53 protein-coding genes (2 of these 53 cut by a window edge) are annotated in these 56385 nt (G+C 62.8%); 20 read left to right on the plus strand and 33 right to left on the minus strand.

Translation table 11 applies throughout. The annotated features are described in order from the left end of the window. On the minus strand, positions 1-810 hold the 5' portion of the coding sequence (locus tag QOS90_RS20540; protein ID WP_027594181.1) for a glutamate/aspartate ABC transporter substrate-binding protein. 108 nt of this gene lie to the left of the window's left edge; only the first 810 of its 918 coding nucleotides appear in the window; it begins with the start codon at positions 808-810; its stop codon lies off the left edge, out of view. Positions 811-1129: 319 nt separating this feature from the next. Here QOS90_RS20540 and QOS90_RS20545 point away from each other — a divergent pair, with 319 nt between their 5' ends. Next, the gene (locus tag QOS90_RS20545; protein ID WP_085273561.1) at positions 1130-5494 is read left to right on the plus strand and encodes an NEL-type E3 ubiquitin ligase domain-containing protein; all 4365 of its coding nucleotides are present in this window, start codon (positions 1130-1132) and stop codon (positions 5492-5494) included. 39 nt (positions 5495-5533) lie between these two features. Here the strand turns inward: QOS90_RS20545 and glpD are convergent, their stop codons facing one another. The 4 genes from glpD to QOS90_RS20565 form a co-directional block, all read right to left on the minus strand. Then, positions 5534-7072, minus strand: a complete 1539-nt coding sequence (glpD, locus tag QOS90_RS20550; protein ID WP_085273560.1) for a glycerol-3-phosphate dehydrogenase — start codon at positions 7070-7072, stop codon at positions 5534-5536. Positions 7073-7245: 173 nt separating this feature from the next. Continuing rightward, the gene (glpR, locus tag QOS90_RS20555) at positions 7246-8001 is read right to left on the minus strand and encodes a DNA-binding transcriptional repressor GlpR (RefSeq protein ID WP_027594184.1); all 756 of its coding nucleotides are present in this window, start codon (positions 7999-8001) and stop codon (positions 7246-7248) included. 190 nt (positions 8002-8191) lie between these two features. Continuing rightward, positions 8192-9691, minus strand: coding sequence for a glycerol kinase GlpK (gene glpK / locus QOS90_RS20560; protein ID WP_027594185.1), 1500 nt, complete (start codon positions 9689-9691; stop codon positions 8192-8194). 51 nt (positions 9692-9742) lie between these two features. Further along, positions 9743-10594 (minus strand): MIP/aquaporin family protein, encoded by an 852-nt coding sequence (locus tag QOS90_RS20565; protein ID WP_027594186.1) that lies wholly within the window; start codon positions 10592-10594, stop codon positions 9743-9745. 303 nt (positions 10595-10897) lie between these two features. Between QOS90_RS20565 and ybaK the strand changes: the two genes are divergently transcribed. Beyond that, positions 10898-11368 (plus strand): Cys-tRNA(Pro) deacylase, encoded by a 471-nt coding sequence (gene ybaK / locus QOS90_RS20570; RefSeq protein ID WP_085273559.1) that lies wholly within the window; start codon positions 10898-10900, stop codon positions 11366-11368. A gap of 224 nt (positions 11369-11592) precedes the next feature. Here ybaK and QOS90_RS20575 read toward each other — a convergent pair whose 3' ends face one another. Both QOS90_RS20575 and argF read right to left on the minus strand, forming a co-directional pair. Further along, positions 11593-12702 (minus strand): ABC transporter ATP-binding protein, encoded by a 1110-nt coding sequence (locus QOS90_RS20575; protein ID WP_085273558.1) that lies wholly within the window; start codon positions 12700-12702, stop codon positions 11593-11595. Further along, entirely contained in the window at positions 12699-13619 is a 921-nt protein-coding gene (gene argF, locus QOS90_RS20580) for an ornithine carbamoyltransferase (protein WP_085273557.1), read from the minus strand. Before argF ends, QOS90_RS20575 begins: the two co-directional genes overlap by 4 nt. Before the next feature lie 364 nt (positions 13620-13983). On the opposite strand from argF, the gene QOS90_RS20585 reads away from it, so the two are divergent. Together QOS90_RS20585 and grxD are read left to right on the plus strand one after the other, a co-directional pair. After that, positions 13984-16092 (plus strand): molybdopterin-dependent oxidoreductase, encoded by a 2109-nt coding sequence (locus QOS90_RS20585; protein ID WP_085273556.1) that lies wholly within the window; start codon positions 13984-13986, stop codon positions 16090-16092. Positions 16093-16183: 91 nt separating this feature from the next. Further along, positions 16184-16519, plus strand: a complete 336-nt coding sequence (gene grxD, locus QOS90_RS20590; protein WP_012313029.1) for a Grx4 family monothiol glutaredoxin — start codon at positions 16184-16186, stop codon at positions 16517-16519. A gap of 56 nt (positions 16520-16575) precedes the next feature. On the opposite strand, the gene bfr is transcribed toward grxD, so the two are convergent. Together bfr and QOS90_RS20600 are read right to left on the minus strand one after the other, a co-directional pair. Further along, on the minus strand, positions 16576-17049 hold the full coding sequence (gene bfr, locus QOS90_RS20595; protein ID WP_027594191.1) for a bacterioferritin: 474 nt from the start codon (positions 17047-17049) through the stop codon (positions 16576-16578). 201 nt (positions 17050-17250) lie between these two features. Beyond that, positions 17251-17469 (minus strand): bacterioferritin-associated ferredoxin, encoded by a 219-nt coding sequence (locus QOS90_RS20600; protein ID WP_081717488.1) that lies wholly within the window; start codon positions 17467-17469, stop codon positions 17251-17253. Between the two features lie 210 nt (positions 17470-17679). Here QOS90_RS20600 and QOS90_RS20605 point away from each other — a divergent pair, with 210 nt between their 5' ends. Beyond that, complete coding sequence (locus QOS90_RS20605) at positions 17680-18282, plus strand: peroxiredoxin (RefSeq protein WP_027594192.1); 603 nt, start codon at positions 17680-17682, stop codon at positions 18280-18282. Positions 18283-18459: 177 nt separating this feature from the next. On the opposite strand, the gene rnt is transcribed toward QOS90_RS20605, so the two are convergent. Together rnt and pyrC are read right to left on the minus strand one after the other, a co-directional pair. Then, complete coding sequence (gene rnt / locus QOS90_RS20610) at positions 18460-19071, minus strand: ribonuclease T (protein ID WP_371097688.1); 612 nt, start codon at positions 19069-19071, stop codon at positions 18460-18462. A gap of 59 nt (positions 19072-19130) precedes the next feature. Next, on the minus strand, positions 19131-20177 hold the full coding sequence (gene pyrC, locus QOS90_RS20615; RefSeq protein WP_027594194.1) for a dihydroorotase: 1047 nt from the start codon (positions 20175-20177) through the stop codon (positions 19131-19133). A gap of 130 nt (positions 20178-20307) precedes the next feature. Between pyrC and QOS90_RS20620 the strand changes: the two genes are divergently transcribed. Together QOS90_RS20620 and QOS90_RS20625 are read left to right on the plus strand one after the other, a co-directional pair. Next, positions 20308-21264 (plus strand): flagellar protein MotY, encoded by a 957-nt coding sequence (locus QOS90_RS20620; RefSeq protein WP_085273555.1) that lies wholly within the window; start codon positions 20308-20310, stop codon positions 21262-21264. A 294-nt stretch (positions 21265-21558) separates the two neighbouring features. Continuing rightward, entirely contained in the window at positions 21559-22776 is a 1218-nt protein-coding gene (locus QOS90_RS20625; protein ID WP_027594196.1) for an argininosuccinate synthase, read from the plus strand. A gap of 70 nt (positions 22777-22846) precedes the next feature. Here the strand turns inward: QOS90_RS20625 and QOS90_RS20630 are convergent, their stop codons facing one another. Then, entirely contained in the window at positions 22847-23281 is a 435-nt protein-coding gene (locus tag QOS90_RS20630) for a hypothetical protein (protein ID WP_085273554.1), read from the minus strand. 368 nt (positions 23282-23649) lie between these two features. Between QOS90_RS20630 and QOS90_RS20635 the strand changes: the two genes are divergently transcribed. Then, complete coding sequence (locus QOS90_RS20635; protein WP_027594198.1) at positions 23650-24276, plus strand: response regulator transcription factor; 627 nt, start codon at positions 23650-23652, stop codon at positions 24274-24276. A 43-nt stretch (positions 24277-24319) separates the two neighbouring features. Here the strand turns inward: QOS90_RS20635 and QOS90_RS20640 are convergent, their stop codons facing one another. The 7 genes from QOS90_RS20640 to metG form a co-directional block, all read right to left on the minus strand. Beyond that, entirely contained in the window at positions 24320-24496 is a 177-nt protein-coding gene (locus QOS90_RS20640) for a PA3496 family putative envelope integrity protein (protein WP_027594199.1), read from the minus strand. 104 nt (positions 24497-24600) lie between these two features. Then, positions 24601-25239 (minus strand): endonuclease III, encoded by a 639-nt coding sequence (gene nth, locus QOS90_RS20645; RefSeq protein ID WP_027594200.1) that lies wholly within the window; start codon positions 25237-25239, stop codon positions 24601-24603. Positions 25240-25243: 4 nt separating this feature from the next. Further along, a complete protein-coding gene (locus tag QOS90_RS20650) occupies positions 25244-25768 on the minus strand; it encodes an Rnf-Nqr domain containing protein (protein ID WP_085273553.1) in 525 nt (174 codons plus the stop codon). Continuing rightward, a complete protein-coding gene (locus QOS90_RS20655; protein WP_085273552.1) occupies positions 25761-26360 on the minus strand; it encodes an RnfABCDGE type electron transport complex subunit G in 600 nt (199 codons plus the stop codon). The genes QOS90_RS20650 and QOS90_RS20655 overlap by 8 nt, the downstream gene beginning before the upstream one ends. Continuing rightward, positions 26357-27340 (minus strand): RnfABCDGE type electron transport complex subunit D, encoded by a 984-nt coding sequence (locus QOS90_RS20660; protein WP_256577444.1) that lies wholly within the window; start codon positions 27338-27340, stop codon positions 26357-26359. Before QOS90_RS20660 ends, QOS90_RS20655 begins: the two co-directional genes overlap by 4 nt. Continuing rightward, positions 27337-27885: an Rnf-Nqr domain containing protein gene (locus tag QOS90_RS20665; RefSeq protein ID WP_085273551.1), complete on the minus strand. Its 549-nt coding sequence runs from the start codon at positions 27883-27885 to the stop codon at positions 27337-27339. Before QOS90_RS20665 ends, QOS90_RS20660 begins: the two co-directional genes overlap by 4 nt. A gap of 87 nt (positions 27886-27972) precedes the next feature. Beyond that, complete coding sequence (metG, locus tag QOS90_RS20670) at positions 27973-30012, minus strand: methionine--tRNA ligase (protein WP_027594205.1); 2040 nt, start codon at positions 30010-30012, stop codon at positions 27973-27975. Positions 30013-30170: 158 nt separating this feature from the next. Between metG and apbC the strand changes: the two genes are divergently transcribed. Further along, a complete protein-coding gene (gene apbC / locus QOS90_RS20675) occupies positions 30171-31265 on the plus strand; it encodes an iron-sulfur cluster carrier protein ApbC (RefSeq protein ID WP_027594206.1) in 1095 nt (364 codons plus the stop codon). Positions 31266-31407: 142 nt separating this feature from the next. Here the strand turns inward: apbC and QOS90_RS20680 are convergent, their stop codons facing one another. Continuing rightward, entirely contained in the window at positions 31408-31617 is a 210-nt protein-coding gene (locus tag QOS90_RS20680) for a cold-shock protein (RefSeq protein ID WP_027594207.1), read from the minus strand. A 340-nt stretch (positions 31618-31957) separates the two neighbouring features. On the opposite strand from QOS90_RS20680, the gene dcd reads away from it, so the two are divergent. Both dcd and QOS90_RS20690 read left to right on the plus strand, forming a co-directional pair. Continuing rightward, complete coding sequence (gene dcd, locus QOS90_RS20685) at positions 31958-32524, plus strand: dCTP deaminase (protein ID WP_012313046.1); 567 nt, start codon at positions 31958-31960, stop codon at positions 32522-32524. Positions 32525-32619: 95 nt separating this feature from the next. Next, positions 32620-32847 (plus strand): hypothetical protein, encoded by a 228-nt coding sequence (locus tag QOS90_RS20690; RefSeq protein ID WP_027594208.1) that lies wholly within the window; start codon positions 32620-32622, stop codon positions 32845-32847. A 12-nt stretch (positions 32848-32859) separates the two neighbouring features. On the opposite strand, the gene pdeM is transcribed toward QOS90_RS20690, so the two are convergent. The 10 genes from pdeM to QOS90_RS20740 form a co-directional block, all read right to left on the minus strand. Further along, positions 32860-33513, minus strand: coding sequence for a ligase-associated DNA damage response endonuclease PdeM (gene pdeM / locus QOS90_RS20695; protein WP_085273550.1), 654 nt, complete (start codon positions 33511-33513; stop codon positions 32860-32862). Beyond that, positions 33510-35963 carry a ligase-associated DNA damage response DEXH box helicase gene (locus tag QOS90_RS20700; RefSeq protein ID WP_085273549.1) on the minus strand — a complete coding sequence of 818 codons (2454 nt, stop codon included), beginning with the start codon at positions 35961-35963 and terminating at the stop codon, positions 33510-33512. Before QOS90_RS20700 ends, pdeM begins: the two co-directional genes overlap by 4 nt. A 67-nt stretch (positions 35964-36030) precedes the next feature. Then, positions 36031-37146, minus strand: coding sequence for a succinylglutamate desuccinylase/aspartoacylase family protein (locus QOS90_RS20705; RefSeq protein WP_085273548.1), 1116 nt, complete (start codon positions 37144-37146; stop codon positions 36031-36033). 98 nt (positions 37147-37244) lie between these two features. After that, positions 37245-38903: an ATP-dependent DNA ligase gene (locus QOS90_RS20710; protein WP_027594212.1), complete on the minus strand. Its 1659-nt coding sequence runs from the start codon at positions 38901-38903 to the stop codon at positions 37245-37247. Beyond that, positions 38900-39916, minus strand: coding sequence for a ligase-associated DNA damage response exonuclease (locus QOS90_RS20715; protein ID WP_085273547.1), 1017 nt, complete (start codon positions 39914-39916; stop codon positions 38900-38902). The genes QOS90_RS20710 and QOS90_RS20715 overlap by 4 nt, the downstream gene beginning before the upstream one ends. A gap of 306 nt (positions 39917-40222) precedes the next feature. Continuing rightward, positions 40223-42664, minus strand: a complete 2442-nt coding sequence (locus QOS90_RS20720) for a penicillin acylase family protein (protein ID WP_085273546.1) — start codon at positions 42662-42664, stop codon at positions 40223-40225. 428 nt (positions 42665-43092) lie between these two features. After that, positions 43093-43296 carry an SEC-C metal-binding domain-containing protein gene (locus QOS90_RS20725; protein WP_033694179.1) on the minus strand — a complete coding sequence of 68 codons (204 nt, stop codon included), beginning with the start codon at positions 43294-43296 and terminating at the stop codon, positions 43093-43095. Positions 43297-43303: 7 nt separating this feature from the next. Further along, positions 43304-43780 (minus strand): LEA/WHy family protein, encoded by a 477-nt coding sequence (locus QOS90_RS20730; protein WP_085273650.1) that lies wholly within the window; start codon positions 43778-43780, stop codon positions 43304-43306. A 2-nt stretch (positions 43781-43782) separates the two neighbouring features. Then, complete coding sequence (locus QOS90_RS20735) at positions 43783-44259, minus strand: YchJ family protein (protein WP_085273545.1); 477 nt, start codon at positions 44257-44259, stop codon at positions 43783-43785. 2 nt (positions 44260-44261) lie between these two features. Then, positions 44262-44756 (minus strand): DUF6231 family protein, encoded by a 495-nt coding sequence (locus QOS90_RS20740; protein ID WP_027594221.1) that lies wholly within the window; start codon positions 44754-44756, stop codon positions 44262-44264. Between the two features lie 159 nt (positions 44757-44915). On the opposite strand from QOS90_RS20740, the gene QOS90_RS20745 reads away from it, so the two are divergent. The 3 genes from QOS90_RS20745 (at position 44916) to QOS90_RS20755 (ending at position 46816) form a co-directional block, all read left to right on the plus strand. Then, positions 44916-45608: a PA1041 family peptidoglycan-binding anchor lipoprotein gene (locus QOS90_RS20745; protein WP_027594222.1), complete on the plus strand. Its 693-nt coding sequence runs from the start codon at positions 44916-44918 to the stop codon at positions 45606-45608. Between the two features lie 181 nt (positions 45609-45789). Then, entirely contained in the window at positions 45790-46065 is a 276-nt protein-coding gene (locus tag QOS90_RS20750) for a DUF1145 domain-containing protein (RefSeq protein WP_027594223.1), read from the plus strand. Further along, positions 46058-46816, plus strand: coding sequence for a collagen pro alpha-chain precursor (locus tag QOS90_RS20755; protein WP_085273544.1), 759 nt, complete (start codon positions 46058-46060; stop codon positions 46814-46816). The genes QOS90_RS20750 and QOS90_RS20755 overlap by 8 nt, the downstream gene beginning before the upstream one ends. Positions 46817-46850: 34 nt before the next feature. On the opposite strand, the gene QOS90_RS20760 is transcribed toward QOS90_RS20755, so the two are convergent. Next, entirely contained in the window at positions 46851-47315 is a 465-nt protein-coding gene (locus QOS90_RS20760) for a CopD family protein (RefSeq protein ID WP_027594225.1), read from the minus strand. Between the two features lie 97 nt (positions 47316-47412). Here QOS90_RS20760 and dinG point away from each other — a divergent pair, with 97 nt between their 5' ends. From dinG to pdxH, 5 genes are all read left to right on the plus strand, one after another. Further along, complete coding sequence (gene dinG / locus QOS90_RS20765; RefSeq protein ID WP_027594226.1) at positions 47413-49557, plus strand: ATP-dependent DNA helicase DinG; 2145 nt, start codon at positions 47413-47415, stop codon at positions 49555-49557. A gap of 81 nt (positions 49558-49638) precedes the next feature. Next, on the plus strand, positions 49639-51876 hold the full coding sequence (locus QOS90_RS20770) for a beta-galactosidase (RefSeq protein ID WP_085273543.1): 2238 nt from the start codon (positions 49639-49641) through the stop codon (positions 51874-51876). A gap of 120 nt (positions 51877-51996) precedes the next feature. Beyond that, positions 51997-53142 carry a serine hydrolase domain-containing protein gene (locus tag QOS90_RS20775; RefSeq protein ID WP_085273542.1) on the plus strand — a complete coding sequence of 382 codons (1146 nt, stop codon included), beginning with the start codon at positions 51997-51999 and terminating at the stop codon, positions 53140-53142. Positions 53143-53241: 99 nt separating this feature from the next. Then, on the plus strand, positions 53242-54228 hold the full coding sequence (locus QOS90_RS20780; RefSeq protein WP_027594229.1) for an OmpA family protein: 987 nt from the start codon (positions 53242-53244) through the stop codon (positions 54226-54228). A gap of 19 nt (positions 54229-54247) precedes the next feature. Continuing rightward, a complete protein-coding gene (gene pdxH, locus QOS90_RS20785) occupies positions 54248-54895 on the plus strand; it encodes a pyridoxamine 5'-phosphate oxidase (protein ID WP_027594230.1) in 648 nt (215 codons plus the stop codon). 31 nt (positions 54896-54926) lie between these two features. Here the strand turns inward: pdxH and QOS90_RS20790 are convergent, their stop codons facing one another. Then, the gene (locus QOS90_RS20790; RefSeq protein ID WP_085273541.1) at positions 54927-55169 is read right to left on the minus strand and encodes a 30S ribosomal protein S3; all 243 of its coding nucleotides are present in this window, start codon (positions 55167-55169) and stop codon (positions 54927-54929) included. Positions 55170-55320: 151 nt separating this feature from the next. On the opposite strand from QOS90_RS20790, the gene QOS90_RS20795 reads away from it, so the two are divergent. Next, positions 55321-55785: an outer membrane lipoprotein gene (locus tag QOS90_RS20795; RefSeq protein ID WP_027594232.1), complete on the plus strand. Its 465-nt coding sequence runs from the start codon at positions 55321-55323 to the stop codon at positions 55783-55785. Between the two features lie 78 nt (positions 55786-55863). On the opposite strand, the gene nhaA is transcribed toward QOS90_RS20795, so the two are convergent. Continuing rightward, on the minus strand, positions 55864-56385 hold the 3' portion of the coding sequence (gene nhaA, locus QOS90_RS20800) for a Na+/H+ antiporter NhaA (protein ID WP_085273540.1). The gene runs 654 nt beyond the window's last position; only the last 522 of its 1176 coding nucleotides appear in the window; its start codon lies beyond the right edge, outside the window — the gene reads right to left on this strand; the stop codon is at positions 55864-55866.

The raw sequence follows: 56385 nt of genomic DNA on the forward strand, positions 1-56385 counted from the left end.
CATGAACCACTTGTCGTAGCTCTTGTTGACTTCGCCCGACTTGAAGTAAGCCACGATGGCCTCGTCGACCGCTTTCTTGAACGCAGCATCTTCCTTGCGCACCATGCAGCCGTAGATTTCGTACGACTGCGGGGTGCCGGTGATAACCCAGTCGGCCGGTTTGCGAGCCTTGGCCATTTCACCGGCCAGCAGGGCGTCGTCCATCATGAAGGCCACGGCGCGGCCGCTTTCGAGCATGTTGAAGGCTTCACCGTGGTCCTTGGCGGAAATCACGTTCATCTTCATTTGCTTGTCGGCGTTCATCGCCTTGAGGATGCGCTCGGAGGTGGTGCCGGCGGTGGTCACCACGTTTTTGCCGGCCAGGTCCGGGAAGTCTTTATAGGAAGGCTGACCGTCCTTGACCTTGGTCAGCAGGCGGGTGCCGACTTCGAAGATGCCGACCGAGAAACCGACTTGCTGCTGGCGCTCGACGTTGTTGGTGGTGGAGCCGCACTCCAGGTCGACGGTGCCGTTTTGCACCAGCGGGATGCGGGTCTGGGAGGTGACGAGGTTGTATTTGACCTTGATGTCGGTGCCCAGTTGTTTTTTCAGGGCCTCGACCACGGCCAGCTGGATGTCGTGGGAGTAGCCCACGGGCTCCGGCTTGCCTGCCAGGTAGGAAAATGGAATGGAGGAGTCGCGGTGGCCCAATGTGATGGTGCCCGAGTCCTTGATCTTCTTCAGGGTGCCGGTCAGCTCCTCGGCCATGGCCGGCGAAGCGATGACTGCAGCCGCGATAGCGGCGCCCAGCAATTGACGAACGATACGCATCAAATTTTCCTCGACATGTTTGTTTTTTTTATGGAGCCGTTGGCGGACTCTTTCGTTCAACGAATACAACATGAAGCGGGTGCATTCGGCTAAAGAGTGTAGAGCATGAGTCGTGCCAAGCTTCCTTCTTGATCATAACGCCCCGAAATTACGGGGTATCGATCTTTTTTGACAGTAAATCGACAGCATGTGTTGTCCGTGATTCCGAATGGGTTGGCTTTTGGTGTTCGGAAACCCGAATGAATGGTGCCTTGATTTAGTTACCGCAGGTGACGGTTTGCAGCGTGGTCTGTTAACGGCTTTTACGGACCGCACTACCATGACCCTTTCTGCCGATGAAGCGCCTGCTTCGATAGATGCCCTGATTTCCCAACGTTTACCGGCCTGGCTTACCTCGGCCACGGTCGACCAGCAGCGTGCGCTTCACCAGGCGCTGCGTCAGCAGCAGGACAGTGCTGAGCGTGTGCGGCAGTTGTTCAGCCACATTCCGGCCTTGGATGACTTTGCCGCCGCACTGCTGGAGGACGCGTTGCGTCGGCGTTTCAAGGTAAGCACTGACGTGCGCAAAGCGACACTGCGCAAGGTGGTTCAAATCATTCTGGCAACGCCCATTCCGCCAACGCCGTCGCCGAACATTGTCCGCATCTCGACTCAGCCTCTGTTGACGACCGCGCTGCACAACTTCACCCAGGCGGAAACCAAGCCAGGGCCTTTCACCCAGGTCGCATTGCAAGATGTGGCCGGTGTCACACTGTCGGTATCGTTCGAGCGCTTCGCCAAGCTGTGCCGCACGCTCGACCTGGGCGGCCGCTATCAGGCCCTGTTGCGCGTGCATCTGCTGCCAGCAGATCGGCCAGGCGACGAACCTGGTCAGGCCCGTCGTGAGGTCGAGGCATTGCTGGAGGAGGCCCTGCGCTCGTCGATGGAAGCGGCTGTACGCCTGGCGGCCCTCAAAGGCCAGATCAGCCACGACAACTACCTGCAGACACTGCCGATCTTTGCAAAACCTGCTGTGGTGCCTGCTTACCCTGTTGTGTTGAGGGCTCGCCAGGTTTACCTGCTGGGCAAGTGCCTGCACGGGGTGGTGGCCATCGAGATTCAAGACCGCGATCAGGCTTATTTGCGCGGGATCCTGCTCTGGATACCGGGTGACCCTCAGCAGCCCGTGCAGGTGTTCGAATCCTGGTGGGCGTTCTACCAGGCCATGGGCCTGCGCCTGCGCGACCCACACTATGCGGCGTTCATGGCGCGGTTCATCGCCGAGCGTGATCGGGTCGCCTTTTTCGGCACCTTGAAGCGTTTGCTGTCGTCGAGCGCTGAGGGGGCGGTGTTGCAGCTGGATGGTCGTGACTTTGCCATCACTCAACCGTTGTTTGCCTTCCTGCGTGCTTCGCGCATCGACAAGATGCTCGATGATGCCCGTGTGCTGGCCGTACCCACTGCCGACGAGGACAGCAAGGCGCGGGATGAGCGGCTTAGGGGGTATCAGCAAGCGGGACTGACCTTGTTGAACCTTGCTGGGCTGTTCGTGCCGGTGGTGGGCGAATTGATGCTCGCGGTCGCTGCCGTGCAGATTGCCGATGAGGTCTACGAGGGTTACCAGGATTGGCAGTTGGGCGATCGCCAAGGGGCGCTGGAGCACGTATTCAGTGTGGCTGAAAGTGTTGCGCTGGGGGCCGCGATAGGCGCTGGCACTGCAGTGGCGGGGCACGTGCTCAAGCGCATCGTGTTCGTCGATGAGCTGTCGCCGATTCGCACCGATGCCGGTCACGTCAAGCTGTGTGCCCATGACCTGTCTGCTTACCGGGTAAAGGAGCAGGGCGTGACGGTTGGCGAACTGATCCCAGAGGATGACCAGTGGCAATTGAAGTTGCACGAAGCCAGTTTTCAGTTGGCGGGCTACAAGGATGGTGAGCACCTGTTCATCCGTCATCCTCAGCGCAGCGAGGCCTTTCAGCCAATGCTCGAGCACAACGGCACTGGGGGCTGGCGGCATGCGCTGGAGCGTGCAGAGGAGTGGGCAGAGCCTGCGCGCTTGATGCGGCGGTTGAGCGCTGAACTGGCCGACGTCAGCGATGAAGACGTACGCAGGGTGCTCGACAGCACGGGCTTCGATGACGCACAGCTAAGGCGACTGCACCTGGAAAACGCGCCGCCTCCCGCACGGTTGCTCGATGCCTTGGAGCGCTACCGCTTGCATGAGCAATTCCCCACCGTACAGGGCGAGGCGTTCGAGTTTCTGGTCAGCACAGCGCAAGGCAATGAAGAGTTGGCCAGCGTCGCGCTGCGCCGGGACTTCCCTGGCCTGTCGCACCGCGGGGCCCATGAAATTATCCAGCAGGTCGACAGCCAGCAGGTCGAGCAGATGCTGGCCAGTGATCGCGTCCCCTTGGCCTTGGCTGAACGCGCGCGCTGGTTTTTGCGCGACAGCCGCCTTGACCGTGCCTGCGCAGGTTTACGTCAGGCTTCGGCAGCCAATGCCGATACCGCGAAGCTGGCCGTTGGCCTTATCGAACACTTGGCGCCGTGGCTTGAACCCTATGCCGTCGAAGTGCGAGCCGAGAGCCGCACAGGGGCGGTATTGGCACATGCCGGCGCGGATGCTGCTGCTCAGCGGTTCAGTATCGTCAAAACGCCGACTGGATATACCGCCTACGCTGCGACGGGTGAGCTGTTGGCAGGCACTGTTCCAACCGACAGCCTGCTGCAGGCACTTTCGTTGACCTTGAGTGACGCGCAAACAGGCGCACTGGGGACCCCCACGCTGGACGCGCCAGCGTTGAGCGACCTGCTGGCCGAGCACGCCCGCACGCATCGTGACCTGGCCGCGCAGTTGATCGGCCAGGCGCCGATAGGCGGTGGCGTGCGGCCGCCCGTGCGGTGGGGAGACGGGCGCCTGGGTTACCCACTCAGTGGTCGCGGCGAAAGCCGTGGGCAGGCCAGCCGGCGAGGGCTGCGGCAGATTTTCCCGACCCTCGGCGACCGCCAGTTGCAAAACTATCTGTTGGACCTGATTGCACGCGGGGTCGACCCATGGCAGCACTACAGCGAGCTTAGCCAGCAACTGGCGAGCCTGCGCCAGGTCTTGCGGCGGTGGCGTATGGAACACGCTGGCGTGCTGGACCTGCTGCGGCGTGGCCGGGTCGCCAATAGCATTCGCCGTTGCTGGCGATGCAAGACAGGCTTGCGCAGCGATGGTACCTACGCGCTGGACATTCGCGGCGAACGTGTCGGCAGCTTGCCCACGCTGGAAGAAGGGGTCAGTTTCCCGCATGTCACGCGGCTGACCCTGCGCGACATGGACTTGTCGGAAATCGATCCTGATTTCCTCGCGCGCTTCCCTAACCTGCGCGAGCTTGACCTGCGTGCGAATCATCTTGCCGTCATCCCGCCAGGTGTAGAGCGGTTGACCGAGCTGCGGGGGCTGCAGTTGGATCACAATCGGATCATCATGGACGTTGCCGGCAACCGCCGGCTCAGTGCCTTGATCCGCTTGCAAACGCTCGAGCTCAATTACAACCCGCTCGGCTTTGCCCCCGATATACGTGGGTTGATCCACCTCAGGCCGGTGGGGCTGCGTTCGACAGGTATCACCTCATTCCCCTCGCGCCTGCAGCAGTTGCCACTGCGCGGCGTCGCCGACCTGCGCAACAACCAGATCCGTCAGGTCAATCAGGACCTCCACGGCCTGCGCCAGCGTCTGCAGCGCATGGCCCTGCACGACAATCCCTTGGATGAAGCGAGCGAGCAGTACCTGAATCAACTGTCGGGCACTTCGTCGTTCCGTCATCAGCTGGTGCAGGTAAACGAGCGCGAGCACTGGTTGCTCGGCTCGACGGGCGCACAACGTAGCGAGCGCGAGATGCAGTGGCGTAACCTGCAGTTGGAAACGACGTCCCGGCCTTTCTTCAACTTCCTCCGCGATTTCGCTCGATCGTCCGACTTCGTGCAGCGACCAAACTACTATCGGGCCAGGGTCTGGAACATCATCGAGGCCTGCGAGCAGAACACTGAACTGCGTGAACAGTTGTTCATCATGTCGGGCGGCAACGCTTCCTGCGAGGACCGCCTGTTGTGGCTGTTCAGCCAGATGGAGGTGAGGGCGTTGATCCACCGGCACACCTCTGGGATGTCCATTGCCCAGAGCGAGGTTGAGCTGATGCGCCTGAGCCGCTCACTGTTTCGCCTGGATGCGCTGGATGAGATCGCGACGCGGCGTATCCAGAGGATTCGCGATGCTGGGCACGATGTGGACGATATCGAAGTCTACCTCACCTACCGTGTTCGCTTGGCGGGCCCGCTGCGCCTGCCTGCCCAACCTGCTGCCCTGCATTTTGAAGCCTATGCCGGGTTGACCCCCGCCGACTTGAACAACGCCAGGGTCGAAGTGTTACGCGCGGAAACCCCAGAGCGTTTGACTCAGGCGCTGGCTGATCAGGCGTTTTGGGAACGTTACGTGCGAGACCGTTACGAGCGCCGCTTCACGGCGTTGGTGGACGCTTTCCGGGCACCTGAAGAGGCCTACCGGGAGCGTGCAGAAGCGGGAGAGGTCAGTGAGGAGCAATACTTGAAGTACTGCGAAGGCATCGTGCAAGCCATTCACGACGGCGAGCGCGACTTGATTGTCACGTTGGCCCGCGAAGCGTTTGACCGTTGGTTCGGGATTGATGGGGTGTTGCCGTGAGCGGGTGCCGCGCAGGCGGCACCGGCTTCAACGTCGCCTTCAGGCAGCCTTGAACGAAGTTTGGCTCAGCGGCGCTGTCACTAGGTAGTCGTGCAGCGCCTGCTGTTCCGCAGGCGATGTGAACAGGCCCAGTTTGGTACGGCGCCACAGAATGTCGGCCGCATCGACAGCCCACTCTTCGCTGCGCAGGTAATCGACTTCGCGGCTGAAGAGGCCGCCGCCAATGGCCTGGCCCAAACCTTCCGGGCCCTGAATACCATCAAGCAGGCGCCATACGCGGCTGCCGTAAGTCACTGCCCAGCGTTTGGCGATGTCCACCGGCAGCCACCCGTACTGCGCCAGAATGGCGTCGGTCAGTGCCTGCGCGGTGGTCATGTCTTCCCCGCCGGGCAGCGGCGCAGTAGCGGTCCAGCTGGCGCGCATCTGGGTGAAGAACGGTTTGAGCTCGGCCATGGCCGATTCGGCCAGCTTGCGGTACGTGGTGAGCTTGCCGCCGAACACCGACAGCAACGGCGCCTGGCCTTCACCTGCCGACAGCGCCAGGGTGTAGTCGCGGGTCACGGCCGACGGGTTGTCCGACTCGTCGTTGCACAGCGGGCGTACGCCGGAGTAGGTGTGCAGGATGTCAGCACGGCTGAGCTGATGGTTGAAGTGCGCGTTGACCACCTTGAGCAGGTAGTCGGTCTCGGCCTCGGTGATTTTCACCTGGGCCGGGTCGCCGCTGTACTCACGGTCGGTGGTGCCGATCAGGGTGAAGCGGTCCAGGTAAGGGATGCAGAACACGATGCGCTGGTCTTCGTTCTGCAGGATGTAAGCGTGTTCGCCTTCGTACAGGCGCGGGACGATCAGGTGGCTGCCCTGAATCAGGCGGATGCCGTAAGGCGCATCCAGCTTGAGGTCATCCTTGATGAAGCTGGCCACCCACGGGCCAGCAGCGTTGACCAGGGCGCGGGCACGAATGCTCTGCAGGCTGCCGTCGGCATGCTGCAGCTCGACCTGCCACACGCCATCGACACGCTCGGCACGCAGGCAGCGGGTGCGGGTGACGATGTGCGCACCTTGTTCGCGGGCTGCCATGGCATTGAGCACGACCAGGCGCGCGTCGTCCACGGCGCAGTCAGCGTATTCGAAACCCCGGGTGATGGCCGGTTTGAGCGGGTAGCCCGGGCCGAAGCGCAGGCTGCGCGAAGCGCCCAGGCGCTTGCGCTTGCCCAAGTGGTCGTAGAGGAACAGGCCGGCACGGATCATCCAGGCCGGGCGCAGGTGCGGGCGATGGGGCAGCACGAAGCGCATCGGCTTGACGATGTGCGGTGCCTTGGCCAGCAGGACTTCGCGCTCGGCCAGGGCTTCGCGCACCAGGCGGAACTCGTAGTGCTCCAGGTAGCGCAGGCCACCATGGATGAGCTTGCTGCTCGCCGACGACGTGTGCTGCGCCAGGTCGTCCTTTTCGCAAAGGAACACCTTCAGGCCGCGCCCGGCGGCGTCGGCAGCAATGCCCACACCATTGATGCCACCGCCGATCACGGCGAGGTCATAGCAGTCGGTGAGGGGGGGCTGGGACGAAACGGGCTGGGACACGGGCAAGGCCTCCTGGGGCTGTTCACATCGAATATGAACATTGATGTTCGTTTCCGAAAATACTAGCGCAACAGAAGGCGGGTATCCAGTCAGTCTTTATAGAAAATACTGATCGGATGACAATAAAGTGAACATTTACGAAAATAGCGGGCCGGTGATGGCCCGCGTGCGGTTCAGACCACGTCGAGGCGAATCTTGTACTGGTTAAGCAAGTGGGCGAGGGCAGGCGTCGGCGTCTGGTCGGTCACCAAACAGTCCACCAGGCTGATCGAGCCCAGGCGGACCATGGCATTGCGCCCGAACTTGCTGGAGTCGGCGGCCAGGATAACCTGGCGTGCATTGGCGATCAGGGCCTGGGAAACCCGTACCTCCTGGTAATCGAAGTCCAGCAGGCTGCCATCTTCGTCGATGCCGCTGATGCCCACCAAGGCGAAATCGACCTTGAACTGGTTGATGAAATCGACGCTGGCCTGGCCTACCACACCGCCATCGCGGCGCACCGTGCCACCTGCCACCAGTACTTCGAAATCGTCCTTGGCCGCCAGGATCGAGGCCACGTGGAGGTTGTTGGTAATCACCTTCAGGTGGTTATGGTTGAGCAGCGCGCGGGCGATCGATTCGGTCGTTGTGCCGATGTTGATGAACAGCGAGGCATGGTCGGGAATCTGCGAGGCCACGGCTTCGGCGATGCGCTGCTTCTCGTCGCGCATCTGGTCGGCGCGCATGGCGTAGGCGGTGTTCTCGATGCTCGAGTCATACGCGGCACCCCCGTGGTAGCGGCGCAGCAGGTTGAGCTCGGCGAGCTGGTTGATGTCGCGGCGGATGGTTTGCGGGGTGACGACGAACAGCTGCGCCATTTCTTCGATGCTGACGTAGCCGCGGTCGCGGACCAGCTCGAGGATTTGTTGTTGGCGGGGGGGCAGATTCATGGGCGGTCCTTATGGGCTGCCGGACAAATTCTGCAATGATGCCGTAGGAAGCGGATGACGGCCAGTAGACGAATGTGCAGGGCGCGTGTAGGAGCAGCCTTGTGCTGCGAAGAGGCCGGTGTTAGCAGCGAATATTCACTGTGTGACCACTGGCCTCTTCGCAGCACAAGGCTGCGCCTACAGGAAGACGTCAGGCTTCGTGATCTTCCCAGTCACGGGTACGGCCGACGGCCTTCAGCCACCCGGCGTAAAGCTTCTCTTTCTGCGTCTCGTCCAATTGCGGGCTGAACTCGCGCTCAATGATCGCCTTGTCGCGCAACTCGTCCAGGCTGCTCCAGAAGCCACAGGCCAGGCCTGCCAGGTAGGCGGCGCCGAGGGCTGTGGTCTCGCGCATTTTCGGGCGCTCTACGCAGGTGCCAAGGATGTCGGCCTGGAACTGCATGAGGAAGTTGTTGGCCACCGCACCGCCATCCACGCGCAATTCGGACAGGCGATAACCGCAATCCTGTTGCATGGCGTCCAGTACGTCACGGGTCTGGTAGGCGATCGATTCCAGCGCTGCACGAATGATGTGGTCGACCTTCACCCCGCGCGTCAGGCCGAACAGGGCGCCACGGGCATAAGGGTCCCAATAGGGGGCGCCCAGGCCTGTGAAGGCGGGCACCAGGTACACGCCGTTGCTGTCTTTGACCTTGCTGGCGAAGTACTCGGTATCGAGTGCGTCGTTGACGATCTTCAGCTCGTCACGCAGCCACTGCACGGTAGAGCCACCATTGAACACGGCGCCCTCCAGTGCATAGGCCACTTCACCCCGCGGGCCGCAGGCGATGGTGGTGAGCAGGCCATGGGACGAGTTGACGGCCTTGTCACCGGTGTTCATCAGCAGGAAGCAGCCGGTGCCGTAGGTGTTCTTGGCCTGGCCGGGCTCGACGCACATCTGGCCGAACAGCGCAGACTGCTGGTCGCCAGCGATACCGGCGATGGCAATGCCGCTCTTGGTGTGGCCGTAGACTTCGGAGGAGGGGCGAACCTCGGGCAGCATCTGGCGTGGGATGCCGAGGATTTTCAGCAGCTTTTCGTCCCATTCCAGTGTGTGAATATTGAACATCAGCGTGCGCGACGCGTTGGTGTAGTCGGTGACGTGCACCTTGCCGCCGGAGAATTTCCAGATCAGCCAAGTGTCGACGGTACCGAACAACAGCTCGCCACGTTCGGCGCGCTCACGGGCGCCTTCGACATTGTCGAGGATCCACTTGAGCTTGGTGCCGGAGAAGTACGGGTCGGTGACCAGGCCGGTGGACTTGCGAATGTAGTCTTCATGGCCGTCACGCTTGAGCTGCGCGCAGATTTCGGTGCTGCGGCGGCACTGCCAGACGATGGCGTTGTACACCGGGCGGCCGGTTTCCTTGTCCCACACCACCGTGGTTTCACGCTGGTTGGTAATGCCCAGCGCGGCGACCTGGGCGTGGCTGATGCCCGCCTGGGCGAGGGCCTCGACCAAAGTGGCGCTCTGGGTGGCGAAAATTTCCATCGGGTCGTGTTCGACCCAACCCGCCTGCGGATAATGCTGGGCGAATTCACGCTGGGAGGTGCCGACCACATTGGCGTCGCGGTCGAAAATGATGGCCCGCGAACTGGTGGTGCCCTGGTCCAGGGCGATGATGTAGTTCTTATCCAGGGTGTCTGTCATGGTCGTAGGCCTTGCAAAAATGGGAAGTCAGGGCTTGGGCGTGAGGCCACATCAGTTGACTTGAGTATCGCCCTGGCGATTGTCGTTTGTCTCAGCGCTTGCGGTTGGCGCGACTGGCAGGTTGCGGGCGATCAGGCCCCGATACGCTGCGGCGCCCAGGCATGCGCCAAGGATCGGTGCGAACACCGGTACCAGGAAATAAGGAATGTCCCGTCCGCCAGTGAAGGCGATTTCGCCCCAACCGGCCAGGAAGGTCATCAATTTTGGCCCGAAATCGCGGGCCGGGTTCATCGCAAAGCCGGTCAGCGGCCCCATGGCGCTGCCGATCACGGCAATCAGCAGGCCGATGAGCAGCGGCGCCACGGCGCCACGGGGCAAGCCATTGTTGTCGTCGGTCAGGGCCATGATCACGGCCATGAGGATGGCGGTGATGACCACTTCCACCAGGAACGCCTGGCCAGTGGACAGCGAGGGGTGCGGATAGGTGGAGAACACCGACGCCAGCTCCAGGCTTTCGCTGCTGCCTCGTAGCATGGCGTGGGCTTGTTCGAAATCGAAGAACAGGTTGCTGTACAAGGTGTAGACCAACGCTGCGCCGCAGAAGGCGCCGCAGACCTGGGCCAGCATGTAGAAAGGCAGTTTGCGCTTGTCGAAGCCGGCGAACAGGGTGAGGGCGATACTCACGGCCGGGTTCAGGTGCGCGCCGGAAACACCCGCGGTGAAGTAGATCGCCATGCTCACGCCGACGCCCCAGATAATGCTGATTTCCCACAGGCCGAAGCTGGCACCCGCGACTTTGAGCGCGGCGACGCAACCGGTGCCGAAAAAGATGAGCAGGGCGGTGCCAAGAAATTCGGCCAGGCATTGGCTGGACAAGGTGGGTTCGCGTAGAGCAGTCGTCATGTATGACCTCGTTTTTTTTGTTGTGAGGCGCGTGGCGCTCGACAGCAAAGCCCGGAGTCGATCCCCATTGACCCCAGGCAGATACAGGAAATGCACCTTAAATGTGCACCATTTCTTCAGAAACGAAAAAATATAGACAAGAAACGCTTATGTCAAAGGTCGAAAGTGAACGGTCAGTCACGTTTTGGACGTAGTGTGGGGTCGCGAAACCGCACGCTAGACAGGTGCGTAGCCTCCGAACTGGCTGGGATGTGGGATATGTCCTAAAGTAGCCGCCGACTTGTCCCAGACCGGAGCCTGCGCATGACCCCCGCCCTAGACCTGTTGAAAAAAGCCCGCGCCGAGCATCGTGTGCACAGTTATGAGCACGATCCTAAATCGGCCTCCTATGGTTTGGAGGCAGCGGAAAAGCTCGGGCTCGATCCGCAGCAAGTGTTCAAGACCTTGCTGGCGAGCAGTGAGAAAGGTGAGTTGCTGGTGGCCGTGGTGCCGGTGGTGGGCACCTTGGACCTCAAGGCACTGGCCCATGCGGCGGGGGTGAAGAAGTGCGAGATGGCCGACCCGGCGGCGGCCCAGCGGGCTACGGGGTATCTGGTCGGTGGCATCAGCCCGTTAGGCCAGAAGAAGCGCTTGCGCACCTTTATTGATGACTCGGCGCAGAACTTTGCAACCCTCCATGTCAGCGCCGGGCGGCGTGGGCTGGAGGTGGAGTTGGCGGCGGCGGTGCTGGCTGAACATACCCAGGGCACGTTTGCCGGTATTGGCAGGGGTTGAAATCGCAGTGGCCGCTGCGCAGCCCATCGCCGGCAAACCAGCTCCCACCCGAACTGTGTAGCCTCCAAGTCTAGCGCCGCACGTGTGGGAGCTGGCTTGCCAGCGATGAGGCCAAACAAGCACCACAAGACAGTTGCTGGAACGGTACCACTTTCAAGGTTAGCACTGTACCTGTGGGAGCCGGCTTGCCGGCGATGGGCCGCCAACGCGGCCCCCGTTTTCGGTCAGGTCGCCGAGCTGTAGCGGCGAACGCCATTTTCATGCCGTGGCAACTGCGCCGCGACACTGCCCGGCACCGGGAACAGCACCAGGTGATCGGCCGCCACGGCAATCCCTACCTCCTCACCGACCTGATGATCGATATGGCTTGGGAAGATCGCCTCCAGCTGGCTGCCGGTAGGCAGTTGCAGGCGATACAGGGTCGATGCCCCCAGGAAGCTCTTGCCCACGATACTGGCCCGCAGCAGGCTGTCTGGCGCATACACGATATCGTCAGGGCGCAGCAGCACATCCACCGAGCTGCATGGCGCCATGATGTAGGCGCGGTTGCCGCGCAGTTCGCCGAGTTCGGTATTGACCGCCTCGTGGCTGCTCATCTGGCCACGGATGAAGTAGCCCTGGCCAATGAAGCTGGCCACGAACGGCGTCTGCGGCTCGTGGTAGAGGTTGTAAGGCGTATCCCACTGCTCCAGGCGACCTTCCTTGAACACACCCACCTGGTCGCTGACGGCAAACGCTTCCTCCTGGTCGTGGGTCACCAGAATGGCGCTGGTACCCCGGCTCTTGAGGATGTCGCGCACCTCATGGCTCAAGCGGCGGCGCAGTTCCACGTCGAGGTTGGAGAACGGCTCGTCGAGCAGCAGTAACTGAGGCTCTGGCGCCAGCGCGCGGGCCAGGGCGACCCGTTGCTGCTGCCCACCGGACAGCTCGTGCGGATAGCGACCGCCCAAGCCGCCCAGCTTGACCAGCTCGAGCATCTCTTCGACCACCTCACCCTGGCGCGGGTGCTTGGCGATGCCGAAGGCGATGTTCTGGGCCACGGTCAGGTGCGGGAACAGGGCGTAGTCCTGAAACACCATGCCGATGCGGCGTTTTTCCGGGGCCAGGGTGAAGCCGGCACGGGAAATGACCTCGCCCGCCAGTTGGATCTCGCCTTCATGGATAGGCTCGAACCCGGCGATGGCGCGCAGGGTGGTGGTCTTGCCACAACCGGATGAACCCAGCAGGCAACCAATGTCGCCTGCGTTCAGGTGCAGGTTGAGGTTCTGGACGATGCGCTGGTCGCCGTAGCCGCAGGCGAGGTTGCGCAGGTTGAGCAGTAGGGGTTGACTCATGCGTGGTGGTAAGCCGGTTCTACAAGGAATTCGAGAAGGGCCTTCTGTGCATGCAGGCGGTTTTCAGCCTGGTCCCAGGCGACCGAACGAGGGTCGTCGAGCAGGTCATGGCTGATTTCCTCACCACGGTGGGCGGGCAGGCAGTGCATGAACAGGGCGTCGGGTGCCGCCAGGTCGAGCAGTTCGCGGGTGACCTGGTAAGGCGCGAAATGCGCCAGGCGGCGTGCAGTTTCCTCCTCCTGGCCCATGGAAGTCCAGACATCGGTGGTCACCAGGTGCGCGCCGCGCACGGCTTCCTTCGGGTCGCGGATGATCTGCACGCGATCACCTCCCAGCGCCATGAAGCGTGGGTCCGGGTCGTAGCCTTCGGGGCAGGCGATGCGCAGCTGGAAATCGAACTGCTGGGCGGCTTCGATATAAGAGTTGCACATGTTGAAGCCATCGCCGATCCACGCCACGGTCTTGCCTTGGATCGAGCCACGGTGTTCGACGAATGTCTGCATGTCGGCCAACAGCTGGCACGGGTGCGACTCATCGGACAGGCCGTTGATCACCGGTACGCGCGAGTTGGCGGCGAACTCGGTGAGGGTGCTGTGGGCGTGGGTGCGGATCATCACCACGTCGACCATGCTCGACAGCACGATGGCGCTGTCGCTGATCGGCTCGCCACGGCCCAGCTGGGTGTCGCGAGGTGACAGGAAGATGGCCTGGCCGCCGAGCTGGATCATGCCGGCCTCGAACGACACGCGGGTCCGGGTCGAGGACTTTTCGAAGATCATGCCCAGCACGCGGTTTTTCAGCGGCTCGAACAGTACGCTTCGCTTGCGCAGGTCCTTCAGCTCGATGCCGCGGCGGATCACCCCGAGCAATTCGTCGGTGGTGAAGTCCAGCAGGGAGAGAAAGTGCCTAGCGCTCATGTTTGACTACCTTATCTGCAACGGTATGCAGGTCGACCGTATGGTTTTTTTTGACAACGGGAGTGACCTGCGGCGTAAGCCGCACGGGGCGGACGAAATAGGGAAAGGCGCAATACTATAATTAAATGTCGCCTGAAACCAAGAGGGGAAACAGCAGCTCTGTTGCAAAGGGTGTCGTTACCCCTTGAGCGTGCGCTGTTTTTTATTTGCTACAGAGGTTGTACACGGCTTGCCCGCAATTTGGCAAATGCGTGTCGCGAATCGTTTGCCTGATGTCGGGGAATTCACAGCGCAAAGCGCGCTGGCGAGGGCCGTGGGCCGGGCGCATAGTCGTGATCAGACCCATGACAACGCAGAGCCGGCCATGACCAAGACCCTGCATTACCGTGCCTGTCACCTGTGCGAAGCCATTTGCGGGCTGAACATCGAAGTCAGCCATGAAGACGATGGCCGGGCGCTGATCAGCTCGATCAAGGGCGACCCCGATGACCCGTTCAGCCGTGGCCATATCTGCCCCAAGGCGGTGGCCTTGCAAGACATCCAGAACGACCCCGACCGCCTCCGTCAGCCGCACCGTCGGGTTGGCGAACGCTGGCAGGCGATCGGCTGGGACGAGGCCTTCGCCCTGGCGGCCGACAAGCTGTGGGCCATCCAGCAGGCGCATGGTCGCAACGCGGTGGCGGTGTATCAAGGCAACCCCAGCGTGCACAACTACGGGCTGATGACCCACAGCAACTATTTCCTCGGCCTGTTGAAGACCCGCAACCGGTTCTCGGCCACCTCGGTGGATCAGTTGCCCCAGCACCTGACCAGCCACCTGATGTACGGCCACGGTCTGCTGTTGCCGATCCCGGACATCGACCACACCGACTTCATGTTGATTCTGGGCGGCAACCCGTTGGCATCCAATGGCAGCATCATGACCGTGCCAGATGTGGAGAAGCGCCTGAAGGCCCTGCGTGCCCGGGGCGGTCAACTGGTGGTGGTGGACCCGCGGCGCAGCGAAACGGCGGCCATGGCTGACCGCCACGTGTTCATCCGCCCCGGCGGCGATGCCGCATTGCTCAGTGGCCTGCTCAATACCCTGTTTGACGAAGGCCTGACCCGTGCGTCGCACGTGCCGGTCAAGGGTGTTGATCAGGTGCGCAACGCAATTGCCCCGCTGACCGCTGAAGCCATGAGCCCGCTGTGCGGCATTGCCGCTACCGATATTCGCCAGCTGGCACGTGATTTTGCGGCTGCCGACAAGGCCGTCTGCTATGGCCGCATGGGCGTATCGACACAGGCCTTCGGCACCGTGTGCCACTGGCTGGTGCAACTGATCAACCTGGTCACCGGCAACCTGGATCGGGTGGGCGGCGCCCTGTGTACCGAGCCTGCAGTCGACGTGGTGGCGAGTACCTCGGGTGGGCATTTCGATGCCTGGCAAAGCCGGGTTTCGGGGCTGCCGGAGTACGCCGGCGAGCTGCCGGTGGCTGCACTCGCCGAAGAAATGCTCACGCCCGGTGACGGCCAGGTGCGGGCGCTGGTGACCGTGGCGGGCAACCCGGTGCTGTCCACGCCCAATGGTCGACAGCTGGACGAGGCGCTGGAGGGGCTCGAGTTCATGCTCAGCATCGACCTTTACATCAACGAGAGCACCCGCCATGCCGATTTGATCCTCCCTTCCACGTCGGCGCTGGAGAACGACCACTACGACAGCACCTTCAACTTGCTGGCGGTACGCAACGTGACGCGCTTCAACCGCGCGATCCTCGCCAAGCCAGAAGGCGCGTTGCACGATTGGGAGATCTTTGTCGGCCTGGCCAAGGCCTTTGCCGAGCGTGCGGCAATGGAGCTCAAGCCGACCCTGCCCCCGGCGCAGATGATCGACTGGGCTTTGCGCAAGGGGCGCTATGGTGATGAATCGGCCTGGAAGCTCTCGATCGAAACACTGGATCGACACCCCCACGGGCTCGACCTGGGGCCGCTAGGCGCCAATCTGCAAGCGCGCCTGCGCACCGCCAGCCAGGCCATCGAGGCGGCCCCTCAGGTGCTGCTCGACGACTTGGCCAGGCTTACCCGGCAAGCACCGTTGGCCGCTGGGGCGCTGTTGTTGATTGGCCGCCGCCATGTGCGCAGCAACAATTCATGGATGCACAACTTCCACCGGCTGGTCAAAGGCAAGCCGCGCCATCAGCTGTTGATGCACCCTGATGACCTGCTGCAACGGCAACTGCAGGATGGTCAGCGTGTGCGCATACGTTCGCGTACCGGCACCCTTGAGGTTGAAGTGCAGGCGTGTACCGACATGATGCCGGGCGTGGTCAGCCTGCCACACGGCTACGGCCATGGTCGCCAGGGCGTGCACCTGCAGGTCGCCCAGGGGCAACCCGGGGTCAGTGCCAATGACCTCACCGATGAGCGCTTGCGCGATCAGGTGTCTGGCAATGCCGCCCTCAATGGCGTGCCTGTGCACGTCGAGGCCGCCTGAGCAACGGCAAGGCCGAGCATACCGCTCGGCTTTCCGATACAATGCGTCACCGTGCCGACCATCGAGTCGGAAAGTTCAGACGAGGTGTTCCATGGATATCATCGAAACGATCAAAGAGCAGATTGCCAACAACACCATTCTGCTTTACATGAAAGGCTCGCCGAATGCCCCGCAGTGCGGGTTCTCGGCCAAGGCATCGCAAGCTGTGATGGGTTGTGGCGAGAAGTTCGCCTACGTCGACATCCTGCAGAACCCGGAAATCCGCGCCAACCTGCCCAAGTACGCCAACTGGCCAACCTTCCCGCAACTGTGGGTAGCAGGCGAGCTGGTCGGCGGTAGCGACATCATGCTGGAAATGTTTGAAAACGGTGAGCTGCAAACCCTGATCAAGGATGCTGCTGCCAAGGCGAAGGCTTCTGAAGCCTGACCCTCAAACACCCATAAAAAAACCCGCTCATGGCGGGTTTTTTTATGGGCGTGATTTTACTCTTCGCCCATCTGCGACTGCAGGTAGTTCTCGATGCTGATCTTGTCGATCAGGCTCAGCTGGGTTTCCAGCCAATCGATGTGCTCTTCCTCGGACTCGAGGATGTCTTCGAGCATTTCACGCGAGCCGAAGTCGCCAACGGTTTCGCAGTGAGCGATGGCGGCTTTAAGGTCGATCAGGCCTTTCTGTTCGATCTTCAGGTCGCACTCGAGCATTTCTTTGGTGTGCTCGCCGATCAGCAGCTTGCCCAGGTCCTGGACGTTCGGGATGCCTTCGAGGAAGAGAATACGCTTGATCAATTTGTCAGCGTGCTTCATCTCGTCGATGGATTCCTTGTACTCGTGCTTGCCGAGTTTGTTCAGGCCCCAATCTTCGTACATGCGTGCGTGCAGGAAGTACTGGTTGATCGCGACCAGCTCGTTTCCGAGGATCTTGTTGAGATGCTGGATGACGCTTACGTCGCCTTTCATGACGGGTTCCTGCCCTGTAGAAGTGTGCCAATACAGAGAAGTTTGAGCCTGATACTTAGGGCTGTCAAACCTAAGTTATTGAATAATAAGTGAAAATGAATAGGAATAAGAATGTTTGTGAAGCGCGTTGGAGTGCTAAGTTATTGAATTGCGGGCATAAAAAAACCGGACGCTAGGTCCGGTTCTTCAAAATAGGGGGGTTCAAGCGGCAGTAAATTCTACCGGATAGGGCAGGGCAGCCTGGCTGACCTGAAGATCGGTCAAGGTGTCGCGGACCACTTGCTTGGCAAGGCAGGCACATTTACCGCATTGGCTGGCGACGTTGGTCGCGGCTCGAACTTCCTTGTAGCTGCAGCATCCGTCATAGATCGCATCGCGGATCTGTCCGTCGGTCACGCCGACACAAAGACACACATACATAAAGTCGGACCATCGCTGGTTGAGATGGTCTGGAGCTTAATGGTAATGAGAATGCTTGTCAAAAGACTTTCTGAGAGGGGCGTGCTTGAGCGACCGGCGGTTGGATTCGGTCTGTCATGAGAAGCCGTGTATGATGGTCGGCCTTTGTTGGATGTCGGGCAAGCCCGTCTGGCCCGGCAAACGGTTTTTCACCCTCATCAGGAGATAACAATGAGCGTACTCGTTGGTAAACAAGCCCCCGACTTCACCGTTCCCGCTGTACTGGGCACTGGCGAAATCGTCGACAGCTTCAACCTGGCCTCGGCCATCAAGGGCAAGTACGGCCTGGTGTTCTTCTACCCGCTGGACTTCACCTTCGTTTGCCCGTCCGAGCTGATCGCCCTGGACAACCGCATCCCAGACTTCCAGGCTCGCAACGTTGAAGTGATCGGCGTTTCGATCGACTCGCACTTCACCCACAACGCCTGGCGTAACACCCCGGTCAACAACGGCGGCATCGGCCAGGTGAAGTACACCCTGGCTGCCGACATGACCCACGAAATCTGCAAAGCCTACGACGTTGAGTCCGAAGGTGGCGTGGCCTTCCGTGGTGCCTTCCTGATCGACACCAACGGTGTTGTCCGTTCGCAGATCATCAACGACCTGCCACTGGGCCGTAACATGGACGAGCTGCTGCGTCTGGTTGACGCCCTGCAATTCCACGAAGAGCACGGCGAAGTCTGCCCTGCCAACTGGAAGAAAGGCGACAAAGGCATGAACGCTTCGCCAGAAGGCGTTGCTGCATACCTGAGCGAGAACGCTGGCAAGCTGTAATTGCCAAGCGCATAAAAAAACCGGCCCTGGTGGCCGGTTTTTTTGTGCCTGGAATTTGAGTCTTCCAGTGTCTGTTCTGCTCTCATCGCTGGCAAGCCAGCTCCCACAGGTACCCCACAATATTCAAGCCTGTGGTAATCCTGTGGGAGCCGGCTTGCCGGCGATGAGGCATTCAACTCAGTCGTTGAAATCGCGCCAGCCGCCCATTTCCTTCCAGCGGTTGACGATGCCGCAGAACAGCTCGGCCGTCTTCTCGGTGTCGTAGCGCGCCGAATGCGCCTCACGCCCGTCAAAGTCGATGTCGGCACTCTGGCAGGCCCGCGCCAGCACGGTCTGGCCATACGCCAGGCCCGCCAGGGTGGCGGTGTCGAAGCTGGAGAACGGGTGGAAGGGGTTGCGCTTGAGGTCGTTGCGGTTGACCGCCGCATTGAGGAAGCCCAGGTCGAAGCTGCTGTTGTGGCCGACCAGGATTGCGCGCTTGCAGCCGTTGGCCTTGAGCGCTTTGCGCACGCCGCGGAAGATATCGGTCAGCGCGCTTTCTTCACTCACTGCCATGCGCAGCGGGTGGTCCAGCTTGATGCCGGTGAACTCCAGTGCGGCAGCCTCGATATTAGCCCCCTCGAACGGCTCTACCCGGTGGAAGTAGGTGTGTTCGGGGAACAGGAAGCCTTTCTCGTCCATGCCGATGGTGACGGCGGCAATTTCCAGCAAGGCATCGGTGGCGCTGTTGAAACCGCCGGTCTCGACATCCACCACCACTGGCAGGTAGCCACGGAAGCGCTCAGCCATCGGGTGGCGCGAGCCGCTGCCGGCCTGGCCGTCCTGATCGTCTTCGTAGAGGTCTTCGCTCACGCGTTTTCCTCCAGCAGGCGCCAGCGCAGCTTCTCGCCGGCACGCAGCGGTACCACGGTCTGCTCGCCAAACGGCAGGCTTTCAGGGGCAGTCCACTCTTCGCGGACCAGGGTGATGGTGTCGGTGTTCGCCGGCAGGCCATAGAAGGCCGGGCCGTGCAAGCTTGCAAAGCCTTCGAGTTTGTCCAGCGCGTTACGCTGCTCGAACGCTTCGGCGTACATCTCGATGGCCGCGTACGCGGTGTAGCAGCCGGCGCAACCGCAGGCCGCTTCCTTGGCGTGACGGGCGTGAGGGGCCGAGTCGGTGCCGAGGAAGAACTTCGGGCTGCCACTGGTGGCAGCATCCAGCAGCGCCACCTGGTGGGTGTTGCGCTTGAGGATCGGCAGGCAATAGAAGTGCGGGCGGATGCCGCCAACCAGCATGTGGTTGCGGTTGTACAGCAGGTGCTGGGCAGTAATGGTGGCACCGACGTTGGCCGAGGCCTCGGTGACGAACTGCGCGGCATCGCTGGTGGTGATGTGTTCGAACACCACTTTGAGCGTTGGGAAGCGTTCGACCACACGGCGCATGTGCTCGTCGATGAAGCGCTTCTCGCGATCGAACACGTCGATCTCGCTGCGGGTCACTTCACCGTGCACCAGCAGCGGCATGCCAACGTCGGCCAGCGCTTCGATAGCGGGGAAGATGTTGTCGATGCTGGTCACGCCTGAATCGGAGTTTGTCGTGGCGCCGGCCGGGTACAGTTTGGCGGCGTACACGATACCGCTGGCCTTGGCCGCGCGGATGTCTTCGGGGCTGGTGCGGTCGGTGAGGTAAAGCACCATCAGCGGTTCGAAGCGGCTGCCGGCCGGGCGCGCGGCAAGGATGCGCTCACGGTAGGCGCCAGCTTCGACGGCATTGCGCACCGGCGGTACGAGGTTGGGCATGATGATGGCACGGGCGAAGGTACGCGCCACATCGCCAACGGTATGGGGCAGGACGGCACCATCGCGCAGATGGATGTGCCAGTCGTCGGGACGCAGGAGGGTCAGGCGATCGGACATTGGGGATTCCAGGCGGGTCGAACTCAAGGCCCAATGCTACCGGAAAACCCTGGGCCGAGCACGGCTATCAAGTTTTTCGGGTGGCGTCCGATACCCTGCAGGTAAGCCGTCAGAATTTGTGGAGCCGCCCGTGCGCCAGCGTTACCTAGCCCTGTTGACCCTGTTCGCCAGCCTGCCGACCGGTGCACTGACTTTCCAGACGCGCATGGAGAACATTGCCTGGCAAGTCGAGGGCGACCAGTTCGAGTGCCGCCTGATCCAGCCGATCGACGGTTTTGGCAGTGGCGAATTCGTGCGCCGGGCCGGTGAGCTGCCGGTGTTCCAGCTGCGTTCGCACAGTAACGCGCTGGGGGCTGGGTCTGCCACGTTGCTGGCCGCAGCGGCGCCTTGGCAGCCGGGGCGTGGTGATATCAACCTGGGTGTGGTGCGGATGGCACGTAGCGGCGTGCTGTTCAGCTCATCCCAAGGGCAGGCCGGCCGACTGATCAATGGTTTGCTCGATGGCCGCAGCACGGTGGTGCGCAACTACACCGGCGAGGCGGGGCGGGCAATGGAGGTGCGGGTACTGCCGGTGAGTTTCGCCAAGGCCTACAGCGACTACCAGGCCTGTGCCAGCAAGTTGCTGCCGATGAATTACGACCAGGTGAGGCAGACGCAGGTGGGCTTCCCGGGGGGCGGCATCGACCTGGACGATTCGGCTCGAACCCGGCTGGACGTTGTGCTGGATTACATGAAGGCCGACCCGACGGTTAACCACATCGAGCTCGACGGGCACTCCGACAACAGCGGAAACCGCCTGACCAACCGTGACCTGTCGCGCCGCAGGGCAGTGGCAGTGGCGGACTACTTCAAGGCCCATGGCGTGCCCGAAGCGCAAATCACCGTGCGCTTCCATGGCGAGCGCTACCCATTGGCGAAGAACAACAATGCCGCTAACCGGGCTCGCAATCGGCGGGTGAGTATAGAGCTGGGCCGGGTTGCGGAGGTTGAGAAACCGGTGGAGAAGCCGGTTGAGCAAACAGTGCCAGCTGCTGCTCCGGCGCCAGCTAGCCCTGCTGCCGTGGCGCCAGGGGCGAAGCTACCCTGAGGTCGTGGGGCATGGTAAGTGATTGCATCAGGGTCATTAGGGGTTCGCCACAACATTTTCAGCGCCTGTGAGATCGAGCGCCGCCCGCGCGGCGCTCGATCTGATAGGCGCTACACCTCTCAATCCATGCCCCCGCATGCCCAGACCGCAATACCTCCCAAGCATCCATTCAGGCAACGTCGCGCCCTCGACAATTACTGTCGCTTTGTCGTCAGAAGCTGTCGCCCCACTGTAAATTTTTCCATAACGCCGTTAGAATCGACCCCTTTCCGTACAACCCCGTGGAGTGATGGCATGGCGGACGTAAATAAGGTCGTACTGGCGTATTCCGGCGGCCTTGATACTTCGGTGATTCTCAAGTGGCTGCAGGATACCTACAACTGCGAAGTGGTGACCTTCACCGCTGACCTGGGTCAGGGCGAGGAGGTCGAGCCGGCCCGTGCCAAGGCACAGGCAATGGGTGTGAAAGAGATCTACATCGACGACCTGCGCGAAGAATTCGTGCGTGACTTCGTGTTCCCGATGTTCCGCGCCAACACCGTCTACGAAGGCGAGTACCTGCTGGGTACCTCCATCGCCCGTCCGCTGATCGCCAAGCGCCTGATCGAAATCGCCAACGAAACCGGCGCCGACGCCATTTCCCACGGCGCGACCGGCAAAGGCAACGACCAGGTACGTTTCGAGCTGGGTGCCTACGCGCTCAAGCCGGGCGTCAAGGTCATCGCCCCATGGCGTGAGTGGGACCTGCTGTCCCGCGAGAAGCTGATGGACTACGCCGAGAAGCACGGCATCCCGATCGAGCGTCATGGCAAGAAGAAATCGCCGTACTCGATGGACGCCAACCTGCTGCACATTTCCTACGAAGGCGGTGTCCTGGAAGATACCTGGACCGAGCACGAGGAAGACATGTGGCGCTGGAGCGTCTCCCCGGAGAACGCTCCGGACCAGGCTACCTACATCGAACTGACCTACCGCAACGGTGACATCGTTGCCATCGATGGTGTCGAGAAGTCTCCGGCTACCGTCCTGGCTGACCTGAACCGCATCGGTGGTGCCAACGGCATCGGCCGTCTGGACATCGTCGAGAACCGTTACGTCGGCATGAAGTCGCGTGGCTGCTACGAGACCCCTGGCGGCACCATCATGCTGCGCGCCCACCGTGCGATCGAGTCGATCACCCTGGACCGCGAAGTCGCTCACCTGAAAGATGAGCTGATGCCGAAGTATGCCAGCCTGATCTACACCGGTTACTGGTGGAGCCCGGAGCGCGTGATGCTGCAGCAGATGATCGACGCTTCGCAGGTCAACGTGAATGGCGTGGTACGCCTGAAGCTGTACAAGGGCAATGTCACCGTTGTCGGCCGCAAGTCGGACGACTCGCTGTTCGATGCCAACATCGCGACCTTCGAAGAAGACGGCGGCGCTTACAACCAGGCCGACGCTGCGGGCTTCATCAAGCTCAATGCACTGCGCATGCGCATTGCCGCCAACAAGGGCCGTTCGCTGCTCTAAGTACTGGCAAGCGTTGCACGAACCCCGGCTCAGGCCGGGGTTTTTTTTTGCGGCGTTATGCCAATGGCTTTTAAGCCTTGTGATTGACGACGTCCTCCTGAAGCGCACTGATAGACAGGCGTGCGCATTGGCGCTTGTCCAGATTAAGGAAGTGCCACGTGCGTGTTGATTCAGGCGCGTGTGCGAGTGCCACGAGGATATGCTGTTCCAGCCTTTGTTGTGCATCGGGGCCAGTAAAGATAACGGTCACAGGTTCAGGCGATTCAGCCTCTGGGTTGTCGGTTGTTACTTTTTTTAGGGCAGGGTTGTAGAACGACTTGTAATTGAAGTTCAACGTTAGAAAGAACAAGGCTGTAAGGAAAAACGGAAAGCAGACCAGAAACCAGGTATAGAGACTTTGGCTGGATTCGCTGAGAAACGGCAGTGTTGCAAGGGCGGATGCTTCGATGATCCCCGCGAAGATAGCAATGATCGTCAGCGGGGCGACAGGTTGTACGTCGGGCATGATGGCTGTCTCCTGCGGTTTTGCTCATCATTACCGTACTGTTATGCTCAACTAAAGGCTGTAGTGTTTCCCGACTGCGCATTGTCGGCACAACGGCGGGTGCCTGATTTTTTTCGCGCATTTAAAGTGGCCTATTCTTCGCGCGGAAGTTTGTTTTCAACTGGTTCATTCGATCGGGTCAGTGCTACGTTTCTTGCGAGACATGAACACTCACGATTAGCGTGCTGCAAGGTTTTGTGTAGGAAATTTCTGTAAGTGTTGTAGGGCTCGTCTATTCATGAGTTTCATTGACAAATCGTCGCGCCATTAAGCGTTCTGTCGGTTATCGTGGCGTGCCACAGCAAAAATAATGAATGAATGGATATCACATGAATAAAGTCCTTATCGTGGATGACCATCCGGTCATACGCCTGGCCGTGCGCATGCTGATGGAGCGGCATGGGTATGACGTCGTTGCGGAAACCGATAACGGCGTGGCTGCCTTGCAACTGACGCGTGAGCACCTGCCGGATATCGTGGTGCTGGATATCGGGATTCCCAAGCTCGATGGCCTTGAGGTCATCGCCCGCATGGCGGCATTCAGCCCCAGCAGCAAGGTGCTGGTGCTGACCTCCCAGGTACCTGGGAACTTCTCGATGCGTTGCATGCAGGCGGGTGCGGCGGGTTATGTGTGCAAGCAGCAGGAGCTGACCGAGCTGCTAAGCGCCATCAAGGCGGTGTTGTCAGGCTACAGCTATTTCCCTAATCAGGCCTTGCATGCCTCGCGAGGCAGGGGCAGTGGTGGCAGCGAGACGGACATGGTCAACCGTCTCTCGGCCCGGGAGATGACCGTCTTGCAGCAGCTGTCGCGCGGGCGCTCGAATAAGGAAATTGCCGACAGCATGTTCCTCAGCAACAAGACTGTCAGCACCTACAAGTCCCGTTTGCTGCTCAAGCTCAACGCCCGGTCGCTGGTAGACCTGATCGAGCTGGCACAGCGCCACGGGTTGAACTGACCGCTGCGCTGCAAAGCCTCCCGCTGGGAGGCTTTGCAAGGGTCTATAAGTCGTAGTCGAAATCGGCCAGTTGCTTCTGCAGGCGTCGCTCTTCCAGCAGGTTGTCGATGGTGCGACGTTTACTGAGGTTGGTCTTTGCAGTCTCTACCTGGGGCTCCGCTTCATCATCTGCGGCAACAAAATCATCTTCGATTGACAGGTCGTCTTTATCAGCACTCATGAGTCGCTCCAAGCCAAGGGGCCGTTGGCCGTCCTTATAACCAGAAAGCTGACGCTGGTAAAAAAGATTTTTTCAATCGCCCAGGGTGGTTTTTAACTATCGGCTCAATCGTCAGACGTCTTGTGCTTGTATTCGCACAGGTCTTCGATTCGGCAGCTCCCACAGCGGGGCTTTCGCGCCTGGCATACATAGCGCCCATGAAGGATGAGCCAGTGGTGGGCATCGAGCAGGTAGGGCTTGGGCACGAACTTGATCAGCTTCTTCTCGACTTCCAGCACGGTTTTACCGGGCGCGATACCGGTGCGGTTACTGACCCGGAAAATATGCGTGTCTACCGCCATGGTCGGCTGCCGGAACGCCGTGTTGAGGACCACGTTGGCCGTTTTGCGGCCCACACCGGGCAGTGCTTCCAGCGCTTCGCGGGTTTCAGGCACCTGGCTGCCATGGCGCTCGATCAAAAGCCGGCAGGCTTCGATCACATTCTTGGCTTTGCTGTTGTAGAGCCCGATGGTCTTGATGTATTCGCTCAGCCCTTCGACGCCCAGGGCGTAGATGGCCTCCGGGGTATTGGCGACCGGGAACAGCCGGGCGGTGGCCTTGTTGACGCCTACGTCGGTGGATTGCGCTGAAAGGGTCACGGCGACAAGCAACTCAAATGGCGTGGTGTAGGCCAGTTCCGTTTTCGGGTCAGGGTTGTCTTCGTGCAGCCTGCGAAAGATCTCCAGGCGTTTTGCGGCATTCATGGACTCAGGGCTTTCCTTGAAGACGTGGGTGGGCAGGGCCCGGACGCAGGTGATTGTACAGGGCCAACAGCAGTCCGAGCAGTAGCAGTGCGCCCGGGGCAAGGCTGGCAAGGTGCACGCCCAGCACTTCGCCCAGCCCTTGGCGACAGGCGCCGAGCACAAGGTATGCAGCCAGCAGGCCACCCAGCTGCAGCAGCAATGATCGCCAACGGCCTGCTTCCGGCAGCAGCCGGTCCATTGCCAGGCACGTCAGGCACAACAGTGCGGGGTACGGGCCCAGGACCAGCGCCATGGGCAGCAGCCAGGCACGCAGGGCCAATTGCAGGCAACTGGCCAGGCCAGCGAGTATGAGCAGGCTTGCCAGTACGTAGGCCGCCCCATGCAGGCGGTTGCGCAATGGCATCAGCAAGGCTTGATGCAGGCTAACCATCAACACCGCGCACCCGCCCATGACAGCCGCCATGGGCAGCGTTTGCGTCGTCCCTAACAGCGGGGCGAGGGCGGCGACCAGCACGTAGTCCCTATTCATGGGGTGGGCCCTCGAGGAGCGCGCGACGATGCTTATCGAAATAGCGCAGGGCATCTTGCAGCGCCTCGATCACTGCCCGCGAGGTGACTGTTGCGCCTGCCAATTGGTCGAAGTCGCCCTGGTCACGCTTCAGTGCCCAGTGATCACCCAGGCTGCGATTGGCAAACTGCGTCAGCCAGTGCAGCTGCGGGTCGGCAAGGCGCCCGCCGAGCCCGGGGCTTTCCTGCTGCTCGACCACCTGGCTGCCCAGCAGGCGCCCGTCGGGCGTGATGGCGATGGTCAAGATGATCGGCCCAGCATAGCCCTGGGCCTGGGTGATCAGGACGACCGCCGCAGGCGTGCCCGCCAGCGTTGCCCGGTAGGCCGACACGATGCGGCTGTGCGCAAGTTGTGCGTCGGGCGTTGGCAGGGGGGTATCCAATGGGTGATTGTCGTAACTGGCCTCGGGGAGCACTGCCAGCCGCTGGCGGCTCTGCAGCTGTTTTTCAGCTTGGCCAATGGTGGGCGTGGTCCACGAGCGCCAGATCAGCGTCGTCGACAAGGCCAACGCCGCTGTCGCCAGCAACACTGCCGCCTGCGCGAGGCGCTTCATCGGGCAGCCTCTTGGCGGCGCAAGGCCAGCCGTTCAAGGCTGGGGACCATGAAGTTCATCAGCAGGATGGCGAACGCCGTGCCATCGGGGTAGCTGCCCCAGGTGCGGATCAGGTAGATCAGCAGGCCTGTGCCAAAGCCGAACAGCAGCTTGGCCCACTCGCTTTTGGGGCTGGAGACAGGCTCGGTGGCAATGAAAAAAGCCGCCAGCATGGTCGACCCAGAGAACAGGTGCAGCAAGGGCGAACCGTTGGAATCGGAGCCTGAGCCGTTCCAGCCCAGCAGGCTGAACAACATCAGGCCAGCCAGCAAACCCACTGGCGCATGCCAGCTGAACACTTTGCGCTGAAGCAGAAACAACCCGCCCAGCAGAAACGCCAAGTTGACCCATTCGCTGCCGCGCCCACCGATGCTGCCGAACCCGGGGTGGCTGGCGAACAGTTCATCGATGGTCAGGCTGCGGTTGTGGCGCAGGCCGTCGAGTATTGTCGGTTGTGCCCAGGCATCAATGTGCTCGCCGCCGCCCACTACCTGCTGCAGGCTCTCGAGCAACCCCGGCGCGTGCCCTGGCCAATGGTTCATCTGCAACGGGAAACTCAGCAGTACGAAGGCGTAGCCCACCATGGCTGGGTTGAACAGGTTGCGGCCGACACCGCCGAAGGCCTGTTTGCCAACCCCGATCGCCACCCCAGCGGCGACCATGGGCAGCCACCAAGGGGCCAGCGCAGGAAGGGCGGCCGCCAGCAGCACCGCAGTGACCAGCGCACTGCCGTCGCTCAGCGTCGCACCTACAGGTTGGCCGCGCAGGGCCAATAGCAGCGCTTCGCAGAGCAACGCTGCACTGGCACACAGCAGCAGGTTGCACAGCAGCCCCCAGCCCTGCACCCACAGCAGTGCTAGCAAACCGGGGGCACAGGCCAGTAGCACCAGGCCCATGCTGGTACGCAGGCGTGGGTCAGGCTTTGCCTTGGTCGGGGTCATTGCGCAAAAAGTCCGTTGAAACCGGAAAATGCCAAGGCCATGATGCCCGCACCGAGCAATTCGACTGGCAGGCCACGCAGGGCAACAGGTATGTCGGCATGGGCGCTGCGCTGGCGCAGGTCCGCGAACAGGGCCAGCGCAAGCCACAAGCCCACGCCGGCCAGCAGGCCTTTGCTTAGCGTCGCAAGCCAGGCCGTGCCAGCGCCTGCCTCCTCCAGCGCCAGCCCCAGCACAGCGACGTTGCTCAGCAGCACTGCAGGCAGGTCAGCCACAGGCCAGTCGGCACGTAGCCTGGCCAGTGCCCATGGCACGCCGTAGGTCAGCAATGCCAACCAGGGCAGCAACAGGAACAGGCTCAGGTCGTGGAGCTGCCAAGGGTCGAGCACCAGCCACCTGAACAGGTGAGCGCCGATCATGGCGAGTGCCACGGACAAGGCGCAGGCCAAGCCGAGCACATGCACGCGCAGCCACGATATTGGCTGTTGCTGCAGGCACAGGTGATTGATCAGGGTGGCGCTGATCAGGACCAGAACGTAGTCACTCATGACATGACGATAGCCGGGATTCGTATCGATTGTCCGGCATTCAGCGGGTGATAGAACAGCCCCGGCACAGAGGCCGGGGCTGGGGGCTTACTTGATGCGTTGGCCTGGCTTGGCGCCACTGTCCGGGCTGAGCAGGTAGATTTCTTCACCGCCAGGGCCGGCAGCCATGACCATGCCTTCCGACACGCCAAAGCGCATTTTCCGAGGCTTGAGGTTGGCGACCATCATGGTCAGGCGGCCTTCCAGCTTGGACGGGTCGGGGTAGGCCGACTTGATGCCGGAGAACACGTTGCGGCGTTCGTCACCGATGTCCAGCGTCAGTTGCAGCAGCTTGTCGGCACCGGGTACGGCCTCGGCCTTGACGATCAGGGCCACGCGCAGGTCGACGGCGGCAAAGGTATCGAATTCGATTTCCGCCGAGAGCGGGTCCTTGGCCAGTTCGCCATTGCCGGCCGGCGCCTGGGCTTCGGCGGCCAGTAGGTCTTCTTTGCTGGCAGCGACCATGGCTTCGACCTTGGCGGGTTCGATACGGCTCATCAGTGCCTTGAAGGCATTCAGGCTGTGGTTTTCCAGGCGCGACTGGTGGTCGTTCCAGGTCAGCGGCGCGACATTGAGGAAGGCCTCGGCGTCGGCAGCCAGCACCGGCAGTACCGGCTTGAGGAAGATCACCAACTGGCGGAACAGGTTGATGCCTTGGGCGCAAATGGCCTGGACTTCGTCCTGCTTGCCTTCCTGCTTGGCCAGCGACCAAGGCGCTTTGTCGGCGATCCAGGCGTTGGCACGGTCGGCCAGGGCCATGATTTCGCGCATCGCGCGGGCGAAGTCACGGCTCTCATAGGCTTCGGCGATGGACGGCGCAGCTGCCAGGAAGGCTTCGGTCAGCTCGGGTGCGGCATCACCGGCCACCATCACGCCGTCGTTGCCTTTGTGAATGAAGCCTGCGCAACGGCTGGCGATGTTGACCACCTTGCCGACCAGGTCGGAGTTGACCTTCTGCACGAAGTCTTCCAGGTTCAGGTCCAGGTCATCGACGCCACGGCCCAGCTTGGCCGCGTAGTAGTAACGCAGGTATTCCGGCTGCAGGTGATCCAGGTAGGTACGGGCCTTGATGAAGGTGCCGCGCGACTTGGACATCTTGGCGCCGTTGACGGTCAGGTAGCCGTGCACGTTGACCGCAGTTGGCTTGCGGAAGCCCGCGCCTTCGAGCATCGCTGGCCAGAACAGGGCGTGGAAGTTGACGATGTCCTTGCCGATGAAGTGGTACAGCTCGGCGCTGGAGTCTTCCTTCCAGAAAGCATCGAAATCCAGCTCTGGGCGGCGCGCGCAGAGGTTCTTGAAGCTGGCCATGTAGCCGATTGGCGCGTCCAGCCAGACGTAGAAATATTTGCCCGGCTCGCCCGGGATCTCGAAGCCGAAATACGGCGCATCGCGGGAGATGTCCCACTCTTGCAGGCCCGAGTCCAGCCATTCGGCGAGCTTGTTGGCGACGGCATCCTGCAAGGTGCCGCTACGGGTCCACTGCTGCAGCATGGCCTGGAAATCAGGCAGCTTGAAGAAGAAGTGCTGGGAGTCACGCAGTACCGGGGTGGCACCGGAGATGGCCGACTTGGGGTTCTTCAGCTCGGTCGGGGCGTAGGTTGCGCCGCACTTCTCGCAGTTGTCGCCGTACTGGTCTTCGGCCGCGCACTTGGGGCAGGTGCCCTTGATGAAGCGGTCGGCCAGGAACATGCCCTTTTCGGGGTCGAAGTACTGGGTCACCGAACGGGTGGCAATGTGGCCGGCGTCACGCAGGCGCGTGTAGATCAGGCTGGACAGCTCGCGGTTTTCTTCGCTGTGGGTTGAGTGGAAGTTGTCGAAATCCACCAGGAAGTCAGCAAAGTCGCCGCTGTGCTCGGCCTGGACATTGGCAATCAACTGCTCGGGGGTGATGCCTTCCTTCTCGGCGCGCAGCATGATGGCCGAACCGTGGGCGTCATCGGCGCAGACATAAATGCACTGGTTGCCGCGTAGTTTCTGGAAGCGGACCCACATGTCTGTCTGGATGTACTCGAGCATATGGCCAAGGTGGATCGATCCATTGGCATAGGGCAGGGCGCTGGTGACGAGAATCTGACGTGGCTCGGACATGGTGGCTCGGCTACTTATCTGGCTACGGGGTAAAAATGAGGGTGATCGGCCACTATAAAGGGCTGGCGAAGATATTTCACCCCACAGACGCACCTGCTGACGATTGACGGGTTAGGATAGGCGCCTGTTTTACATTCAGTTTGCCAATGGGAGTCTCCATGAGTGCCGTCACCCGTGCCGCCGTCGAAGGCGTGCTTCGCCAGTACACCGACCCCTACCTGAACCAGGATCCGGTCAGCGCCGGCTGCGTGCGCGCCGTGGATATACAGGGCGGGCAGGTCAGTGTGCAGTTGCAACTGGGGTATGCCGCTGGGTTGTTCAAGAACGGTTGGGCCCAGGTGCTGCAGACCGCGATCGGCAACCTTGACGGCGTCAGCAGCGCCCAGGTGTCGATCGACTGCGTGGTCGCCGCGCACAAGGCCCAGGCCCAGGTGCCGGCCATGGCCAACGTCAAGAACATCATCGCCGTGGCCTCGGGCAAGGGGGGCGTCGGCAAGTCGACCACTGCTGCCAACCTGGCTTTGGCCCTGGCCCGTGAAGGCGCCCGGGTCGGCATTCTCGACGCGGATATCTATGGCCCTAGCCAGGGCGTGATGTTCGGCATCGCAGAAGGCACCCGGCCACAGATTCGCGATCAGAAGTGGTTCGTGCCGATCAAGGCGCACGGTGTAGAAGTCATGTCCATGGCGTTTCTCACCGACGACAACACGCCGATGGTGTGGCGCGGCCCGATGGTGTCGGGTGCGCTGTTGCAGTTGGTGACCCAGACCGCCTGGGATGACCTTGATTACCTGGTCATCGACATGCCGCCAGGCACCGGCGACATTCAGCTGACCCTGGCGCAGAAAGTGCCGGTGGCGGGCTCGGTGATCGTCACCACCCCGCAGGACCTCGCCCTGCTGGACGCCAAGAAGGGCGTGGAGATGTTCCGCAAGGTCAATATCCCGGTGCTGGGCGTGGTCGAGAACATGGCCGTGCACATCTGCTCCAACTGCGGCCATGCCGAGCACCTGTTCGGCGAAGGCGGCGGTGAGAAGCTGGCAGCCCAGTACGGTGTCGACCTGCTGGCCTCGCTGCCGTTGTCGATGCTGATCCGCGAACAGGCCGACAGTGGCAAGCCGACGGCAATTGCCGAGCCGGAAAGCCAGATCGCCATGGTGTATCAGGAGCTGGCCCGCCAGGTCGGTGCGCGGATCGTGCTGCAGGAAGCCGCAGCGCCGGCGATGCCGAGCATCACCATCAGCGAGGATTGACCTGAGAAACCCCCTCCTACAGGTACACCACAGGCCTGTAGGAGCGGGTTTACCCGCGAAGAAGCCAGCACCGGTTTCAGCCAGGCATAAAAAAACCCGCCAGAAGGCGGGTTTTTTTGAAAGCTAGAAAGCTGAGATCGACTTAGGCGATCTGAACTTCTTCAGCCTGCATGCCTTTCTGGCCGCGGGTAGCGACGAAAGTAACAGCCTGGCCTTCTTTCAGGGTCTTGAAGCCGTCAGCTTGGATGGCTTTGAAGTGCACGAACAGGTCGTCACCCGACTGAGGGGTGATGAAGCCGTAGCCTTTCTCGTCGTTGAACCACTTAACAACACCGTTTTGGCGATTGGACATGTTTCTGTCTCCTTGGACAAAGTTGATTACGGTCAGGAAAAACCCTGCCCGGGACTGAGTGCAAAGAGAGCAGAAAATTCAGATATGGGCCGATCAGGATCGTGCGTCAAACTAGAGATTCTCGGTGTCACGTGCAGCACAGTGGCGTCACCTTAACCCACTTTCCGCAACCTGCCAATGGCCAGAAGCCGCTTTACTGAAATTCAGATCGGTGGCAGCTGTAGGCCCCGCCTGGCGGGGATTGTAGCAAGAATGCAGGATGGAACTTTGAAGAGGGCGCTGGGACCGGTAAGATGCGCCTCACGATTTTCACCTCGCAACTCTTCAGGACACCCCCGCCATGAGCATCAAATCGGACAAGTGGATTCGCCGCATGGCGCAGGAACACGGCATGATCGAACCGTTCGTCGAGCGCCAGGTGCGCGGCGAGCACGACAGCCGAGTCATCTCTTTCGGCGTCTCCAGCTACGGCTACGACGTACGCTGCGCCGACGAATTCAAGGTGTTCACCAACATCAATTCGGCCACCGTCGACCCGAAAAACTTCGACGCCGGCAGCTTCGTCGACGTCAAGAGCGACGTCTGCATCATCCCGCCAAACTCCTTCGCCTTGGCCCGCACGGTGGAGTACTTCCGCATCCCACGCAACGTGCTGACCATCTGCCTGGGCAAAAGCACCTATGCGCGCTGCGGCATCATCGTCAACGTCACCCCGCTTGAACCCGAGTGGGAAGGCCATGTGACCCTGGAGTTCTCCAACACCACCACCTTGCCGGCAAAAATCTATGCCAACGAGGGCGTGGCCCAGATGCTCTTCCTCGAGTCCGACGAAGAGTGCGAAGTGTCGTACAAGGACCGCGGCGGCAAGTACCAGGGCCAGCGCGGCGTCACCCTGCCACGCACCTGAGCCGACGAGCGCGGGGAATTCCCCGCGCATTTGGTACTCCAACGGGTAACCTGCCGATGTGCATGATGCGTGTCGGCTCTCGTCAGGAGCTGCCTATGAAACTCCATCCCGCAATCAGTGCCAAGCTGGCTGGCCTGCAGCCTAACCAGGTCGGTATGTTGCCATGGTCACTGCTGGCGCACCCGCTGCCGATGCAGGCGGGCGGCGTGCCCCACCAGCCTGATCCCGATACTCCTCAACCACCGGAACCGGGCGAAACGCAGCCCATGGAGCCCGGTGAGCCAACCCTGCCCGACGAACCACCTCCCGCGCCCGTCGCCTGAGTGGGCGCTGCTTTAGAGCGCCCATACCCGCCCGGCGCCGGCCAGAAACACGCGGTTTTCGGCGTCGGGGTGCACGCGCCAGCCACCGGTGAATTCACCGAAGGCCGGTAGCAAGCTGATCGCGTCACCCATCAGGAAGCAGGGCAGGCGCAGACGTTGTCTGGCCCGCCCTTGCAACACGAACACCGGGTGGACGTGGCCCGCCAGCACTGGGTGCTGGGGGTGAACGACGGGTTCGTGCTGTAAGGCGAAAGGTGCCAGCAGCCAGGGTTCTTCGACCACCTCGATACCCAGCGCAGGCGGTGGGTCGCCCGCGTGGCGATCATGGTTGCCACGCACCAGCACGATGCGCAGTCCGGCGTGCCGTTCCCGCCATGTTTGCAGCTTGGCCAGCGTTGCCGGTGCGCGCGCGGTTTTGGCATGCAGGAAATCGCCCAGAATGATCAGCATCTGGCACTCATGGCTGGTCAGCAGTTGGTCCAAGCGCGCCAAGGTGGCCTCGGTGGTGCCCCGCGGCACGGGCTGATGCAGCGCGCGATAGCTGGCGGCTTTGCCAATATGCACATCCGCTACCAGCAGGGCCCGGCGGGCAGGCCAGTACAGCGCTTTGTCCGGCAGTAACCACAGGGTTTCGCCGCAGTGCTCGATGGCCAGGTGATCATTCATGCGTTGTTGCCCGCCACTTTTTCCAGGTCTGCCACCATCCGCGCAATGCGGTCTGCGAGTTTTTCTGTGCTCAAGGTTTCGCGCATGCCTTCCACCAGCAAGGTAAAGGCCAGCGGCCCTGGGCGGCGTAATTCACGCAGGTCCAGCTGCAGTTGGCCCAGCTTCGCCAACTGCCGGTGCAGCCGCTCTATTTCCAGTTCTTCGTGCAATACTTCGTCCCGTGCCTGGCCCAGCAGCAGGTTGTCGGCATCGTGCTTGCGAAACACCTCGTAGAACAGCCCACTCGAAGCCTGGATCTGCCGGGTGCTCTTTTGCGCCGCCGGGTAGCCGCCAAACACCAGGCCGGCGATCTGGGCGATCTCGCGAAAGCGCCTTAGCGCCATCTCGCCTGCGTTCAGGCTGGCCAGTACATCCTCCAGCAGGTGCTCGGTCGAGAGCGCGCTGGGCAAATGCCTGGCCCAGTCCACGGCGCTTGGGCTGAGCAACTCAAAGCCATAGTCACTGACCGCAATTGAGACTGAAAGCGGTTGCACCTGGCTGACCCGCCAGGCAATCAGGTTGGCCAAGCCGAGGTTGGCCATGCGCCCGGCGAACGGGTACAGAAAAAGGTGCGAGCCTTGGCGTGATTTTAACGTTTCGGCCAACAGCGTGCGGGTAGTCGGCAGTGCAGACCAGCTTGCCTGCAAGGCCAGCAATGGGCGCACGGCGCGCATTTCCGGGCCTTCGTAACGCTGGTGGGCGGCGGCATCGAGTTGTTCGACCAGGGCATCGGCCAGTTCGCTGGACAGCGGCATGCGCCCGCCATTCCAGCGGGCCACAGCGGCCTTGCGCGAGGTGCTGCGGCGGACGTAAGCGGTCATGTTCTCGACGCGCACCAGTTCCAGCACGCGCCCTGCGAAGACCAGGCTATCACCAGGCCGCAGGCGGGCGATGAACGCTTCCTCGACACTGCCCAGCGACTTGCCACCGCCGCCTTTGCTCCAGTACTTGAGCTGCAGGCTAGCCTCGCTGACGATGGTGCCGATGCCCATGCGGTGGCGCCGTGCCAGGCGCTCGCTGGCAACCCGCCAGACCCCGTCGGCGTGGGGCTCGACACGCTGGTAGTCAGGGTAGGCGCTGAGCGAGTTGCCGCCGTGGCAGACGAAGTCCAGCGCCCACTGCCACTGGCTGTCGCGCAACGCGCGGAAGGCCCAGGTGCTGCGTACCTCGGCCAGCAACTGCTCGGGGCGAAAGCCACTGCCCATGGCCATGCTGACCAGGTGTTGCACCAGCACATCCATGCACAGCTGTGGTGAGCGCCGGGCCTCGATCTGCCCGGCGAGCAGGGCATGCCGGGCGGCAGCGGCCTCCACCAGTTCCAGGCTGTGGGTGGGCACTAAGGTTACCCGCGAGGGGCGCCCCGGTGCGTGCCCGGAGCGACCGGCGCGCTGCATCAGGCGGGCGATGCCTTTGGCCGAGCCGATCTGCAGCACCCGCTCCACCGGCAGGAAATCCACGCCCAGGTCCAGGCTGGAGGTGCAGATGACGGCTTTAAGCGTACCTTGCTTCAAGTTTCGCTCGACCCAGTCGCGGGTGTCGCGGGACAATGAAGCGTGGTGCAGGGCGATCAGGCCGGCCCAGTCGGGGCGTGCCTCGAGCAGCGCCTGGTACCACAGTTCGGCCTGGGCGCGGGTGTTGGTGAAGACCAGGCTGCTGGCGCTGCTGTCGAGCTCCCGGCTGACCTGATCGAGCATCTTCAAGCCCATGTGCCCTGCCCAGGGGAACCGCTCGATCGCGTCGGGCAGCAGGGTATCGACCTGCAGTTGCTTGTCTTGCCGGCCTTGCACCAGCAACCCATCGCCTGGCAACAGCACGTCGCGTGCGTGCTGCAGGTTGCCGAGGGTGGCCGAGAGGCCCCAGGTCAGCAGCGGCGGGTGCCAGTGGCGCAGGCGTGCCAGGGCCAGTTGCAATTGCACGCCACGCTTGTTACCCAGCAGCTCATGCCATTCATCCACCACCACCAGGCGCAGGTTGGCGAAGTCGTCACGGGCCTGTGCCCGGGTCAGCAGCAGGGTCAGGCTCTCGGGGGTAGTAATCAACACGCTGGGCAGGCGCCGGGCCTGTCGCGCGCGTTCGGCGCTGCCAGTGTCGCCACTGCGCACGCCCACGCTCCAGTTCAGGCCCAGCTCATCGAGCGGCGCTTGCAAGGCACGCGCGGTGTCGGCGGCCAAGGCGCGCATGGGCGTCACCCACAGCACCTGCAAGGGGGCCGGCTGGCGGGCTGAGCTGGCAACGGCGAACGCGCGCAGGGCCGCCAGCCAGACGGCGTAGGTTTTGCCGGCGCCGGTACTGGCGTGCAACAGCCCGGACTCGCCGCGTTCGACGGCCGCCCAGACACGGCGCTGAAAGGCGAAGGGTTTCCAGCCGCGCAGGGCGAACCAGGCGTTGGCGAGGTCGGTGGAGGCGGCCATGGGGCGGGTGATCCTTCGAAGGCTGTGCTTCTACTGACCGCCCGCCAGGGGCATTGGTTTTACCGGATCAGTTCCCCAGCAGGTAGCCGCTGCGGCACACCTGCTCGCCCGCCACATGGGCGATGACCATGCCTGCCGTCGCCATGCGGCGCACGCTACGGGCGTACAGCAGGCCGGGTTGGCTGTTGCGCACCGCAGTCACCCGGTCGTTGAGCGGGTCGATAACTTCGGCGATCAAGTGGTCGGCTTGCAGGTGCTGGCCTGGGCGCGCGTGGTACACCAGCAAACCGCCAAGCGGCGTCGACACGGGTTCTACGGCCGCCAGGGGCGTGGCCGCGCGGGGCAGTGGAGGAAGGGGGGCGCAGGTGCCTTCGATGACGCCGTTGTGGGTCAGGAAGTCGAGGATCGCCTGGCAGTCTTTGCCGGCCAGGTCATGGCTCACATCCGCCTGGCCGCGCAATTCGACAGTGACCGAGCAACAGCCCAGCGGAATCGGGAAGCGCTTGCCAAAGCGTTGCTGCAACTGCCACCAGACCAGGCTGAAGCATTCATCGAACGATTGGCCGCCTGAGTCAGTGGCCAGCAGGCTCGCCTGGGCGCCCAGGTAGCGGGCCAGTGGCTCGATCTGTGGCCAGGCATCGGGCGTCGTGTACAGGTGCTCGACGGCTTCGAAGTCGCAGTGCAGGTCGAGTATCAGGTCGGCGTCGCAGGCCAGGCGCTGCAAGATCAGGCGTTGGGCCTGGAGTGGGGTGCGTGCGGGGTGGGCGTCTAGCCCGCGGCGCAGGTATTCGCGGATCAAGGCGACGTTGTGTGCGGCGTCCTGAGTCAGGTGCTCTTCGATCTGATCGCCGATGGAATCGGACAGGTCGACGAAGTTGCGATTGAAATTCTCGCCACTCTGCAGTTCGAAGCGCCCCAACGGAGCGTCCAGCAGCACCTGTTCGAGACCGACCGGGTTGGCCACCGGCACCAGGATGATTTCCCGCTGCAGACGGCCCTGTTGTTCCAGTTCGGCCAGCCTGCGCTTGAGGTGCCAGGCCACCAGCATACCGGGCAGTTCGTCGGCATGCAGCGAGGCCTGGATGTACACCTTGCCGCCACCGCGTGGGCCAAAGTGAAAGCTGTGCAGTTGGCGTGAAATGCCCGGTACGGGAGAAAGCAGGTCGTGGGTCGAATGGTGCATGGTAGTCCTGGCTACGTGGCGAATACGGTCTGCGACACGGGTCGGCACAAAGATAGAAGCATAATTTTTGCGTCTGCGCCTGTGCGAATTAGGCACTGTCAGATCAGCAGTGCCTGCAGTGTCGCGAGGTCGTCGGCTTCTTCGACCGGTTTGTCCAGGCGCCAGCGCAGCATGCGTGGAAAGCGCACGGCGATGCCGCTTTTATGGCGTTTGGACAGGGCAATGCCTTCGAAACCCAGTTCGAACACCAAGGTCGGGGTCACGCTGCGCACCGGGCCGAACGTTTCCACTGTGGTTTTGCGGATGATCGCGTCAACCTTGCGCATCTCTTCGTCGCTCAGCCCTGAGTACGCCTTGGCGAAGGGCACCAATGCTCGCCCGGCCGTGCCGGGGGGCGCGTCCCAGACGGCGAAGGTGTAGTCGCTGTAGAGGCTGGCGCGGCGGCCGTGGCCACGCTGGGCGTAGATCAACACGGCATCGACGCTGAACGGGTCGATTTTCCACTTCCACCAGGTGCCCATGTCTTTGGTGCGACCCACGCCATACAAGGCCTCGCGCTGCTTGAGCATCAGGCCTTCCACGCCCAGGCTGCGCGACTGCTCGCGCTGTTCGGCCAGCTCGGCCCAGGTTTGCCCTTCGAGCAAGGGCGACAGCAGCACAGGCGCTAGCGGGTAATCTGCCACCAGGCGTTGCAACTGTTGACGACGTACGTGCTGCGCCTGGTTGCGCCAATCCTCGCCCTGCCATTCCAATAGGTCATAGGCCTGCAGCACCACGGGCGCGTCGGCCAGCAGCTTCTTGCCCAGGGTCTTGCGGCCCAGGCGTTGTTGCAACAGGGCGAAGGGTTGCACGGCCAGGGCATCGTCCGTGGCCCCTGGTTTCCACACCAGGATCTCGCCATCGAGCACAACGCCGTCCGGCAGTGTTTGCGCCAGGCTGTGCAGCTCGGGGAAGCGATCGGTGACGAGCTCTTCGCCACGCGACCAGACCCACAGCTGGCCGTCGCGCTTGACCACCTGTGCGCGGATGCCATCCCACTTCCATTCGATCTGCCAGTCGCTCGGCGGGCCGAGTTGCGCATCAAATTGCTCGACGGGCGCCTGCAGCGGGTGGGCCAGAAAAAAAGGATAGGGCTGACCGCCACGCTGGCGGTGTTCATCCGCCGACTCGGCAGCGATCAACTGCTGGTAACTGGCGGCGGTAGGGCGGTGGCTGATGTCGGTGTAGCCGACCAGGCGCTGGGCCACGCGCTTGGCGTCCAGGCCGGCCAGTTGCGCCAGGGCGCGAGTGACCAATAGCTTGGACACACCGACGCGAAAGCTGCCGGTGATCAGCTTCAGGCACAGCATCAGGCTTGGCCGGTCGAGCTGCGCCCAGAGCGGCGGCAGGCGCTGGTGGATCACGTCGGGCGGCAGGCCTCGAAGGGGCAGCAGGTGTGTCTCGACCCAGTGGGCCAACCCCTCGTCGCTGCCATGGCTGTTCTCGGGCAGCAGCAACGAGATCGTTTCGGCCAGGTCGCCCACGGCTTGATAGCTCTCTTCGAACAGCCATTCAGGCAGTTCTGCCAGCTCAGTCGCCAGTTCGCGCAGCACACGGGTTGGCACCAGTTGCCGCGGGCGGCCGCCGGCGAGGAAGTACACGGCCCAGGCCGCATCCTCGGCAGGCGCCTGGGCAAAGTAGTCGCGCAAGGCGTCGAGCTTGGCGTTGCTGGAGGTGGTCGCGTCCAGGCGCAGGTACAGTGCGGCGAAGGCTTTCATGCCTCGGGCTCCGAGGTCGCGGGCTCGTCTTCGTCGCCGTATTCGGTGGCGAAGGCGCGAGCATCCAGGCCCTGTTCGTTCAAGTAGCGCACCAGCACGTTAACCGAGCCATGGGTGACCATCACGCGCTCAGCGCCGGTCTGGCCAATGGCCCACAGCAGGCCCGGCCAGTCGGCGTGGTCCGACAGTACGAAGCCGCGGTCGACGCCACGCCGCCGGCGTGTGCCGCGCAACAGCATCCAGCCGCTGGCGAAGGCATCGCTGTAATCGCCGAAGCGCCGCATCCAGCTACTGCCCCCGGCAGAGGGCGGGGCCAGGACCAAGGCTTGGCGCATTAATGGGTCGTTGCGCGGGATGTCGCCGGCATAGCGGGTTTCCGGCAGGTGCACGCCAGCTTCGCGGTACACCCGGTTCAACGGCTCGACCGCGCCGTGTACCAGAATCGGCCCGATGCTCGCGTCCAGCCCGTGGAGAATGCGCTGCGCTTTGCCGAAGGCGTAGCAGAACAACACGCTGGCCTTGCCCTGTGCGCAATTGGCGCGCCACCAGGCGTTGATACCGGCGAACACCTGAGGCTGGCGGGGCCAGCGGTAGATAGGCAGGCCGAAGGTCGACTCGGTGATGAAGGTGTGGCAACGCACTGGCTCGAACGGGGCGCAGGTGCCATCGGGTTCGACTTTGTAGTCGCCCGAAGCGACCCAAACCTGGCCTTGGTATTCCAGGCGTACTTGCGCCGAGCCCAGCACATGGCCGGCGGGGTGCAAGCTGAGGGTGACACCGTGGTGGAGGATGCGCTCGCCGTAGGCCAAGGTTTGCAGGTTGATGTCCTGGCCCAGTCGGCTGCGCAGGATGCCCGCGCCGGGCGCGGCGGTCAGGTAATGGTTATTGCCGGTGCGGGCGTGGTCGACGTGGCCGTGGGTGATGATGGCACGGTCCACCGGCCGCCAAGGGTCGATGTAGAAATCACCGGGCGGGCAGTACAGGCCTTCGGGGCGGGCGATAACGAGGTCCATGGCACGGGCGCCGGTGGTGGGTTACCAGTTAGGAGCGCGGTGGGTGATGGGAAGTTCGAGTGAGTTCGTCGTGGGGGCTGTGGCGCCTGTGATATCGGGCGCCGCCCGTGCGGCGCTTCGCAGCACAAGGCTGCTCCTACATTTTTCCGGTTCCGCCAAGAAGGTCGCGCGCCCATGTCACAGGAATAATTGGCCCGAAACAGATGTAGGAGCAGCCTTGTGCTGCGAAGCGCCGCGCGGGCGGCGCTCGATCTCACAGGCGCTACAAGGGAGGCGTGATGCACTCACGGCATCACACCATCCCCTTTACCGACCCGGTACCAAGGTCAGCCGCTGGCTCCCGTAGGCCCGCCCAAAGTTCTGCTGTTGCAGCGGCAGGCTCATGAAGCGCCCCTTGAACCAGGCATCCAACCCGTCGCTGTAGTGCGGGCTTGCCGCGTTACCGGACTGGCCGCTGCTGGTCAGCACCTGCAACGGTTCGGCCTGGCCGAAATCGACGACCATGCGTGCCGATGCTGGCAGGCGGGTGTCGAAGTCACTGCCCCAGGCGTAGGGTGTGAGGGCCAGGGTACTAAAGTCGCCGCCGGCAGCCAGCGGTGAACGGCTGAGGGCATCACCCAGGCCATGGTAGGCCGGTGCCGGCCAGCGGTACTGGTGCAGCTTGCCCCACTGCCAAGCGCGGCGGTCGGCGCCGAGTTGCGCAGTGCCGGCATCCACCGCAGCGGCCAGGCTGCGGGCGAGAATCACCGGTTTGTCTTCTTTCTGCGGGGTGCTGCGGTCATCCCAGAACGGGCTGTCCTCGCGGCCCAGCAGGTGATCGGCCTGTGCCGAGTAGGAGAGCCGCGCATTGCTGACGAAGGCCTGCCAGGCAGGGCTGGATTCTGGCCCGAGGTCGTCGAGGAAGGTTTCGCGGGCGAAGGCCTGAAGGAACAGCTCGTACAGCGCGGCATCTGCCGACACCGGGCTCAGCCGGCCATCGAATGCCTTGAGCCGGGCCAAGGCGTCGCGGGCCTTATCACGCTGTGCAGGTGGCAGGGCATCGATGGCTTGCTTGAGCGGTTGAGCCATACCCGGTGCGTCGAACATCTGCTTGAGCTTGTCGGCCAGCAGGGTGACTTGATCGTTTTGCAGGGCCATCAGGCTGCGGCTGTCGTGACGGCCGTTGCCTGCCAACTGAGCCAGGCGCTCGGCGCGCTCGGGGTAGTACCAGGTGTTGGACAACTGCATGCCGTAGCCGCGCGGCAGGCTGCGCTGGTTGGCGTGGCCGATCCAGCCAGCCGGCGGGTCCTGATCGTAAGGGTGCAGCATCGGGTCAGCGTAGCCGTCCCAGTCGTAACGGCCGTCCCAGCCGGGCGAAGGCAGCAGGCCCTGGCCTTCGCGGCGGTTAGGGTAGCGCCCGCTGACTTGCCAGCCGATGTGCTCTGGCTCGGCGAAGACGAAGTTGAGCGCCGCGGCGGCGACTTCGCGGGTGCTGTCGAATGCCCGTTCGACGGTCTTGGCGCGGGTCAGGTCGAACAGCGCGTCGAGGCTGCGGTCGCCCTTGAATTGAGGCAGGTTCAGGGCCAGGCCCAGGCTGGCACTTGCCGGCTGGGCAAGCAGGGTGCCGTGGCGCGTGTCGTACATGACCTCGCGCAGCGGGCGTTGGCCACGCACGAAGAAGGTTTCGCTGCGTGCCCGTGCTGGCAGCCATTTGCCGTCGGCCAGGTAGCTCAGCTGGTTGCCTTGGCGGCGCAGTTGCTCCAGGTACAGGTCCTGGTTGTCGGCCATCACGGCGCTGCTGCTCCAGGCGATCTTGCCGTTGTAGCCGGCCAGCACAATCGGCAGGCCCGGCAGCGACAGGCCGGCGACCTGGTACTTGCCAGTGTGGATCTGCACCGGGCTTAGCGCCCAGGCGGCCTGGCTGTCGCTGGCCAGCAGGCTCTTGCCGCTGCGGCTGCGTTGGCCTGCCAAGGCCAGGTTGGCCGAGCCTGGGCTACCGAGCAGGTCGAGGTCGGCGAGCTTTTGGCTGGCTGCCGCCAGGGCGGGCAAGCCGGGTAGCTGGCTGGCGAGGTTGAGGCCCTTGAGCTTGTCCACTTCGCTGTCGGCCAACGGTTCGTCCGGTGCGCCGGGCAGCAGCCAGGCCAGCTTGTCGCTGCCGACCTTCTGCGCCAGGGTCAGGGCGCTGAGTTCTTCTTGCAGGTTCACCGATTGGCTGAAGGCGTACAGGCTGAAGATCAGCGCCGAGTCTTCTGGCTTCCAGTACTCAGGGCGATGGCCGCTGCTGGCCAGGCTGGCGGGCAGCTTGTCGCGGTAGCGGAACAGGTAGGCGTTGACGCCGCGGGCGTAGACCTCGAAGAAGCGCTTGAGCCGTGGCGAGGCGTCGGCGTATTGCTGGGCGGCGCTTTGCTTGAGGTTGGCGGCGCGCATCAGGCGGTCGATGTCGAGGGCATCGCTGCCGGCAAGTTCGGCCAGGCGGCCTTGGGCGAGCAGGCGCATGGCGACCATCTGCTCGATACGATCCCCGGCGTGTACGTAACCGAGGCTGAACAGCGCGTCATGGAAGTTGCCGCTCTCGATCAACGGCGCGCCCATGGCATTACGCCGTACCGAGACGTTTTGTGCCAGGCCTTTGAGCGGCTGTACGCCGGTGGTCGGTGGCACGCTGTCCTGGTAGCCGCCCATCTGGCAACCGGCGAGTCCGAGCATGCCGAGCAGCGTGGCAGCGGTCGTGAACCGCGGGCGGAAGGGAGGAAAGGCGGGGGCGGCCATGACAAGGCTCCTGCAAGGCGTGGCGGGGGTTTGGAAGGCGCTAAGGTAGTGAGCACGCAGGCGCGGTGCAAGGTGCTTAGGCGGTTTATTTACGAATGGTATGTGGGAGGGGCGGGCAGGTGTAGGGCTTTAGTGATGTGGTGTTCTCAAGAACGAGCGCCGCCCGCGCGGCGCATCGCGAGCAACGCTCGCTCCTACGTTTGTTTCGGGCCAATTTTTCCTGTGGCATTGGCGCGCGGCCCCTTGGCGCCTGACACGATATCGAGTCGAACAAACAAGGCGGTCGCGCGCCTCTCTCACAGGCTTTACTGGCCCGAAACAAACGTAGGAGCGAGCGTTGCTCGCGATGCGCCGCGCGGGCGGCGCTCGATCTTGAGAGCATCACATCACTCAAGCCCTACACCCAGGCCCTCAGTACAACGTGCCGATCAAGCGCCGTGGCACTTCTTGAACTTCTTCTCGCTGCCGCAAGGGCAAGGATCGTTGCGGCCAACGTCCTTCAGGGCGTTACGAACAGGTTCCTGATGGCCGTGGTTGCAGTGCGGGCCGTGCACATGGCCATGGTCGTGATCGTGGTGGTGATCATGATCGTGGTTGCAGTCAGGGCCATGAACATGAGGTTGCTGGGTCATTGCAAAGTTACTCCGGTATGAAATCACCGGGGATTATCTCACCACTGCGCGACAAGTGCAGGTCCCGGTGGAACAGCAACCCGGTGGCCAGCTCGCCCTGCAAGGTGTAATGCAGCGGTTGCTCGCTTTTAAGCAGCTTGGCCAGCGGCTTGAGGTGCTGCCACAGGTTGGTCCGCGCGGTGATCTTGAAGGTGCGCCGGGCATGGCCGCCGACGCTGCGCCACACACTGGTCTCATCCTGCACCAGCAGCAGGTCGTTGAGCCGTATCGAATACGCCAGGCTGCGGATGAACAAGCGGCTGTCATTCGGGTTGTCGACGCGCAGGTGCAGCACGAACTCCTGCTCAAGCAGCCTGGCCTTGACCGTTTCGACCCTGACCAGGTGCACCTCAGGTTCGCGCCAGTCGTCGCCGCCCCAGCTGGCGCAGCCCGCCAGCAGTGCCAACAGGGCGCCGAGCAGCAGTACGCGGGCCTGGGCGATCATGCTCAGCTGGCCACGTAACTGGCGCAGCATTTCTTGAACTTCTGACCGCTGGCGCAGGGGCAAGGGTCGTTGCGCCCGGCCTTCAGCCCGACCGTGGGGTCGATGAAGTACCAGCGCCCCTCATGCTGGACGAACGCCGAGCGCTCGCGGTGCTGGTGATCGCCGTCCTCATCGTGCCAGCGCGCGGTGAAGGTGACAAAACCGTGCTCGGGTTGGCCGCCCAGCACCTCGGCGCTTTCCACCTCCAGCCCCAACCAGGTGCTCTGGGCGCTCCAGCTGGCCATGGCGGCGCGGTCCAACGCCGCTTGTTGAGCCGGCAGGGTGGTGTTCACCAGGTAGTCGATCAGGCCCAGCACGTAAGCGCTGTAGCGCGAGCGCATCAGCGTCTGGGCATCCGGCGCCGGGGTTCCGGCATGGTAGTGCCCGCAGCAGGCGTCGAGCAGGTTGCCACTGCCGCAAGGGCAGACCGAGACACTCATCATCACCACCAGTACTTTCCAAAATTTTCAGGGTTGGCCCAGAATCGCGCATTGAGCCAGTCCGGGACTTGCTTGTAGTCATGTAGATCATAGGTGAAGAGGCTCAACACCTGCCCTTCACGACGGAATTTTTCGCTGGCAGACAAGGCCAGGGCGAAAAAGTCGGTGTCTTGCCAACCGCAGGCCGAGAGGTCGGCCAGCACCGCAACCCGGCTGGCATTAAGGTTACGAATGCCGCCCAGCAGTTCCAGGCCGGTACGCTTGGGCAGGTGCTCCAGGCAGTCCACCAGCACCGCCAAGTCGAAGCGTTGACCGGCAAGGTCTGCCGGCAATGGGCCGGGTGCAGTCGTTGCGATGGCCACCTGCGGGTGTGCCTCGGCAAAGGCGTCCAGTGCGGGGAAGCGCGTGCCTACCAGCAACAGGCGTTGAGGGGTAAAACGCTCGAGCAGGGCCGCCAAGGCCTGCTGGGGCGTGCGCTGGGAAAAACCGTCGGTCATTGCCAATCCTCGTTCAAGTCATCCAAGACTAACGGGCCGCGGCGCCTGGGCAAAGCGGCATGTGACCGCGTCGTGGCTTATTGCTGGCAGGGATGGATTGCGCGGTCTTTACTCCCAGAGATCGGCCTTATGCCGATTCCCCTAGGAGAAGCAACGAAAATGAGCATAGTACGCACAGCGATACCCCTGGTACTGCTCACCAGTGTGTTGACTGGTTGTGCAGGTTTGCAAAAAACCGACTGGCCGAAGTGTGCTGCCGTCGGGGGCGTAGGCGGCGCCGCCTTGGGTGCCATCGAGAGTTCCAGCTGGGCTGGCTGGGGCGCGTTGTTGGGCGGTGGCCTGGCGGCGGGCTATTGCTGGGCCCATGGCGATGGCGACGAGGATGGTGACGGCGTGCCGGACAGCCGTGACAAGTGCCCCGGCACCCCACGCGGTGTGCAGGTCGATGCCAATGGCTGCCCGCCAGAACCGGTCGCGGTGGTCGAGGAAGTCGTGGTGCAGAAGGAAGAAGTCATCGTCATCCGCGATGTGCACTTCGAGTTCGACTCTGCGCGTCTGACCGCCAAGGATAAAGAGCGGCTGAACACCATCGCCACCCGCCTCAAACAGGAAGCACCGAGTGCCCGCCTGAGTGTCAGCGGCCATACCGACAGCGTGGGTTCTGACACCTACAACCAGAAACTGTCCGAGCGCCGTGCCCATTCGGTGACCGATTACCTGGTCGAGAGCGGTGTGCCGCGCAGCAGCTTCGTCTCGATAGTGGGTGCCGGTGAAACCCAGCCAGTGGCTGACAACGCCACGGCCGATGGGCGCGCCATGAACCGTCGCACCGAGATCAAGATCCAGCGGTGACGGCCAGCACCAGCGTCCGCGCCTGGAGCAGTGGCGCGGGCGCAGGCTGCTGGGCAGTTCGATCCGACAAGCGTCACTGCAGGGCCTCTGGCGCACGCCTTGGCATTACAGGTACTGTTGGTCGTACGGCTGGCTCGAACGGGCCGCTTCGACATAACAATAAATGTAGAGGGGCGGGGCTATGAAGTTCATCCTGGGCCTGGGCAAGGTCCTGACCGTTATCTTCTGGGGCGTGGCGCTGTTCAATCTGTTGATGCCGCAACCCTTGCCATTCAATCTTCTGATCAACGCGGCAGGCATTGTCTTGCTGAGCCTGCATGTGCTCGAGGTGTTGTTCTTCAACGCCAGCCTGCGTGGGCGCAGCCACCGTTGGTTCGACCGCTTGCAGATCCTGCTGACGGGGATCTTCCATGTCATGTCCATTCCTCGTGCGCAGGAGGCGCCGCGCAATGCGTAATCTGATGTTGCTGGCGGTGTTGGCCGCGCCCTTGGCCCAGGCCGAAAGCCTTGAAGTGGCTTCAAATTCCATGCTGCGCTTGCCCGACAAGTCGGCCAGCGTGCACCTTGAGTCCCTGCGCGTAGCCGACTCGGCGACGCTGCTTTTACCTGCCACGCTCACCGAGTTGAATGTCGATCACCTGCAACTGGGGCGTGAGGCGCGTATCGCCATTGCCCCCGCTGACCACCCGCTGCGCATTGAAGCACGCAGTGCCCGGCTGGGTGAGGGCAGCGAAATCAGTGCCCCGGGTGCGCCAGGCACCTACCAGCGTGCGGCCCGTTCCGGGCGAAGCCTGGACTTGAAGCTGGATGAGTTAGAGGCCGAGCAACTGTCGATCGATGCCCGAGGCGGTGCCGGCGCGCCGGGTTATGCAGGGCTTGATGGTGCCAACGGCCAAGCCGGGGGCTGCACCTGGGGCCAAGCCAGCCGCGGCGCCAATGGCGATGATGGCGGCAACGGGCATGACGGTGCGGCGGGTGGGCGAATTCGCCTGAGTGTGCCGCAGGGCTTTGCTCAATCGCGCATTGTAGTGCGCCTGGATGGCGGTGCCCCAGGCCAGGCCGGCACAGCGGGCAAGGCAGGCAAAGGCGGGGCGAGTAAGGGGTGTTTGGTCTATCGCACCGATGCCGGTGCCAGCGGGCGGCCGGGGCAACCGGGCCAGCCAGGCCTGGCCGGCGCCTCGGGTGAGTTGATCCTGCAGCGCCTTTGACCCGCGCGGGCGGCGCGGCCCAGGGTTGCGTCGCCTACAGCACCCACCGCGAGCTGGCCACTGCCACCACCGCGATGCCCAGCAGCAGGTTGATGCCGACCATCCGTCGAATCCTGCCCAGTACCGCGGCCCCCGCCGCCCAGTCCTCGGCCTGCACGGCTGCTTTCAGCTCTGGCAGCAGCAACGCCTGGATGCGCATGAACAGGGCGAACATGGCAATGCCGCCACCGATCATCACATGCACGTATTTGGGCGCGGTCTCGAAGCCTGTGAAGCGCATGTGCAACATGCCGATACCGCTGATCGCCAAAATCGCGACCGCCAACCAGACCCATCTGAAGAAGCGTCGGAAAACTTCCACCCACAACCGCAGGCGCGCAGGCCCGTCGAGGGCTGCAACCGTTGCCGGGCGCAGCACCAGCCAGGCGAAGAACATGCCGCCGACCCAGACCAACGCGGCCAGGACATGCAGTGTGTAGGGGAGGGCAAAGGCAAGCATCCGGATCTCCATGCGGCATAAAGGGCAATAGCGGGGTATGATAGCCGCCCATGCGAAACACTGAAAATATATCCAGCCCTCCGGGCGCCTGCAGACCATGATCAGCAACGAACTCAAAGCCACCATCCAGGGCGCCTATTCGCGTTTTCTCGAAGCCAAGAGCCTCAAGCCGCGCTACGGCCAGCGCCTGATGATCGCCGAAGTGGCCAAGGTGCTCGGCGACATCGCCTGCGACGATGAAGGCCGCCGTGCCGGCGAGCCTGCCGTTGTCGCCGTCGAGGCGGGTACCGGTACCGGCAAGACGGTCGCCTATGCGCTGGCCGCGATCCCGGCTGCCAAGGCTGCCGGCAAGCGCCTGGTCATCGCCACCGCGACCGTCGCCCTGCAAGAGCAGATCGTCTTCAAGGACCTGCCCGACCTGATGCGCAGCAGCGGGCTGAATTTCAGCTTCGCCCTGGCCAAGGGGCGCGGCCGCTACCTGTGCCTGTCCAAGCTCGATGTGCTGCTGCAAGAAGGCCACGCACAATCGGCCACTGCGCAGTTGTTTGAGGAAGAAGGCTTCCACATCGAAGTCGACGAGCGCAGCCAGAAACTGTTCAACAGCATGATCGAGAAACTGGCGGGCAACCGCTGGGACGGCGACCGCGACAGCTGGTCCGAAGCCCTGGAAGACCAGGACTGGGCACGCCTGACGACCGATCACAGCCAATGCACCGGCCGCCACTGCCCGAACTTCCAGCAGTGCGTGTTCTATAAAGCGCGCGAGGGCATGGGCAAGGTCGACGTGATCGTCACCAACCATGACATGGTCCTGGCTGACCTGGCCCTGGGGGGCGGCGCGGTGTTGCCCGACCCACGCGACACCATGTACGTGTTCGACGAAGGCCACCACCTGCCAGACAAAGCCATTGGCCACTTCGCCCATTACTCGCGCCTGCGCTCCACCGCCGACTGGCTGGAGCAGACCGCCAAGAACCTCACCAAGCTGCTTGCCCAGCACCCGTTGCCGGGTGACCTGGGCAAACTGATCGAACAGGTGCCGGAGCTGGCACGGGAGATCCGCACCCAGCAGCAGTTCATGTTCACCCTGTGCGAACAGGTCGCGGACTTCCGCCCCAGCGAAGACACCGAGGGCCGTGAACGCCCGCGCTATCGCTTCGAAGGTGGCGTGGTGCCGGAGCAGATCCGCGAGGTGGGCATCGAATTGAAAAAGGGCTTCGCCCGTCTCAACGACCTGTTCACCCGCCTGGCTGACCTGCTGAAGGAAGGCATGGACGGTGAAGTGAATATCGGTATCGCCAGCCACCAGGCCGAAGAATGGTACCCGCTGTTCGGCAGCCTGGTGACCCGCGCACAGGGCAACTGGGAGCTGTGGACGGCCTTCACCGCCGAAGACCCCGAAGACAGCCCGCCCATGGCGCGCTGGCTGACCCTGGCCGAAAGTGGGGCGTTGTTCGACATCGAAGTCAACGCCAGCCCCATCCTCGCCGCCGAAATGCTCCGTCGCAGCCTGTGGAGTGTCGCCCACGGCGCGCTGGTGACCTCGGCCACGCTCACCGCCCTGGGCAAGTTCGACCGCTACCGCATGCGTTCGGGCCTGCCGCGTGATGCTGTTACCTGCGTGGTCCCCAGCCCATTCGTGCATGGCGATGCCGGCCTGCTGCGGGTGCCCGACCTGGGCGCCGACCCGCGTGATGCGGCGGCGCACACCGCCGCCATCATCCGCGAATTACCCAACATGCTCGACGATGCCCGCGGTGCGCTGGTGCTGTTCTCCTCGCGCAAGCAGATGCAGGATGTGTTCGACGGCCTGGACCGGGACTGGCGCAAGCTGGTGCTGATCCAGGGCAACCTGTCCAAGCAGGAGACCCTGAACAAGCACAAGGCGCGGGTCGATGACGGCCAGCACAGCGTGTTGTTCGGCCTGGCCAGCTTTGCCGAAGGTGTCGATTTGCCGGGTGCCTATTGCGAGCATGTGGTGATCGCCAAGATCCCCTTCGCCGTGCCCGACGACCCGGTCGAGGCGGCCCTGGCCGAGTGGATCGAAGCCCGCGGCGGTAACCCGTTCATGGAAATTGCCGTGCCGGATGCCTCGTTGCGGTTGATCCAGGCCTGTGGCCGGTTGCTGCGGACCGAGCAGGATCGCGGCGTCATCACCTTGCTCGATCGGCGCTTGGTCACCCAGCGCTACGGCAAGGCTATTCTCAATGCGCTGCCGCCCTTCCGGCGGGAGATTTCCTGACGGCCGGAGCACACTGCTCCGGCTTGTTGTCCATCACTCAGTCTTGGGCTCACGAGGGCCCTGAAGGAGAGCCCCAGCCCTATGGTCCGCCGTACCCTGCCTGTCGTATTCGCCCTGTTGTTCAGCTCGCCCTTGCTGGCCGGGCAGCAGACGCTGTTCAGCTTCGTGCGCCCGGCCTCGGTGGTCAACGTGGTGACCGAAGATGCCGGCATGCCGCAGTACAACGCAGAGCAAACGGCCGGGGGGGAGGTGCTGCGGCGTGTGGTGTTCAACCCGGTCGAGCGGCCGACCCTGCGCCTGAGCCCGCAAAGCGGTGCCTGGGACTGGTCGGCCGGGCAGTTCCTGACCTTGCGCCTGCAAAGCGCCATGGATTGGGCGCTGACTGTGGATGTCACCGTGCTGGGCACTGATGGCCGCACGCTGACCAGCCGCATCGACCTGCCAGCCGGGCCGGCCCAGACGGTGATGGTGCCGCTCACGGCCACCTCGCCGTTGAGCCAGGGTATGCGCGCTGGCCCGCCAATGCCGTGGACGTATGCTGGCCAGCGCCTGCTGCTGACCAGTAGCGCGGGCGCGGTAGACCTCAAGCAAGTGGCGTCTGTCAGCCTGACGATCCCCAACCCCAAGGTGGCGCAGAGCCTGCTGATCGAGAAGGTGGGTATTCAGGATGACGACCAGGCCTACAAAGCGGCCTACCACGAGCTGATCGATGCTTATGGCCAGTCCACGCGTGGCCAATGGCCTGAAAAAATCGGCAGCGACGAGCAGCTCAAGGCTGCCGATGTGCGCGAACAGCAGCAACTCAAGGGCTGGCTGGCTGAGCTTGGCAAGCAGCCCCTGGACACCTATGGCGGGCTGCTGGACGGGGCGGCGTTCGAGGCCAAGGGCTTTTTCCGAACCGAGAAGCGTGACGGGCGCTGGTACCTGGTAACGCCGGATGGCCACCCGTTCTACTCGCTGGGTGTCAACGCCGTGGCCGCGGATGGCGGGCGCACCTACGTCGAAGGCCGTGACGGCATGTTCAAGGCGCTGCCCGGCGATAATGATCCGCTGGCGGCGTTCTATGGCAAGGGTAACAACGACGACGGCAACGCCTCGTCGCAAGGGCGCAACTTCAAGCAGGGGCGATGGTTCGACTTCTATGCCGCCAATATCCAGCGCACCTATGGCAAACCTTGCCCGCCCAGCGTTGAAGGGCAGCCTGCAGTAGAGTGCCCGCCATTGGTGTTGGATGCCTCGCGCTGGCAGACGCACGCGCTCGATCGCCTGCAAGCCTGGGGTTTCAACACCCTGGGTAACTGGAGCGATTCGGCGTTGGGCCAGGCCAAGCGCATGCCCTACACCTTGCCGCTGTCGATTGTCGGTGACTACGCCAGCATCAGTACGGGCATGGACTGGTGGGGCAGCATGCCCGACCCCTTCGACCCCCGGTTCGCCATGGCCACTGAGCGCGCGGTCGCCATCGCCGCCCGGGACCACCGTGATGACCCGTGGCTGATCGGCTACTTCGCTGACAACGAGCTGGCCTGGGCCGCACCGGGCAATGACCCCAAGGCCCGCTACGGGCTGGCCTACGGCACACTGCGCCTGACCACCGACGTGCCCGCCAAGCGCGCCTTCCTCAAGCAACTACGGGACAAATACCGCAACCAGGAGGGCCTGTCCAAGGCTTGGGGGATTGAACTGTCCGCCTGGGAGCTGATGGAAGACCCCGGTTTCGAGGCCCCCTTGCCCAACCCGGAGCACCCGGAAATCGAACGGGATTACCAGTACTTCCAGCAGGTGTTCGCGGAGACCTATTTCAAGACCATCGCCGATTCGTTGAAGTGGCACGCGCCGAATCACCTGCTGCTCGGCGGCCGCTATGCGGTGAGCACGCCAGAAGCGGTGAAGGCCTGCGCGGAGTTCTGCGACGTGCTGAGTTTCAACTTCTATACCCTCAAGCCTGAGGACGGTTACGACTTCGCCCGCCTTGCCGAGCTGGACAAGCCGGTGCTGGTGTCCGAGTTCCAGTTCGGCTCCCGCGACCGTGGGCCGTTCTGGCCGGGGCCGTTGGAGGTGGCGCGTGAAGAAGACCGTGGGCCGGCCTATGGCAACTTCCTCAAGGCCGCGTTGGCGCAGCCGATGATCGTCGGTGCGCATTGGTTCCAGTACCTGGACCAACCGGCCAGTGGGCGGCTGCTCGATGGTGAGAATGGGCACCTGGGGCTGGTGGCCATCACCGATGTGCCCTACTCAGGGTTCGTCGAGGCGGTGCGTAAAAACAACCAGCAGGCCATTGGTCAGTTGCGCGCGCAGTTGATCAAGCCGCAGCCGTGAGCCATCGGGGCCGTCAAACGGCCCCTTTACCTGCGACCACCCAGCCTAAGCCAGTTTGCAAAACCGCCAACTACTGAAACAATGCACGCCATTTTCAGAAGGTCGTACGGAGAACAGTGGGTGCAGATCCAGGGTCACTATGAGCTGAAGTTCGAGGCGGTGCGTGAAGCCTTCGCCGAGTTGTTCGATGATCCCCAGGAGCGTGGCGCGGCGCTGTGCATCCAGGTGGGCGGCGAGACCGTGATCGACCTGTGGGCGGGCACCAGCGACAAGGACGGGCAGCAGGCCTGGCACAGCGACACCATCGCCAACCTGTTCTCCTGCACCAAGACCTTCACCGCCGTCACCGCCTTGCAACTGGTAGGCGAGGGCAAATTGGCGCTGGATGTTCCGGTCGCGCGTTACTGGCCCGAATTCGCTCAGGCCGGCAAGCAGTCCATCACCCTGCGCCAGTTGCTCAGCCATCGCGCGGGCCTGCCGGCCATCCGTGAGTTGCTGCCTGCCGAGGCGTTGTATGACTGGCAGGCGATGGTCGATGCCTTGGCCGCCGAAACCCCGTGGTGGGCGCCTGGCACCGAACACGGCTACGCCGCCATCACTTATGGCTGGCTGATCGGGGAGCTGATCCGCCGTGCAGACGGCCGTGGCCCCGGCGATTCGATCGTGGCCCGTACGGCCCGGCCATTGGGGCTGGACTTCCATGTCGGCCTGGCGGATGACGAGTTTTACCGTGTGGCGCATATCGCACGCGGCAAAGGTAACCCCGGCGATGCCGCGGCCCAGCGCTTGCTGCAGGTGACCATGCGTGAGCCCGAGGCGCTGTCGACCCGTGCGTTCACCAACCCGCCAGCGATTCTCACCAGTACCAACAAGCCCGAGTGGCGGCGCATGCAGCAACCGGCGGCCAATGGCCACGGCAATGCCCGCAGCCTGGCAGGCTTCTATGCCGGGCTGCTCGATGGCAGCCTGCTCGAGTCCGAGCTGCTCGACGAACTCACTCGCGAGCACAGTATCGGCCAGGATCGCACCTTGCTGACCCAGACCCGTTTCGGCCTGGGCTGCATGCTTGACCAGCCCGAGGTGGCCAATGCCACCTTTGGCCTCGGTGCCCGTGCGTTCGGGCATCCCGGCGCGGGCGGCTCGGTAGGTTTCGCCGACCCGGAGCACGATGTGGCATTCGGTTTTGTGGTCAATACCCTTGGCCCGTATGTGCTCATGGACCCAAGAGCCCAGAAGTTGGTCCGCGTCCTTGCCAGTTGCCTTTGATCGGGTAATGCGGGTATTGGCTGACCCCTTTGACTATCCTCAATGTCTACGCGTTAAGTGCGTTGGCAAAATTTCCTTCTATTTCATGGTGTATCGCTGATGTCTTCACATAAAACCTTAGCACTCGCCCTGTGCCTGACCGCCGTCACCGGCTGCGCCAGTCATTCCCCGGACGCCGCGAAGGACAGTGGTTTCAACTGGTGGCCTTTTGGGTCGGACCAGGTTGCCGAGCAGGAAGTGAAGCAAGCCGTCACCGAAAAGGTCGCCAAGGCCGATGCCAAGTCCGAAAGCGCAAGCCGCTGGTGGTGGCCGTTTGGCGGCGACGACACGGCCAAAGGGCCCGTTGTACCCAAGATCGACCAGAAAGCCACCCAGGCCTGGTTGGACGAATACGAGCCCAAGCTGCGTGAAGCCATCAAGGACAGCAAGCTGGAACTGGAGCGCCGTGACAACGTGCTGGCGGTGACCATTCCGGTGGACAGCTCGTACAACCCTGATCGCCCGAACATGCTGCTGCCGATGACCCTGGGCCCGATCACCCGTGTGGCCAAGACCGTCGAGGGCGATTCCAAGACCGCCGTGTTGGTGCTGGGCCATGCCGACAGCAGCGGTGTTGCAGCGGCTAACCAGAAGCTCAGCCTGGAGCGCGCCGCCTCGGTGTCGGCGATTTTCCGCCTCAGCGGCCTGCAACGTGATCGCCTGAGCCTGAAGGGGATGGGGTCGGTAATGCCGCGCGCCGCCAACGACAGCGCCGAAGGCCGTGCACTGAACCGCCGTGTGGAATTGCTGCTGACGCCACAGAACACCATGGTCGCGCTGCTGGCCAAGTACCAACAGGCCGCGCCGGCACCGACCCCAGCGTCGATGGTCGCGGTTCAGGATGCCAAGGCACCTGCCGCCAAGGCCGTCAGCACCAAACCGGCTGCCAAGGCCGCTGCCAAACCGGCCGCGAAAAAGCCAGTCGCCAAGGCCAAGGCACCCGCCAAGACGGCTGCAAAAAGCAAAGCCGCGCCGGCCAAGCCCGCTGCCAAGAAGGCGACCACCGACAAGAAAGTAGCCGCCAACAGCCCTGCGAAGACCAACTGATCGTCAAGGAAACGCAGCCATGACTCAAACCCTGGCCGATATGCGCCGCGACTACACCCGTGATGGCCTGGCAGAAGCCCAGGCCCCGGGGGAGCCGTTCGCTTTGTTCCACCAGTGGTTCGCCGATGCGGTGAAGACTGAACAACCCCCGGTTGAGGCCAACGCCTTGACCCTCGCCACGGTCGATGGCGAAGGCCGGCCCCATTGCCGCGTCTTGCTGCTCAAGGGGCTCGATGACCGTGGTTTTACCTTCTTCACCAACTACGAAAGTGCCAAGGGCCAGCAACTGCAGGCCAACCCTTTCGCCGCCATGACGTTCTTCTGGCCGGCGCTGGAGCGCCAGGTACGTATCGAAGGGCGTGTGGAAAAGGTCACGGCCAAGGAGTCGGACGACTACTACCAGGTGCGACCGCTGGGCAGCCGCCTGGGGGCTTGGGCCTCGCCGCAAAGCCAGGTAATAACCGGCCGCGAAGCGTTGGAAGCGCTGGTAAAGGCGACCGAGGCGCGGTTCTGTGACACTCAGCCGCATTGCCCCGAGCACTGGGGAGGGTACCGTCTGTTGCCTGAGCGTATCGAGTTCTGGCAGGGGCGGGCGAGCCGCCTGCATGACCGGTTGAATTACCGCCTGGTGGATGGGCAATGGCTGCGAGAGCGGCTGGCGCCTTGACAACCCTGGGGCCGCTTGCGGCCCCAGGTGTTTATTCCGCTACGCCGGGATAAGCCTCGGCCTCACGTGCCAACCAACTCGCCAGCGCCTTGCGCTTGACCTTCTCCCTGCGTGCCTGCTCCAGCCGCTGCAACATGTAGTCACGCTTCTGCGCATCCTTCCCGGCCATCGATAGCGCCAGGTCGCGGTCCATCCAGCGGCGCATGCGCACATACAGCCACCCATGGAAGTACAGCCCTGCGACAGTTGTCACCACGACGATGAAGTAATCCATGGCTATCCTTGGTCTCACTTGAAAGGCCCCACGATACAGTCCATGCAGGCTGTACCCAGGCTGAATGAAAACAATTTTATTGCGTCTGCGTCGTGACAGCCGTCAACGCGCAGCGTCTAATGGACACCGATGACTTTTGGAGATTTTACCTATGCGTAAATCCGCTTTGCTGGTGGCGACCTTTACCACCATGTCGCTGTTGCTGGGGGGCTGTGCCTCGAGCCTGACCGGCGATAGCTACTCCCGTGATGAGGCCCGTCGCGTGCAGACAGTGCGTATGGGTACCATCGAATCCCTCCGTCCGGTCAAGATCGAAGGCACCAAGACCCCAATCGGCGGTGGCGCTGGCGCCATTGTCGGTGGCGTTGCCGGCAGTGCAGTCGGTGGTGGCCGCGGCAGCATCGTTGCGGCCGTAATTGGTGCAGTGGCCGGTGGCCTGGCAGGTTCTGCCGCCGAGGAAGGCATCACTCGCACCCAGGGTGTTGAAATCACCGTGCGTGAAGATGACGGCAGCATGCGTGCCTATGTGCAGGCCGTTCAGGAAAACGAGATTTTCCGGGTTGGCGACCGTGTTCGCATCATGACCGTCGACGGTACCAGCCGCGTCTCGCACTGAGCCTTGACCCCGTTGTAGCGCTACAATAAAAAACCCCGACATGGCCACGCCAGTCGGGGTTTTTTAATGCCACTGTTTTTAGCTTGCGAGGGGTTTGCGGCTGGCCATCGCAGTGACGGCATAGCCGATGACCGCGGCGAAGAACGAGCCCGTAAGGATGCCCATGCGGTCCATGCCCGCATAATCGCTACTGCCGGGCACGAATGCCAGCGAGCCCACGAACAAGCTCATGGTGAAGCCGATGCCACAGAGGATCGCCACCCCCAGCAATTGCCCCCAGTTTGCGCCTGCCGGCAACGCGGCCAGGCCAAGTTTGATCGCCACCCAGGTCAGGCCGAACACCCCTACCGTTTTACCCAGCAGCAAGCCGACAGCGATACCCATCGGTACTGGATGAGTGAAGCTGTCCAGGTTCATGCCTGCCAGCGAAACACCGGCGTTGGCGAAGGCGAACAGCGGCAGAATGGCGTAGGCAACCCAAGGGTGCAGGGCATGCTCCAGGGACAGCAGCGGCGACGTTTCGGCGTTGCGGGTGCGCAGTGGGATGCACAGCGCCAGGGCGACACCCGCCAGCGTGGCGTGAACACCGCTCTTGAGCAC

Source organism: Pseudomonas sp. LAIL14HWK12:I10, from assembly GCF_900184205.1.
Classification (GTDB): Bacteria; Pseudomonadota; Gammaproteobacteria; order Pseudomonadales; family Pseudomonadaceae; genus Aquipseudomonas; species Aquipseudomonas kermanshahensis.

Coding starts and splice junctions, on each gene's coding strand:
- argF (WP_085273557.1), bottom strand. CDS start 13,619: ATGAGCGCTAGGCACTTTCTCTCCCTGCTGGACTTCACCACCGACGAA.
- QOS90_RS20650 (WP_085273553.1), bottom strand. CDS start 25,768: ATGAATAGGGACTACGTGCTGGTCGCCGCCCTCGCCCCGCTGTTAGGG.
- glpR (WP_027594184.1), bottom strand. CDS start 8,001: ATGAATCTGCCCCCCCGCCAACAACAAATCCTCGAGCTGGTCCGCGAC.
- pdxH (WP_027594230.1), top strand. CDS start 54,248: ATGACTCAAACCCTGGCCGATATGCGCCGCGACTACACCCGTGATGGC.
- QOS90_RS20735 (WP_085273545.1), bottom strand. CDS start 44,259: ATGAGTGTCTCGGTCTGCCCTTGCGGCAGTGGCAACCTGCTCGACGCC.
- QOS90_RS20795 (WP_027594232.1), top strand. CDS start 55,321: ATGCGTAAATCCGCTTTGCTGGTGGCGACCTTTACCACCATGTCGCTG.
- metG (WP_027594205.1), bottom strand. CDS start 30,012: ATGTCCGAGCCACGTCAGATTCTCGTCACCAGCGCCCTGCCCTATGCC.
- rnt (WP_371097688.1), bottom strand. CDS start 19,071: ATGGCTGAGCGCTTCCGTGGCTACCTGCCAGTGGTGGTGGATGTCGAG.
- QOS90_RS20655 (WP_085273552.1), bottom strand. CDS start 26,360: ATGAAGCGCCTCGCGCAGGCGGCAGTGTTGCTGGCGACAGCGGCGTTG.
- nth (WP_027594200.1), bottom strand. CDS start 25,239: ATGAATGCCGCAAAACGCCTGGAGATCTTTCGCAGGCTGCACGAAGAC.
- dcd (WP_012313046.1), top strand. CDS start 31,958: ATGAGCATCAAATCGGACAAGTGGATTCGCCGCATGGCGCAGGAACAC.
- dinG (WP_027594226.1), top strand. CDS start 47,413: ATGATCAGCAACGAACTCAAAGCCACCATCCAGGGCGCCTATTCGCGT.
- QOS90_RS20565 (WP_027594186.1), bottom strand. CDS start 10,594: ATGACGACTGCTCTACGCGAACCCACCTTGTCCAGCCAATGCCTGGCC.
- QOS90_RS20630 (WP_085273554.1), bottom strand. CDS start 23,281: ATGCCCGACGTACAACCTGTCGCCCCGCTGACGATCATTGCTATCTTC.
- QOS90_RS20585 (WP_085273556.1), top strand. CDS start 13,984: ATGACCAAGACCCTGCATTACCGTGCCTGTCACCTGTGCGAAGCCATT.
- QOS90_RS20740 (WP_027594221.1), bottom strand. CDS start 44,756: ATGACCGACGGTTTTTCCCAGCGCACGCCCCAGCAGGCCTTGGCGGCC.
- QOS90_RS20760 (WP_027594225.1), bottom strand. CDS start 47,315: ATGCTTGCCTTTGCCCTCCCCTACACACTGCATGTCCTGGCCGCGTTG.
- bfr (WP_027594191.1), bottom strand. CDS start 17,049: ATGAAAGGCGACGTAAGCGTCATCCAGCATCTCAACAAGATCCTCGGA.
- QOS90_RS20545 (WP_085273561.1), top strand. CDS start 1,130: ATGACCCTTTCTGCCGATGAAGCGCCTGCTTCGATAGATGCCCTGATT.
- QOS90_RS20725 (WP_033694179.1), bottom strand. CDS start 43,296: ATGACCCAGCAACCTCATGTTCATGGCCCTGACTGCAACCACGATCAT.
- QOS90_RS20660 (WP_256577444.1), bottom strand. CDS start 27,340: ATGACCCCGACCAAGGCAAAGCCTGACCCACGCCTGCGTACCAGCATG.
- QOS90_RS20605 (WP_027594192.1), top strand. CDS start 17,680: ATGAGCGTACTCGTTGGTAAACAAGCCCCCGACTTCACCGTTCCCGCT.
- QOS90_RS20710 (WP_027594212.1), bottom strand. CDS start 38,903: ATGAAAGCCTTCGCCGCACTGTACCTGCGCCTGGACGCGACCACCTCC.
- apbC (WP_027594206.1), top strand. CDS start 30,171: ATGAGTGCCGTCACCCGTGCCGCCGTCGAAGGCGTGCTTCGCCAGTAC.
- grxD (WP_012313029.1), top strand. CDS start 16,184: ATGGATATCATCGAAACGATCAAAGAGCAGATTGCCAACAACACCATT.
- QOS90_RS20730 (WP_085273650.1), bottom strand. CDS start 43,780: ATGATCGCCCAGGCCCGCGTACTGCTGCTCGGCGCCCTGTTGGCACTG.
- pyrC (WP_027594194.1), bottom strand. CDS start 20,177: ATGTCCGATCGCCTGACCCTCCTGCGTCCCGACGACTGGCACATCCAT.
- QOS90_RS20750 (WP_027594223.1), top strand. CDS start 45,790: ATGAAGTTCATCCTGGGCCTGGGCAAGGTCCTGACCGTTATCTTCTGG.
- QOS90_RS20640 (WP_027594199.1), bottom strand. CDS start 24,496: ATGAGTGCTGATAAAGACGACCTGTCAATCGAAGATGATTTTGTTGCC.
- QOS90_RS20635 (WP_027594198.1), top strand. CDS start 23,650: ATGAATAAAGTCCTTATCGTGGATGACCATCCGGTCATACGCCTGGCC.
- QOS90_RS20715 (WP_085273547.1), bottom strand. CDS start 39,916: ATGGACCTCGTTATCGCCCGCCCCGAAGGCCTGTACTGCCCGCCCGGT.
- QOS90_RS20770 (WP_085273543.1), top strand. CDS start 49,639: ATGGTCCGCCGTACCCTGCCTGTCGTATTCGCCCTGTTGTTCAGCTCG.
- QOS90_RS20575 (WP_085273558.1), bottom strand. CDS start 12,702: ATGAGTCAACCCCTACTGCTCAACCTGCGCAACCTCGCCTGCGGCTAC.
- QOS90_RS20790 (WP_085273541.1), bottom strand. CDS start 55,169: ATGGATTACTTCATCGTCGTGGTGACAACTGTCGCAGGGCTGTACTTC.
- pdeM (WP_085273550.1), bottom strand. CDS start 33,513: ATGAATGATCACCTGGCCATCGAGCACTGCGGCGAAACCCTGTGGTTA.
- QOS90_RS20690 (WP_027594208.1), top strand. CDS start 32,620: ATGAAACTCCATCCCGCAATCAGTGCCAAGCTGGCTGGCCTGCAGCCT.
- glpK (WP_027594185.1), bottom strand. CDS start 9,691: ATGACAGACACCCTGGATAAGAACTACATCATCGCCCTGGACCAGGGC.
- QOS90_RS20755 (WP_085273544.1), top strand. CDS start 46,058: ATGCGTAATCTGATGTTGCTGGCGGTGTTGGCCGCGCCCTTGGCCCAG.
- QOS90_RS20625 (WP_027594196.1), top strand. CDS start 21,559: ATGGCGGACGTAAATAAGGTCGTACTGGCGTATTCCGGCGGCCTTGAT.
- QOS90_RS20680 (WP_027594207.1), bottom strand. CDS start 31,617: ATGTCCAATCGCCAAAACGGTGTTGTTAAGTGGTTCAACGACGAGAAA.
- QOS90_RS20720 (WP_085273546.1), bottom strand. CDS start 42,664: ATGGCCGCCCCCGCCTTTCCTCCCTTCCGCCCGCGGTTCACGACCGCT.
- QOS90_RS20665 (WP_085273551.1), bottom strand. CDS start 27,885: ATGAGTGACTACGTTCTGGTCCTGATCAGCGCCACCCTGATCAATCAC.
- QOS90_RS20600 (WP_081717488.1), bottom strand. CDS start 17,469: ATGTATGTGTGTCTTTGTGTCGGCGTGACCGACGGACAGATCCGCGAT.
- QOS90_RS20700 (WP_085273549.1), bottom strand. CDS start 35,963: ATGGCCGCCTCCACCGACCTCGCCAACGCCTGGTTCGCCCTGCGCGGC.
- QOS90_RS20705 (WP_085273548.1), bottom strand. CDS start 37,146: ATGCACCATTCGACCCACGACCTGCTTTCTCCCGTACCGGGCATTTCA.
- QOS90_RS20745 (WP_027594222.1), top strand. CDS start 44,916: ATGAGCATAGTACGCACAGCGATACCCCTGGTACTGCTCACCAGTGTG.
- QOS90_RS20780 (WP_027594229.1), top strand. CDS start 53,242: ATGTCTTCACATAAAACCTTAGCACTCGCCCTGTGCCTGACCGCCGTC.
- ybaK (WP_085273559.1), top strand. CDS start 10,898: ATGACCCCCGCCCTAGACCTGTTGAAAAAAGCCCGCGCCGAGCATCGT.